55 protein-coding genes (2 of these 55 running past the window's edge) are annotated in these 56786 nt (G+C 58.9%); 26 read left to right on the top strand and 29 right to left on the bottom strand.

What is annotated here, in order from left to right; all coding sequences use genetic code 11:
• The 3 genes in view from ypdF to ptsP are tightly spaced (at most 22 nt apart) and all read left to right on the top strand, a layout consistent with a single transcriptional unit that may run on beyond the window.
• Positions 1–67, top strand: partial view of an aminopeptidase gene (gene ypdF, locus L379_RS16345; RefSeq protein WP_032652951.1) — the end only. It extends 1046 nt beyond the left edge of the window; 67 of the gene's 1113 nt are visible here — the last part of the coding sequence; the start codon falls outside the window, past its left edge; its stop codon occupies positions 65–67.
• The gene (gene ypdE, locus L379_RS16350) at positions 40–1080 is read left to right on the top strand and encodes an aminopeptidase (protein WP_032652949.1); all 1041 of its coding nucleotides are present in this window, start codon (positions 40–42) and stop codon (positions 1078–1080) included. The genes ypdF and ypdE overlap by 28 nt, the downstream gene beginning before the upstream one ends.
• A 22-nt stretch (positions 1081–1102) precedes the next feature.
• Entirely contained in the window at positions 1103–3598 is a 2496-nt protein-coding gene (gene ptsP / locus L379_RS16355; protein WP_032652947.1) for a phosphoenolpyruvate--protein phosphotransferase, read from the top strand.
• A gap of 3 nt (positions 3599–3601) precedes the next feature.
• Here the strand turns inward: ptsP and L379_RS16360 are convergent, their stop codons facing one another.
• Positions 3602–4456, bottom strand: coding sequence for a helix-turn-helix domain-containing protein (locus L379_RS16360; RefSeq protein WP_032647671.1), 855 nt, complete (start codon positions 4454–4456; stop codon positions 3602–3604).
• 1 nt (position 4457) lies between these two features.
• Positions 4458–5078 carry a flavin reductase family protein gene (locus L379_RS16365; RefSeq protein ID WP_003858756.1) on the bottom strand — a complete coding sequence of 207 codons (621 nt, stop codon included), beginning with the start codon at positions 5076–5078 and terminating at the stop codon, positions 4458–4460.
• A 262-nt stretch (positions 5079–5340) separates the two neighbouring features.
• On the opposite strand from L379_RS16365, the gene rnk reads away from it, so the two are divergent.
• Complete coding sequence (rnk, locus tag L379_RS16370) at positions 5341–5751, top strand: nucleoside diphosphate kinase regulator (protein WP_006809650.1); 411 nt, start codon at positions 5341–5343, stop codon at positions 5749–5751.
• A gap of 137 nt (positions 5752–5888) precedes the next feature.
• A complete protein-coding gene (gene yldA / locus L379_RS26400; protein WP_015571155.1) occupies positions 5889–5978 on the top strand; it encodes a small membrane protein YldA in 90 nt (29 codons plus the stop codon).
• Positions 5979–5988: 10 nt separating this feature from the next.
• Here the strand turns inward: yldA and L379_RS16375 are convergent, their stop codons facing one another.
• Positions 5989–7227: a zinc-dependent alcohol dehydrogenase gene (locus L379_RS16375; protein ID WP_015571156.1), complete on the bottom strand. Its 1239-nt coding sequence runs from the start codon at positions 7225–7227 to the stop codon at positions 5989–5991.
• A 181-nt stretch (positions 7228–7408) separates the two neighbouring features.
• Between L379_RS16375 and uspG the strand changes: the two genes are divergently transcribed.
• Positions 7409–7837: a universal stress protein UspG gene (gene uspG, locus L379_RS16380; protein WP_006809652.1), complete on the top strand. Its 429-nt coding sequence runs from the start codon at positions 7409–7411 to the stop codon at positions 7835–7837.
• A gap of 59 nt (positions 7838–7896) precedes the next feature.
• Here uspG and ahpF read toward each other — a convergent pair whose 3' ends face one another.
• The gene (gene ahpF, locus L379_RS16385) at positions 7897–9462 is read right to left on the bottom strand and encodes an alkyl hydroperoxide reductase subunit F (RefSeq protein WP_017382489.1); all 1566 of its coding nucleotides are present in this window, start codon (positions 9460–9462) and stop codon (positions 7897–7899) included.
• Positions 9463–9650: 188 nt separating this feature from the next.
• Positions 9651–10214, bottom strand: a complete 564-nt coding sequence (gene ahpC, locus L379_RS16390; RefSeq protein ID WP_014882974.1) for an alkyl hydroperoxide reductase subunit C — start codon at positions 10212–10214, stop codon at positions 9651–9653.
• A 621-nt stretch (positions 10215–10835) separates the two neighbouring features.
• Here ahpC and L379_RS16395 point away from each other — a divergent pair.
• The 3 genes from L379_RS16395 to L379_RS16405 all read left to right on the top strand — a co-directional run bounded on the left by L379_RS16395 (position 10836) and on the right by L379_RS16405 (position 13717).
• Complete coding sequence (locus tag L379_RS16395) at positions 10836–11756, top strand: DNA-binding transcriptional repressor CitR (RefSeq protein ID WP_032652946.1); 921 nt, start codon at positions 10836–10838, stop codon at positions 11754–11756.
• A 126-nt stretch (positions 11757–11882) separates the two neighbouring features.
• Positions 11883–13106, top strand: a complete 1224-nt coding sequence (locus L379_RS16400; RefSeq protein ID WP_017382491.1) for a phosphoadenosine phosphosulfate reductase — start codon at positions 11883–11885, stop codon at positions 13104–13106.
• A complete protein-coding gene (locus L379_RS16405; protein ID WP_017382492.1) occupies positions 13091–13717 on the top strand; it encodes an IbrB-like domain-containing protein in 627 nt (208 codons plus the stop codon). The genes L379_RS16400 and L379_RS16405 overlap by 16 nt, the downstream gene beginning before the upstream one ends.
• Here L379_RS16405 and L379_RS16410 read toward each other — a convergent pair whose 3' ends face one another.
• Positions 13718–14878, bottom strand: coding sequence for a pyridoxal phosphate-dependent aminotransferase (locus tag L379_RS16410; protein ID WP_032652943.1), 1161 nt, complete (start codon positions 14876–14878; stop codon positions 13718–13720).
• A 122-nt stretch (positions 14879–15000) separates the two neighbouring features.
• Between L379_RS16410 and L379_RS16415 the strand changes: the two genes are divergently transcribed.
• The 3 genes from L379_RS16415 to L379_RS16425 are packed head-to-tail and all read left to right on the top strand — an operon-like array spanning position 15001 to position 16840.
• Complete coding sequence (locus tag L379_RS16415) at positions 15001–15615, top strand: methylthioribulose 1-phosphate dehydratase (protein ID WP_017382494.1); 615 nt, start codon at positions 15001–15003, stop codon at positions 15613–15615.
• Positions 15612–16301, top strand: coding sequence for an acireductone synthase (mtnC, locus tag L379_RS16420; protein WP_032647663.1), 690 nt, complete (start codon positions 15612–15614; stop codon positions 16299–16301). Before L379_RS16415 ends, mtnC begins: the two co-directional genes overlap by 4 nt.
• Entirely contained in the window at positions 16298–16840 is a 543-nt protein-coding gene (locus L379_RS16425) for a 1,2-dihydroxy-3-keto-5-methylthiopentene dioxygenase (protein WP_023315605.1), read from the top strand. The genes mtnC and L379_RS16425 overlap by 4 nt, the downstream gene beginning before the upstream one ends.
• Positions 16841–16925: 85 nt before the next feature.
• Here the strand turns inward: L379_RS16425 and L379_RS16430 are convergent, their stop codons facing one another.
• On the bottom strand, positions 16926–17150 hold the full coding sequence (locus tag L379_RS16430) for a helix-turn-helix transcriptional regulator (RefSeq protein WP_032652941.1): 225 nt from the start codon (positions 17148–17150) through the stop codon (positions 16926–16928).
• Positions 17151–17256: 106 nt separating this feature from the next.
• Here L379_RS16430 and L379_RS16435 point away from each other — a divergent pair, with 106 nt between their 5' ends.
• The gene (locus L379_RS16435; RefSeq protein ID WP_032652939.1) at positions 17257–17523 is read left to right on the top strand and encodes a helix-turn-helix domain-containing protein; all 267 of its coding nucleotides are present in this window, start codon (positions 17257–17259) and stop codon (positions 17521–17523) included.
• A gap of 35 nt (positions 17524–17558) precedes the next feature.
• Here L379_RS16435 and mtnA read toward each other — a convergent pair whose 3' ends face one another.
• A complete protein-coding gene (gene mtnA / locus L379_RS16440; protein WP_032652938.1) occupies positions 17559–18587 on the bottom strand; it encodes an S-methyl-5-thioribose-1-phosphate isomerase in 1029 nt (342 codons plus the stop codon).
• Positions 18588–18689: 102 nt separating this feature from the next.
• Between mtnA and mtnK the strand changes: the two genes are divergently transcribed.
• Entirely contained in the window at positions 18690–19889 is a 1200-nt protein-coding gene (gene mtnK, locus L379_RS16445) for an S-methyl-5-thioribose kinase (RefSeq protein WP_032103099.1), read from the top strand.
• Positions 19890–19976: 87 nt separating this feature from the next.
• On the opposite strand, the gene L379_RS16450 is transcribed toward mtnK, so the two are convergent.
• From L379_RS16450 to L379_RS16465, 4 genes are all read right to left on the bottom strand, one after another.
• The gene (locus L379_RS16450) at positions 19977–21218 is read right to left on the bottom strand and encodes an LVIVD repeat-containing protein (RefSeq protein WP_032652936.1); all 1242 of its coding nucleotides are present in this window, start codon (positions 21216–21218) and stop codon (positions 19977–19979) included.
• Between the two features lie 92 nt (positions 21219–21310).
• Positions 21311–22375 carry a sugar ABC transporter substrate-binding protein gene (locus L379_RS16455; RefSeq protein ID WP_015571167.1) on the bottom strand — a complete coding sequence of 355 codons (1065 nt, stop codon included), beginning with the start codon at positions 22373–22375 and terminating at the stop codon, positions 21311–21313.
• 19 nt (positions 22376–22394) lie between these two features.
• Entirely contained in the window at positions 22395–23390 is a 996-nt protein-coding gene (locus L379_RS16460) for an ABC transporter permease (protein ID WP_032103096.1), read from the bottom strand.
• The gene (locus L379_RS16465; RefSeq protein ID WP_015571168.1) at positions 23387–24889 is read right to left on the bottom strand and encodes a sugar ABC transporter ATP-binding protein; all 1503 of its coding nucleotides are present in this window, start codon (positions 24887–24889) and stop codon (positions 23387–23389) included. Before L379_RS16465 ends, L379_RS16460 begins: the two co-directional genes overlap by 4 nt.
• A gap of 159 nt (positions 24890–25048) precedes the next feature.
• Here L379_RS16465 and L379_RS16470 point away from each other — a divergent pair, with 159 nt between their 5' ends.
• From L379_RS16470 to L379_RS16480, 3 genes are all read left to right on the top strand, one after another.
• Positions 25049–26137, top strand: coding sequence for an oxidoreductase (locus tag L379_RS16470; protein ID WP_032652934.1), 1089 nt, complete (start codon positions 25049–25051; stop codon positions 26135–26137).
• 363 nt (positions 26138–26500) lie between these two features.
• The gene (locus L379_RS16475; protein WP_015571170.1) at positions 26501–26803 is read left to right on the top strand and encodes a type II toxin-antitoxin system RelE family toxin; all 303 of its coding nucleotides are present in this window, start codon (positions 26501–26503) and stop codon (positions 26801–26803) included.
• Positions 26778–27182 carry a helix-turn-helix domain-containing protein gene (locus L379_RS16480; protein WP_017694334.1) on the top strand — a complete coding sequence of 135 codons (405 nt, stop codon included), beginning with the start codon at positions 26778–26780 and terminating at the stop codon, positions 27180–27182. The genes L379_RS16475 and L379_RS16480 overlap by 26 nt, the downstream gene beginning before the upstream one ends.
• On the opposite strand, the gene L379_RS16485 is transcribed toward L379_RS16480, so the two are convergent.
• The 7 genes from L379_RS16485 to entC form a co-directional block, all read right to left on the bottom strand.
• Positions 27179–27376 carry a YbdD/YjiX family protein gene (locus tag L379_RS16485; RefSeq protein WP_006809671.1) on the bottom strand — a complete coding sequence of 66 codons (198 nt, stop codon included), beginning with the start codon at positions 27374–27376 and terminating at the stop codon, positions 27179–27181. The genes L379_RS16480 and L379_RS16485 overlap by 4 nt on opposite strands.
• A gap of 60 nt (positions 27377–27436) precedes the next feature.
• Entirely contained in the window at positions 27437–29542 is a 2106-nt protein-coding gene (gene cstA, locus L379_RS16490; RefSeq protein ID WP_017694336.1) for a pyruvate/proton symporter CstA, read from the bottom strand.
• Positions 29543–29691: 149 nt separating this feature from the next.
• Positions 29692–30105, bottom strand: coding sequence for a proofreading thioesterase EntH (gene entH / locus L379_RS16495; RefSeq protein WP_015571173.1), 414 nt, complete (start codon positions 30103–30105; stop codon positions 29692–29694).
• Positions 30105–30857 (bottom strand): 2,3-dihydro-2,3-dihydroxybenzoate dehydrogenase EntA, encoded by a 753-nt coding sequence (gene entA / locus L379_RS16500; RefSeq protein WP_032652932.1) that lies wholly within the window; start codon positions 30855–30857, stop codon positions 30105–30107. The genes entH and entA overlap by 1 nt, the downstream gene beginning before the upstream one ends.
• Entirely contained in the window at positions 30857–31711 is an 855-nt protein-coding gene (locus tag L379_RS16505; protein WP_017382510.1) for an isochorismatase, read from the bottom strand. Before L379_RS16505 ends, entA begins: the two co-directional genes overlap by 1 nt.
• Before the next feature lie 10 nt (positions 31712–31721).
• A complete protein-coding gene (entE, locus tag L379_RS16510) occupies positions 31722–33332 on the bottom strand; it encodes a (2,3-dihydroxybenzoyl)adenylate synthase EntE (RefSeq protein ID WP_017382511.1) in 1611 nt (536 codons plus the stop codon).
• 9 nt (positions 33333–33341) lie between these two features.
• Positions 33342–34517 carry an isochorismate synthase EntC gene (gene entC, locus L379_RS16515; protein ID WP_032652930.1) on the bottom strand — a complete coding sequence of 392 codons (1176 nt, stop codon included), beginning with the start codon at positions 34515–34517 and terminating at the stop codon, positions 33342–33344.
• 187 nt (positions 34518–34704) lie between these two features.
• On the opposite strand from entC, the gene fepB reads away from it, so the two are divergent.
• On the top strand, positions 34705–35664 hold the full coding sequence (gene fepB / locus L379_RS16520) for a Fe2+-enterobactin ABC transporter substrate-binding protein (RefSeq protein WP_032652928.1): 960 nt from the start codon (positions 34705–34707) through the stop codon (positions 35662–35664).
• A 77-nt stretch (positions 35665–35741) separates the two neighbouring features.
• Here the strand turns inward: fepB and entS are convergent, their stop codons facing one another.
• On the bottom strand, positions 35742–36968 hold the full coding sequence (entS, locus tag L379_RS16525) for an enterobactin transporter EntS (protein ID WP_017382514.1): 1227 nt from the start codon (positions 36966–36968) through the stop codon (positions 35742–35744).
• 109 nt (positions 36969–37077) lie between these two features.
• Here entS and fepD point away from each other — a divergent pair, with 109 nt between their 5' ends.
• From fepD to fepC, 3 genes are read left to right on the top strand one after another with little or no spacing between them, the layout of a single operon-like run.
• Complete coding sequence (fepD, locus tag L379_RS16530) at positions 37078–38082, top strand: Fe(3+)-siderophore ABC transporter permease (RefSeq protein ID WP_017382515.1); 1005 nt, start codon at positions 37078–37080, stop codon at positions 38080–38082.
• On the top strand, positions 38082–39071 hold the full coding sequence (gene fepG, locus L379_RS16535; RefSeq protein WP_026080545.1) for an iron-enterobactin ABC transporter permease: 990 nt from the start codon (positions 38082–38084) through the stop codon (positions 39069–39071). Before fepD ends, fepG begins: the two co-directional genes overlap by 1 nt.
• Positions 39068–39862, top strand: coding sequence for an iron-enterobactin ABC transporter ATP-binding protein (gene fepC / locus L379_RS16540; RefSeq protein WP_032652926.1), 795 nt, complete (start codon positions 39068–39070; stop codon positions 39860–39862). The genes fepG and fepC overlap by 4 nt, the downstream gene beginning before the upstream one ends.
• 82 nt (positions 39863–39944) lie before the next feature.
• Here fepC and entF read toward each other — a convergent pair whose 3' ends face one another.
• The 3 genes from entF to fes are packed head-to-tail and all read right to left on the bottom strand — an operon-like array spanning position 39945 to position 45221.
• On the bottom strand, positions 39945–43802 hold the full coding sequence (entF, locus tag L379_RS16545; protein ID WP_032652924.1) for an enterobactin non-ribosomal peptide synthetase EntF: 3858 nt from the start codon (positions 43800–43802) through the stop codon (positions 39945–39947).
• Entirely contained in the window at positions 43799–44011 is a 213-nt protein-coding gene (locus L379_RS16550) for an MbtH family protein (RefSeq protein ID WP_015571182.1), read from the bottom strand. The genes entF and L379_RS16550 overlap by 4 nt, the downstream gene beginning before the upstream one ends.
• Before the next feature lie 10 nt (positions 44012–44021).
• On the bottom strand, positions 44022–45221 hold the full coding sequence (gene fes / locus L379_RS16555) for an enterochelin esterase (RefSeq protein WP_032652922.1): 1200 nt from the start codon (positions 45219–45221) through the stop codon (positions 44022–44024).
• 146 nt (positions 45222–45367) lie between these two features.
• Here fes and L379_RS16560 point away from each other — a divergent pair, with 146 nt between their 5' ends.
• Positions 45368–47617 carry a TonB-dependent siderophore receptor gene (locus L379_RS16560; protein ID WP_017382520.1) on the top strand — a complete coding sequence of 750 codons (2250 nt, stop codon included), beginning with the start codon at positions 45368–45370 and terminating at the stop codon, positions 47615–47617.
• Positions 47618–47679: 62 nt separating this feature from the next.
• The gene (gene entD, locus L379_RS16565; RefSeq protein WP_032652919.1) at positions 47680–48369 is read left to right on the top strand and encodes an enterobactin synthase subunit EntD; all 690 of its coding nucleotides are present in this window, start codon (positions 47680–47682) and stop codon (positions 48367–48369) included.
• On the opposite strand, the gene L379_RS16570 is transcribed toward entD, so the two are convergent.
• From L379_RS16570 to betT, 6 genes are all read right to left on the bottom strand, one after another.
• Positions 48305–49144: a metal ABC transporter permease gene (locus L379_RS16570; protein ID WP_032652917.1), complete on the bottom strand. Its 840-nt coding sequence runs from the start codon at positions 49142–49144 to the stop codon at positions 48305–48307. The genes entD and L379_RS16570 overlap by 65 nt on opposite strands.
• Entirely contained in the window at positions 49138–49989 is an 852-nt protein-coding gene (gene sitC / locus L379_RS16575) for an iron/manganese ABC transporter permease subunit SitC (RefSeq protein ID WP_015571185.1), read from the bottom strand. Before sitC ends, L379_RS16570 begins: the two co-directional genes overlap by 7 nt.
• Positions 49986–50792 (bottom strand): iron/manganese ABC transporter ATP-binding protein SitB, encoded by an 807-nt coding sequence (gene sitB / locus L379_RS16580; RefSeq protein ID WP_017382524.1) that lies wholly within the window; start codon positions 50790–50792, stop codon positions 49986–49988. Before sitB ends, sitC begins: the two co-directional genes overlap by 4 nt.
• Positions 50793–50794: 2 nt before the next feature.
• On the bottom strand, positions 50795–51706 hold the full coding sequence (locus L379_RS16585; protein WP_032652915.1) for a metal ABC transporter substrate-binding protein: 912 nt from the start codon (positions 51704–51706) through the stop codon (positions 50795–50797).
• A gap of 211 nt (positions 51707–51917) precedes the next feature.
• The gene (nadS, locus tag L379_RS16590) at positions 51918–52202 is read right to left on the bottom strand and encodes a NadS family protein (RefSeq protein WP_032652913.1); all 285 of its coding nucleotides are present in this window, start codon (positions 52200–52202) and stop codon (positions 51918–51920) included.
• A gap of 138 nt (positions 52203–52340) precedes the next feature.
• Positions 52341–54374, bottom strand: a complete 2034-nt coding sequence (gene betT / locus L379_RS16595) for a choline BCCT transporter BetT (RefSeq protein WP_032652911.1) — start codon at positions 54372–54374, stop codon at positions 52341–52343.
• Between the two features lie 128 nt (positions 54375–54502).
• Between betT and betI the strand changes: the two genes are divergently transcribed.
• The 3 genes in view from betI to betA are tightly spaced (at most 13 nt apart) and all read left to right on the top strand, a layout consistent with a single transcriptional unit that may run on beyond the window.
• Entirely contained in the window at positions 54503–55090 is a 588-nt protein-coding gene (gene betI, locus L379_RS16600) for a transcriptional regulator BetI (protein WP_017382531.1), read from the top strand.
• A 13-nt stretch (positions 55091–55103) separates the two neighbouring features.
• Positions 55104–56576, top strand: coding sequence for a betaine-aldehyde dehydrogenase (gene betB, locus L379_RS16605; RefSeq protein WP_017694352.1), 1473 nt, complete (start codon positions 55104–55106; stop codon positions 56574–56576).
• 13 nt (positions 56577–56589) lie between these two features.
• Positions 56590–56786, top strand: the 5' portion of a protein-coding gene (gene betA, locus L379_RS16610; protein WP_023296081.1) for a choline dehydrogenase. It continues 1468 nt past the right edge of the window; the window shows 197 of its 1665 coding nt (coding positions 1–197); its start codon is at positions 56590–56592; its stop codon lies off the right edge, out of view.

Here is a 56786-nt window from a genome sequence, read left to right as displayed (position 1 = left end):
TACCCTCGACAAACGGCTATTGCTGACGGGAGAACAAGAGTGGACAGAGATTTACTGCGCGCCCTGAGCGAAGCAGACGCCATTGCGGCCTCAGAGCAAGAGGTGCGCGACATCCTGCTCAGTGAGGCGCAAAAATACCATAAAGAGGTTCAGTTTGATGGGCTGGGTTCCGTGCTTATCCGCGTCAACCAGAGCCGGGGCCCGAAGGTGATGGTCTGCGCCCATATGGATGAAGTCGGTTTTATGGTGCGTAGCGTCTCGCGCGAAGGGGCCATTGATGTCCTGCCCATCGGCAACGTGCGCATGATGGCCCGTACCCTTCAGCCGGTGCGCATCACCACGCGTAACGGGGAAAAAATACCGGGCCTGCTGGATGGAGATCTGAAAGGAGAAAACGTTGACAATTTACGTGTCGACATTGGCGCGACGTCGGCGGAGGAGGTGTTCGCCGCCGGTATCGACGCAGGCGACCGCGTGACGTTCGATACACCCTTTCAGACCCTTCCCCACAATCGGGTGATGGGTAAAGCCTTCGACGATCGTCTCGGCTGTTACCTGCTGATCGCGCTGCTGCGCGAGCTGCACCAGACGCCGCTCGACTGCGAGCTTTGGCTGGTGGCCAGCTCAAGTGAAGAGGTCGGCCTGCGCGGCGGCCAGACCGCCACGCGCGCCATTCATCCTGATATCGCGCTGGTGCTGGATACCGCCTGCTGGTCAAAAAATTTCGATTATGGCAGCGCCAACCATCGCCAGATCGGTGCGGGCCCGATGCTGGTGCTGTACGACAAAACGCTCATCGCCCCAGCCAAACTGATTGCGCTGGCTGAGACGATCGCGCGCTCGCAAGGGATCCCGCTGCAAAAAGACATGTTCAGCAACGGCGGAACGGACGGCGGGGCGATCCATCTCTCCGGCACTGGCGTGCCGACTCTTGTGCTTGGTCCCCCGACCCGACACGGGCACTGCGCGGCATCCATTGCCGACGAAAAAGACATTCATCACACCCAACAACTGCTTGTCGCGCTTGTGGCATGCATGAACCGTGAGACCGTGGATCATCTGACGGACTTCAGATGCTGATCTCACGCGGTCAGGAGGAAGTATGCTTTCAATTGAATTTTTCTGCCCACTGCCCAACGGCCTGCATGCGCGTCCGGCCTGGGCGTTAAAAGAGCAGTGCAGCGCATGGCGCAGCGACATCCGCTTTATCAACAGACGGCTTAACACTCACGCGGATGCCAAAAGCTCGCTGGCGCTGATCAGTACCGGTACACTGTTTAATGACAGCTGCGTGCTGGAAATTAATGGCAGCGACGAGGAGCAGGCCCGACGCGTGCTGGAGGCGTATCTCACCGGCGCGTTTATCGACAGCGACAGTATTCCCTCCGGCGACGCGCCGCACGTTGCGCATCCCCTGCCCCGCTCGCTTGTAAGGCTTGCTCCCCATCTTCAGCACGGCATTACGCTCGCCAGTGGCATCGGGGCTGGCACTCTGCGAGGCTGGCAGAGCGATAACCTCAAACGTTATTGTCAGATCCCCGCCTCGCCGGAAGATATTACCCGCCTGGAACACAGCCTGGCGACGCTGGCTGAACAGCTCAACCACCGCCTGCGCGGGCTGGACGGCGAGAGTAAAACCATTCTCAGCGCGCATCTTTCGCTGATCCAGGATGAGGAGTTTGGCGGCACCATACGCCGACTGATCGCCGAGGAGCGGCTAAGCCTTGCGGAGGCGATCATTCGTAATATGGAGCTGATCTGCGACAAGCTGTCGCTCTCCGCCAGCGACTACCTGCGTGAACGCGTCAGCGATATTCGCGACATCAGCGAGCAGCTTCTTACCATTACCTGGCCGGAGTTGCAGCAAACCTCCGCATTCACCCTCAGCGCCCCCACTATTCTGGTGGCGGAAGATCTGACGCCCAGCCAGTTTCTCAGCCTCGACACGCAGTACCTGAAAGGCATGGTGCTTGAAAAAACAGGCAGGACGTCGCATACGCTGATACTGGCACGCGCGGCCTCCGTGCCTGTGCTGAGTGGTTTAACGGTCGCCTCGCTGGCGCCGTTGATGGGAAAAGAGGTCATTCTGGACGGCATCTGTAGCGTGCTGGTCGTTGAACCCAACGACGCGGTGAATGATTACTATAGCGTGGCGCAGCGCCTTGCCGACCGACGCCACCAGCAGCAGATCAAAGATGCGGGTCTTCCAGCACTCACCCGCGACAACGTACCGGTAGAGATTGCCGCCAACATCGGCAGCGCGCTGGAAGCGCCCGGGGCGTTTACCTGCGGCGCGCAGGGTATCGGGCTGTTTCGCACTGAAATGCTGTATATGGACAGAGACTCCGCGCCGGACGAGCAGGAGCAATTCGAAGCCTATCAGCAGGTGCTGCTCTCCGCGCAGGGCAAGCCGGTCATCTTTCGCACAATGGACATCGGCGGCGATAAGCAGATCCCTTACCTGAACATTCCCCAGGAAGAAAACCCGTTCCTCGGCTATCGCGCCGTTCGTATTTATCCCGAATTTGCCGATCTCTTCCGCACCCAGCTGCGCGCGATCTTACGCGCAGGCGCCAGCGGCAATGCGCTGTTGATGATCCCGATGGTGCACAGTCTCGATCAGATTTTATGGATCAAACAGGAGCTGCAAAACGTTCGTGACGCCCTGGCCTCACAGGGGTTACGTCACACCGCACACCTGCCGCTGGGGATCATGGTTGAAGTGCCTTCAGTCTGCTTTATCATCGATCACTTCTGCGAAGAGGTGGATTTCTTCAGTATCGGCTCGAACGATATGACTCAGTATCTCTACGCTGTCGATCGCAACAACCCGCGCGTTTCGGGGCTGTATAACCCCATCACACCGTCTTTTTTACGCATGGTTCGCCAGATCGTCACCGCAGCGCATCGTCACGGGAAATGGGTCGGCATTTGCGGGGAACTTGGCGGAGAGCAGCGCTACCTCCCTCTTCTGCTTGGTCTGGGCTTAGATGAGTTCAGCATGAGCGGGCCGCGCATCCCTGCGGTAAAAACCCAGCTGCGTCAGCTGGACATGGCAACCTGCCGGGCGCTGGCGGAAAAGGCCTGCGACAGCCGCAGCGCAGAGGAGATTGAAGCCCTGCTGGCGGATTTCACACCGGAAACGCCGCCGCGTCCATTGCTGGCGCTGGAGACTATCGTGGTCAATGAGCCGCTGACCTCAAAAGAGCAGGTGCTTCAGTTCTTATGCGGAAATCTTGCGATTCATGGCAGGACCGAAAACCCGCTGGAGCTTGAAGAAGATCTCTGGCAGCGCGAAGAGATTGTCACCACCGCCGTCGGGTTTGGCGTGGCGATCCCTCACACCAAATCGCAATGGATACGCCACTCCAGCATCAGCATTGCACGCCTGGACAAGGCGATTGACTGGGAGTCGGATTTGGGCGACGTCGAGCTGGTGATCATGCTGACGCTCGGCGCTCAGGAAGGGATTAATCACGTGAAGGTCTTTTCCCAGCTGGCGCGGAAGCTGGTCAATAAAACGTTTCGCGAGTCGCTGTTTGCAGCAACGACGCCGCAAAGTATCCTGGATCTGCTGAACGCTGAAATCACGTTCTGACTGTCACTGAAAGCGTGCGCGATACTCCCCCGGCGTCAGGCCAAACTGGCGCCGGAACAGACGGCTAAAATAGTCGCTATCGGCATAGCCGCAGCGCTTCGCCACTTCCCCCACCGGCAGGTGGTATTTTTGCAGGATGGTTCTCGCCTTCGCCATACGCACCCAACGAACGTAATCCACAAAACTCATCGTCCCCTGTTGGGAGAACAGGCGTGACAGATGGTTAGCCGAAATATTAAAAAGCGCGGCGACGCTGTCCCGCGACAGGGATTCAGCATAGTTTTCCTGCACCCAGTTACAAATGCTCTGATAGAGGAAATCCCCGCGCGACAGTCCCGGTTCAGGCAGCGACGACACCACTTTCCGGCACCAATGCAGCAGGCTCAGCACCAGCGGTTGAATAATGGCCTGATCCTGCGGGGAAGCGCTCAGGTGCGTCAGGGCCATCAGCATCGCAGCACATTCGCCTCGTTCAGGATGAGGAAGCTCAACGTGTCGCTGCGCAGGCACGGAGCGCCCATGACGGGTATCATGAAACACCAGCCCCAGCCACGACGGCGCAAAAAGAATGCTCAGCAGCATGACCGGTCGTTCAAACACCGGGACGCTGGCGGCCTGGGCGGGAAGAAACAGCATTTCCCCCTGGCAGAGGGTCTGGTGCCCGGTAACCAGTCTGTTGCCATATTCCCCGCGAAGAACGACATCAAGCCGTGGCCAGTCGCGGCTCACGCTTCCGACAGCGTCAGACGCGCCACGTTGAGCAAACCAGACTCGCCCCAGCTGCTGTGGGTTGAGCACCAGGCCGCTCAACAGATCGGCAAAAAACTGCTGATCGGCGGGCAACAGGGTTGCGTGCATATCACCCCCTGCGCGCATCCGGGCGTACCAGATCGAAGCGATGGCTGTCACTGATGGCGTAGTAGGCCGTCGGTCCACCCGCACGCAGAATGGGCTGCGCTTTCGCGGTCTGGTAAATCCCCTCTTCCAGCAAACTCTCGGCGATATGGACGCCCACGACTTCGCCGAGCACCAGCCAGGTATCAATCGGTGTCCCATCCGCGCCGGTAAGCTGAATGCACTGTGACAATCGACACTCGAAATTCACCGGGCTTTCCGCCACGCGCGGCGAGCTCACAAGCTGGCTGGCTACGGGCGTCAGGCCGGCAAAGGTAAATTCATCCTCGCCATGAGGGAGCGTGGCGGAGGTTTCATTCATCGCCTCGGCCAGATCGCGCGTTGCGAGGTTCCAGACAAACTCCCCCGTTTCGGTAATATTCCGCACGCTATCCTTCCAGCCGTTGCTGGAAAAACCAATGATCGGTGGGCGATAGTTAAAGCAGTTAAAGAAGCTGTACGGGGCAAGGTTCAGTTGACCGGCCTTATCACAGGATGAGATCCAGCCAATCGGACGTGGACCGATAATGGCGTTCAGCGGGTCGTGCGGCAGGCCGTGCCCCTGAGATGGTTGGTAAAAGTACATATCGCTCTCTCTACGCTGGGGCTGCAACGCGCATTGCCCGGGTTCAGTCTTTCCAGCGTAACGAAATTTCCGTTCAGCGTGAATCGGGACGCCGGGTTTATTGCCAAAAATTCATATGGCGCATGATTGTGACCTTCATCACTTCAAACTTACGGTTTCAGACAGTATCATCAGATAAGTTAAACCCTCGCTGCCAGACGGCGAGGGTTTTCTTTTGGATTGGTTTCTGCGTTACACGCAGCATTAACGACATGGAGTAAAAATGTCCAGACCTACGATTATCATCAATGAACTCGACGCAGAACGTATTGACCGACTGTTGGAGAAACCAGAATTCGCCTCGCTGCCGGTAGCCGATGCGCTGAACGAAGAGCTCGACCGGGCGCAGATGTGTACGCCTGAGACCATGCCGCATGATGTGGTCACCATGAACAGCCAGGTGAAGTTCCGCAACCTGACCACCGGAGAGGAGCTCACCCGTACGCTGGTCTATCCGGCGCAGATGACCGACAGCAGCACGCAACTGTCGGTGCTGGCACCCGTGGGCGCAGCGCTGCTTGGACTGCGCACGGGCGATACCATCCACTGGGAACTCCCGGGCGGCGCCTCAGCTCACCTGGAAGTGCTTGAGCTGCTCTACCAGCCCGAAGCCGCTGGCGATTACCTGCGTTAATCCCTTCTGAACAAGCGACCCCGCTTTGCACAGAGGATGCACCCGCATCCTCTTTCCGCAAATTCACCCTATTGTGCTATACCGGACAAAAACCGCTTAATCCACGCTTAGTCTGTTGTAGTGCCGTGGGGACGGTCATGGGTGAGATACTTGTTATCACACTGGTTTTTCTCATCATCCTGGCGATCCTCGTCGTGGCGGTGCTGTATCTTGAGCGCCACTGGTGAGTGAGGAACCTCACACAACGCCGCCGGGGAAGGCATTCACCAGTCCCTTCACTTTCTGCTGCGCTGCCTCCGGGGTGTCTGCGCCAGGCACCAGGATCACCTTGCGGCACTCCTCCTCCCGTTTTTCGAAGATCTTATAGGCGCGTTCCGCATCAGCCAGCGGAAGATAGTGGGTCACAATATCTTCTGGGGTAAGCAGCCCTTTTTCGATGAGCGGCAGCAGCTCTCCCAGCCAGGCATGGACGTGGGTCTGCCCCATCTTAAAGCTCAGCCCTTTATCGAAGGCATCGCCAAACAGGAAGCCGTGAATAAAACCGGCGTACACGCCCGGCACGCTGACCACGCCGCCGCGCCGCACCGCAGCAATGCACTGGCGCAGGGCTTTGCCGCTGCTGCCTTCAATTTTCAGGTTACTGAGGATCGTTTCCGTGGTGCTGCCTTTGGCCTCAAACCCGACGGCATCAATCACCGCATCCACCCCTCGCTGTCCGGCCGTTTGCTCAATGATTTTCTCCGCCGCGTCGTTATCGTCATCAAAGTTAATCGGGATCGCGCCGTAGCGCTCCTGGGCAAACCGCAGTCGATAGGGATGATGGTCAACCACGAAAATCTGCTCTGCGCCGAGAAGCCGCGCGCAGGCAATGGTCAGTAACCCCACCGGCCCGGCCCCGAATACGGCGACGCTGGAGCCTTTCTGGATCTGCGCATTTTTTGCCGCCTGCCAGGCGGTAGGCAGAATATCTGACAGGAAAAGCGCTTTGTCGTCAGACAGCAGCTGGGGCACTTTAAACGGCCCCACGTTGCCTTTCGGGACGCGCACATACTCCGCCTGTCCGCCCGGCACGCCGCCGTAAAGATGGCTGTAGCCAAACAGCGCGGCAGGGGCGGGAATTTGCTTTTTGTTCAGCGCCGCGCCCTGCCCGCGGTTCGTGTTTTCGCAGGCCGCGTACTGTTGCATCTGGCAAAAGAAGCAGTCACCGCAGGCAATCACAAACGGGATCACCACCCGGTCACCTTTCTGCACGTTTTTCACTTCGCTCCCGCACTCCACCACCTCGCCCATAAATTCATGACCAAAGATATCGCCGTGCTGGACCTTGGGAATTTTTCCGCGATAAAGATGCAAATCAGAACCACAGATCGCCGTGGCCGTTACGCGCAGGATGATATCGTCAGGCTGTTCGATGCCCGGATCGGGGACATTATCGACCCGAACATGATGTGGACCGTGATAGGTGAGAGCTTTCATGCAACCTCCGAAAGGGTGTGGGTAAGCTTATAAAAGGGTAGCTACCTCTCGGGATCTGCCCCGGAATCCGGCTGTTTTGAGATTTATCCTGGCGAGATAAAAAAGTGCTGTCGGGATTACAGAAACCTTTTATATTTTGTGGTTGAATGATTTCAGCGTTTATAAACAAGGAGAAACGGTTATGTATCAAACAATCATTATGCCGGTTGATGTTTTCGAAATGGAACTGAGTGATAAGGCTGTACGTCACGCGGAATTTCTCGCGCAGCAGGACGGAGTTATTCATCTTCTGCATGTTTTACCGGGCTCTGCCAGCCTGAGCCTGCATCGTTTCGCTGCTGATGTGCGTCGTTTTGAAGAGCATTTACAGCATGAAGCCGAGACACGCCTGCAAACCATGGTCGGGCACTTCAGCATCGATCCTTCCCGCATCAAAACCCACGTCCGGTTCGGTAGCGTGCGCGACGCCGTTAATGAGCTGGCGGGGGAATTAAATGCCGACGTGGTAGTGATTGGTTCACGTAACCCTTCCATCACCACTCACCTGCTGGGGTCGAACGCCTCCAGCGTGATCCGCCACACCCACATTCCGGTGATGGTCGTGAGATAAAAAAAGAGGCCACCTTTTGGTGGCCTCTGGCATTGCAGGTGTCGTCTTGCTTTCTTTTATTATGCGGTTTTGGTGCGGATCAGATAATCAAACGAGCTCAGCGACGCTTTCGCACCTTCGCCAGTGGCGATGATGATCTGTTTGTACGGCACGGTGGTGCAGTCGCCCGCCGCAAATACGCCCTTCACGCTGGTTTCGCATTTCGCATCAATGATGATCTCGCCCATGCGGTTGCGCTCAATCGCGCCTTCCAGCCAGGTGGTGTTTGGCAGCAGGCCAATCTGAACAAAGATCCCTGCCAGCGCCACGCTGTGGATATCGCCACTCACGCGGTCACGGTATTCCAGACCGGTCACTTTGCTGCCGTCGCCTTTCACTTCTGTCGTCTGGGCATTGAGCACAATATCGACGTTATTCAGGCTACGCACCTTATCCTGCAACACCTGGTCCGCTTTCATCTCCGGGGCGAACTCCAGCAGGGTAACGTGTTCAACAATTCCCGCCAGATCGATAGCCGCTTCCACGCCGGAGTTACCGCCGCCGATCACCGCTACGCGTTTACCTTTGAACAACGGGCCGTCACAGTGCGGGCAATAGGTCACGCCTTTGGTGCGGTACTGATCTTCGCCCGGGACGTTCATGTTGCGCCATTTCGCGCCGGTGGCAATGATCACGCTGCGCGCCTTCAGCACCGCGCCGGACGCCGTTTCTATCTGGTGCAAACCACCCTCGACCGCGGCCGGAACCAGTTTGCTGGCGCTCTGGCTGTCAATGACATCCACGTCGTAGTCGCTGACGTGCGCTTTCAACGCCCCGGCCAGCTTCTGGCCTTCGGTTTTCGGCACGGAAATGTAGTTTTCAATGTCAACGGTATCCAGAACCTGACCACCGAAACGCTCGCCCATCAGACCGGTACGGATCCCTTTACGTGCGGAGTAGACCGCTGCCGCCGCGCCCGCCGGGCCGGAGCCAACAATCAGTACGTCGTACGCATCGCGTTGGTTCAACTCTTCCGCCGCACGTTTTTCTGCGCCGGTATCCACTTTGGCGACGATTTCGGTCAAGGTCATACGCCCCTGGCCGAACTCCTGACCATTCAGGTAAACCGCCGGAACGCCCATCACGTTGCGCTCGGTGATTTCGTTCTGGAACGTACCGCCGTCAATCGCCGTGTGCTTAATGCGTGGGTTGAGGACTGACATCAGGTTCAGCGCCTGCACCACGTCCGGACAGTTATGGCAGGAGAGTGAGTAATAGGTTTCAAACTCAAAATCACCGTCGATATCGCGGATCTGCTCCAGCAGCGCCTGCGCTTCTTTTGACGGATGACCACCGGTCCACAGCAGCGCCAGCACCAGGGACGTAAATTCGTGCCCCAGCGGAGAGCCCGCGAAACGCGGCCCCTGGTCAGACCCTGGGTTGGCGATCAGGAAAGAAGGCTTACGGACTGCCAGCGTGTTGTCTTCTTTGAAGGTCACCTTCGGCGACAGCTCAGCAATCTCTGTCAGCAGCGCTTTGATTTCTGCCGATTTCGCGCTGTCGTCCAGCGTGGCAATCAGCTCAACAGGTTTGGTCAGTTTCTCAAGGTAGGCCTTGAGCTGGGTTTTCATGTTAGCGTCGAGCATTATTCTTCCCTCTCTTAAAACGTCATCATGCAAGCCGCCTTATACGGGCTGCCTGAATGCAACTTGCATCATGGTGCTGGAATGAAATGGGCGCGGGGAGCGCCCATTGATTGCCGGGTGGCACTTCGTTTACCCGGCCTACGATACTGTAGGCCTGTGCAAGCGTAGCGCCGCCAGGCTTTACAGACTTAGATCTTGCCGACCAGGTCCAGAGATGGAGCCAGCGTCGCTTCGCCTTCTTTCCATTTCGCCGGGCACACTTCGCCTGGGTGAGAAGCAACGTACTGAGCCGCTTTCACTTTGCGCAGCAGGTCAGATGCATCACGGCCGATACCTTCAGCGGTAACTTCGATAGCCTGGATAATGCCCTGCGGGTCAACAACGAAGGTCGCGCGGTCTGCCAGACCTTCATCTTCACGCATGTTGTCGAAGTTACGGGTCAGGGCGCCAGTCGGGTCGCCGATCATCGCGTATTTGATTTTCGCGATAGTTTCAGAGCTGCTGTGCCACGCTTTGTGGGTGAAGTGGGTATCGGTAGAAACAGAGTAAACGTCTACGCCCAGCTTTTGCAGTTCTTCGTAGTGGTCTGCCACGTCGCCCAGTTCGGTCGGGCAAACGAAGGTGAAGTCAGCCGGATAGAAGAAGAACACGCTCCAGCGGCCTTCGGTATCTTTCTCAGTTACTTCGATGAACTCACCGTTTTTGAACGCCTGGTTTTTGAAAGGTTTAATTTTGGTGTTAATCAAGGACATCTGTACTTCCTCCGTGTTTTCGTTGAGATGTAAGGTAACCAACTTTGTTCATCGGGGCTAATGCGTATGCTTTATCAAATCAATCAGCCAAACCTTACAACAGCAACAAGACAGCAAGGTGAACCTTTTACAGGAAAGCCTGAAAGTAAAAAGGCCGCCTCAACGGGCGGCCCTGATACCTGAATTCCCCGCAGGTACATTCAGTGCCAGCCGAAGCTGGCGTTGCGTTGCGCTCTACATACCTTGTATCAAGGCCGTAACAGCGGTTTGATTACAGCATCCGTGCGCGCATTGAGCAATGCATAAGAGGGATAGTCCTGCCTATGGTTGTGATAGGCAGAATCGAACAGGTCTCAGAAACGTTATAAATTTAATTTCATTATAAATTTCGCGCTATATATAAATGCCAGTTGTCATTCAAATAATTCAATCACACTTTAAAGATAAAATTATCTTAATAAATCTTGAAGTTGTGTTTCAATAATCCAAAGCCGTGATATATTAAGATCACTTAATTTTTAAATTAAGCGAGTTACCCCCACGGATTGTTAAAGGTAACTTCCCTCTGTCGTACTCCATGATGTGATAACGACAGCAAACACAGCACACTCAGGACGAAACATGGCCAACCTCTACGACCTAAAAAAATTCGATCTCAATCTGTTAGTCATCTTCGAATGCATTTACCAACATCTCAGTATCAGTAAGGCTGCCGAGACACTTTATATCACGCCATCCGCCGTGAGCCAGTCGCTGCAACGTCTGCGTGGCCAGCTCAATGACCCCCTGTTCATCCGCTCAGGTAAGGGAATTACGCCGACCACGGTGGGCACCAACCTGCATCATCATCTTGAACAGAATCTCAACCAAATTGAGCAGACGATCAACATGATGCATCACTCGGACATCAAGAAAAAGTTCGTTATCTATTGCTCTCAAATGATGTCGCCCGGCTATATGCTCGAACCAATGAAGCTGCTAATGTCAGAGGAAAATTACGAGATAGAACAACGAGATATGCTTATCTCTCCGGAATCCGCAGAGGACCTGCTCGCCTACCGTAAAGCCGACCTGATCTTTACTATTGCCCCAATTAAGAATCGCTCTGTGGTGTGTTCTCACTTTGCCACGGTGCCAATAGCGTTAATCTGCCGAGAAAACCATCCAAGACTCGCCGATACGGTCAGTCTTGAAGCGTTATACCGGGAAAAATTCACCTTTTACCAGAGTGCGCACCCGGGCGTTAAAGAGTTCCAGAATCGCGCCAATGACCTTTTCCCGGAAAGAGATATTGCTTTTCGCACGGACTCCATCATTTCGCTTATCTCCATGGTCAGTTCATCTGATCTGTTAGGCTTTATACCCGTATCAATCTATGAAGCCTATAAAGAGACGTTAAAAATAAAACGGATCGCCGCCCCATTTGAATTGCCCGAAATACATGTCTATATGCTTTACAGCCGTTCATCGCTGAACAGCAGCGTTTTTTCAACGTTCATTGAGAAAATGCATAAACTCTGTCTTTCCGATCCGTCTGCGTAAAATCATTTATATGATGAATATAAAAATCGCAAACTGAAAAAATGATCCCGTGAAAATAATGAAAAATGATTTCATAATATCGTCTTAATTTTTTCCAGACATTTAACACGCAGGATGCGATTAACCATGTCGATCTATAAAATCCCTTTACAGGAAAATGTTTTAGACGCTTCAGCGGAACGCATAGACTGGACGCTAAACAATTTCTCCAGGGTATGCGTTTCCTTTTCCGGTGGAAAAGATTCTACCGTGATGCTGCATCTCGTTGCCCAGCAAGCACGGCAATTAAAGCGAAAAATAGATGTCATCTTTCTGGACTGGGAAGCGCAATTCTCCTCAACCATTCAGCATGTTGACACGATGAGAACGCTGTATCGGGATGTTATCCATCAGTTCTGGTGGGTAGCGCTTCCGCTCACGACCCAGAACGCCCTGTCACAGTTTCAACCTGAATGGCAGTGCTGGGAACCCGGGACAAACTGGGTTCGCCAGCCACCGGAAGATGCCATTACCGATTATCACTATTTCGATTTTTATCAGCAGGGAATGACGTTTGAAGTCTTCGTGCGAGAGTTTGCCGAATGGTATGCGCAAAAACGTCCTGCCGCCGTCATGGTGGGGATCCGCGCCGATGAATCCTACAACCGCTTTCTGGCTATCGCGTCGGCACGTAAGCAGCGCTTTTCTGACGATAAACCCTGGACGACCGTCGCACCGGGCGGGCACACCTGGTATATCTACCCTCTGTACGACTGGAAAACCGCCGACATCTGGACGTGGTTCGCGAAATCGAAATGTTGCTATAACCCGTTATACGACCTGATGTACAAGGCGGGGGTGCCGCCGCGTTATATGCGCATCTGCGAACCGTTTGGCCCGGAACAGCGTCAGGGCTTGTGGCTCTATCATGTCATTGAACCCGAACGCTGGGCGGCGATGTGTGAGCGTGCCTGCGGGGTGCGCAGCGGCGGTATTTATGCCGGGCACGATAACCATTTTTATGGCCACCGGAAGATCCTGAAACCAGACCATCTTGGCTGGCGCGAATACGCCATGCTGCTACTCGACAGCATGCCGCAAAATACGGCGGAACATTACCGCAATAAAATCGCGGTTTATCTCCACTGGTATCAAAAGCGAGGCATGAACGATATTCCCGATACGCAGGAGGGTGACATTGGTGCAAAAGATATCCCCTCCTGGCGACGCATTTGTAAGGTTTTACTCAACAATGACTATTGGTGCCGGGCACTTTCGTTTAGCCCAAATAAGCCCAAACACTATCAGCGCTACAGCGACAGAGTGAAAGCAAAACGCAAGGAATGGGGGATTTTATGCAACAACGAATAATCACCGAAATGGAAACGTACCTTCAGGCACTTTCTGAGGAAGAGCGAATAGCCGCTATTAATGCGTTTCGTCAGGCATTACATGAAATCAGCCCTTTTCGCGATCAGCCCGTCGATTGCGTATTGTGGATAAAAAAGACAAACATCAGCGCTAACGATTACAACCCAAATAACGTCGCGCCACCGGAAAAGCGGCTGCTCAGCAAGTCACTGGAGCTGGATGGATTCACACAGCCTATCGTGGTGACGGAAAATGCGCCACAGCACTACGAAATTGTCGATGGTTTTCACCGCCATGATATCGGCAGTAACCGGGCGCCCCTGAAGCGCCAGCTTAAGGGTTACCTTCCTGTCACCTGCCTGCGTAAAGCGCGGCAGGAAAAGTTCGACCGCATGGCTGCGACCATTCGCCACAACCGCGCGCGCGGACGCCACCAGATCAACGCCATGTCAGAAATCGTGCGCGAGCTGGTGCTTATGGGCTGGAGTGAGCAGAAAATTGGCCAGGAGTTGGGTATGGATAGCGACGAAGTGCTGCGCCTCAAACAAATCAACGGTCTGCTCGAACTCTTCGCAGACCGTCGTTTTTCTGAAGCCTGGACGGTGAAATAGTCAGAGCGCGTTTAACCGCGCTGCCGCTGCCAGCAGCGTCGATTCCTGCTTCGCAAAGCAAAGCCGGATCAGCTTATGCGGGAAGGGATCGGCGCAGAACACCGACAGCGGAATGGCCGCCACGCCCACCTCTTTCGTCAGCCACTGGCAGAAACTCACGTCGTCCAGATCGGAAATCGCGCTGTAGTCGGCCAGCAGGAAATAGGTCCCTTCACAGGGTAAAATCTCCAGACGGCTTTTGCTCAACGCAGCCACAAACCGATCCCGACGCGCACGGTAGAAATCCGGTAGCTCACGGTAGTGTCCGGGTTCGCTGCGCAGCATATCCGCCAGCGCCAGCTGAGCGGGTGTGTTCACCGCAAACGTCAGATACTGATGCACTTTACGCAGCTCAGCGCTGATGGCGGCGGGCGCCACGCAGTACCCGACCTTCCAGCCGGTCATATGGTAGGTTTTGCCAAATGACGATACCGCGATTGCACGCTCACGAAGCTGCGGATGCGCCAGCACGCTGGCATGCCCCTCTTCGGCAAAGCAGATATGCTCATACACCTCGTCGCTCAGAACATAGATTTCACGTTCGGCGATGGCCTGCCACAGGGCGGCAAAATCGCTCTTCTGCCACACCGTCGCCGATGGGTTGTGCGGCGTATTCAGGATCACCAGCCGGGTTTTATCGCTCAGCAGCGCGGCAAACGCCTGCCAGTCCGGACGAAAATGCGGCGGCTGGAGCGCCACGCGTTTCACTACGCCGCCGGCCAGTTCAATCGCCGGGGCGTAGCTATCGTAGCTCGGGTCAAAACAAATCACCTCATCGCCCGTACGCACCAGGGCGGTTATCGCCGCATACAGCGCTTCGGTCGCCCCTGCGGTTACCGTGATCTCGCTGTTCGCATCAGGTTTATAGCCATACAGCTCAGCCGTTTTATCCGCAATGGCTTCACGCAACGCCTGCACGCCGGTCATCGGCGCGTACTGGTTGGCTCCCTGCGCCACGTGGTACGCCAGACGCTCCTGCAAATATTTCGGCCCGTCAAAATCCGGAAAACCTTGTGAGAGGTTAATGGCGTTGTGCTGCTGCGCCAGGGCGCTCATCTGGGTAAAAATCGTCGTGCCGAGATTTGGAAGTTTACTCTGCGGGATCAACGGGTTATTGCTCATTGTAGTGTGCCTGCCTGTAATACTTATGTTGCTGACACTATAACACGATGTTAGTCTTTGGCAATCAAGACGCTTAGACGTCTAAACGATATAAATATTCCTGACCGAGAGGGTAAAAGGAAATGACAGACAACCTGCAACTCACACACCTGGTCGAGGCCTGCCGCTGGATTGGCGCTAAAGGCTGGGCGCCCGCTACCGGCGGCAATATGTCCGTGCGTCAGGATGAACACCTGTGCTGGCTGAGCGAATCCGGAAAAGATAAAGGCAGCCTGACCACCGCCGATTTTCTACAGGTTGAAATCGCCACCAACCGTGCGCCGTCTGGCCGTAAACCGTCGGCAGAGACCGGGCTGCATACCCTCATCTATCGCCTGTTTCCCGAGGCTAACGCCGTCCTGCACGTTCACACCGTCAATGCCACGGTGCTGTCGCGTCTGGTCAACGAGGCCGAGCTGAAGATCACCGGTTTCGAGATGCAAAAATCCCTTACCGGGCAGACCACGCACCAGGATACGGTGGCCATCCCGGTGTTTGATAACGACCAGGACATCGACGCCCTCGCCTCGCGCATCGCCCATTACGCGCAGGAACGCCCGCTTAATTATGGTTTTCTTCTGCGCGGTCATGGCTTAACCTGCTGGGGACGCGACGTGGCCGAAGCCCGCCGTCATCTGGAAGGTTTAGAATTCTTATTTGAATGCGAAATGCGTTTACGACAATGGGAGAGAGTATGATTCGCGCGATTGTGACGGATATTGAAGGGACCACCAGCGATATCCGTTTTGTCCATGATGTTTTGTTCCCCTACGCGCGTGAGCGGCTGGCGGCCTTCGTGACCGCGCAGCAGTACGCCGAGCCGGTCAAATCGATTCTGGACAACCTGCGCGATGAAATCAGCGCTCCGCATGCCAGCGTCAGCGATCTCATCAACGTACTGTTTACATTTATGGATGAAGACCGCAAATCGACGGCGCTCAAAGCCCTGCAAGGCATCATCTGGCAGGACGGTTACGTCAACGGTGACTTTACCGGACACCTCTATCCTGACGTACTGCCCGCGCTGGAAAAATGGAAGGCGCAAGGGATTGATCTCTATGTTTATTCCTCTGGCTCCGTCACCGCGCAGAAACTGTTATTTGGCTACAGCGACGAAGGTGATATTACTCATCTGTTCAGCGGCTATTTTGATACCCACATTGGCGCCAAGCGCGAGGTGCAGTCTTATCAAAATATTGCGGCGCAAACGGGCATTGCCCCGTCGCAGATCCTGTTTCTGTCGGATATTCATCAGGAGCTGGACGCGGCTGAACAGGCGGGTTTTCGTACCCTGCAACTGATTCGCGGTGAAGATGACGGCGCAAGCCATCATCATCAGATCCACCAGTTTGACGAGATTAATCCGGAGCAGATCCCTTCATGAGCGCATTGACCATTTATTCCGATAAAGACGCCAGTCAGCATCAGTGGCACAGCACCGACGCCGCCGAGATTGCCCAACAGCTGAACGCCAAAGGCGTGCGGTTTGAACGCTGGGCTGCGGATCGCGATTTAGGACACGATCCCGCACCAGAAGCCGTGATCGCGGCCTATCAGCATGCGATCGACAAGCTGGTGGCAGAGAAAGGTTACCAGAGCTGGGACGTGATTAGCCTGCGCGCCGACAATCCGCAGAAAGAGGCGCTGCGCGCGAAGTTTCTGAACGAACACACTCACGGGGAAGACGAAGTGCGCTTTTTCGTGGAAGGGGCGGGATTGTTCTGCCTGCACATCGGCGATGAGGTGTATCAGGTGCTGTGCGAGAAAAACGACCTGATTTCCGTTCCCGCGGGCACGCCGCACTGGTTTGATATGGGCTCAGAGCCGAACTTTACGGCGATTCGTATTTTCGATAACCCGGAGGGTTGGGTCGCACAGTTTACCGGGGATGCGATTGCGGATGCGTATCCACGCCTGGCATGATCTTTTCTCCCTCTCCCTTGTGGGAGAGGGCTGGGGTGAGAGGAAACATACGGCTCTGGTGGTCAGTTCCATATTCAGACATTAATCAAATACTGGCGATAATCCTCTGCACATCAGCGCCAACCAGCCTCGCCAGATGCACAAACTCCACCACGTCTAACCTGCGTTCACCACTTTCCACTTTAGCGATAAACGATTGGGGTTTCCCCAAAGCCTCCGCAAGCTGGGCCTGAGTAATCCCCTTCTCTTTACGAGCTTTCTTCAACGCATTGATAACAAGCTGGTATTCTTCTGAATAAACTGAGGCCATTGTTCCGATTCCATACAAATATCCTGAAATCGAATATCCACCTATTGCCTTTTTATCCCAAAACAGGTTAATTGAGTGCGTAACGCAAACCTGTAAGGAGTAAAGAATGCAACGTCAAAACTGGCATCCTGCCGATATTGTTGCGGCATTAAAGAAACAAGGAACAAGCCTGGCAGCGTTGTCACGCAAGGCCGGCCTTTCTTCATCCACATTAGCAAATACACTCTCGCGCCCGTGGCCAAAGGGCGAATTGATTATCGCTCAGGCGTTGAACATTCCACCGGATGTGATATGGCCGGAAAGATATTTTGGTAAAAATGGTGAACGCATATTCCGTCAGATGAGAGCGACCAGGAAAAAAACGTGTCTTTGACATGAACAGCGTTTTCCCCCCTTCGGGGAAGCCCATCAGTTCATGCTGCTCACGAATTTCCCTTTCGCTACCTCGTCCGGCGTGACCACGCCTGTATCCAGCACCCAGCCGCTAATCAGCGAGGCGGGGGTGACGTCAAACGCCGGGTTGTAGACTTGCGCGTTTTCCGGCGCCCACTGCACCACGCCAAAGCTCCCCGCCACGCCCGTCACTTCACTGGCCGCGCGCTGCTCAATCGGGATTGCGTCACCGTTCGGGCAGTCCGGGTCGAGGGTCGTTTGCGGGGCAGCGACGTAGAACGGAATGCCGTGAAACTTCGCCAGCACCGCCAGGGAATAGGTGCCGATTTTGTTCGCCACGTCGCCGTTGGCGGCAATGCGGTCTGCACCCACCCACACGGCGTCCACCTGCCCTTTTGCCATCAGGCTGGCGGCCATGGAGTCGGTAATCAGCTGATACGGTACGCCCAGCTCGCCGAGTTCCCACGCGGTCAGCCTGCCGCCCTGCAATAGCGGACGGGTTTCATCCACCCAGACGTTGCTTACCTTGCCTTCCTGATGCGCGCGGGCAATCACCCCCAGCGCGGTACCGACGCCCGCCGTCGCCAGCCCGCCGGTGTTGCAGTGGGTCAGCAGACGGCTGCCGCGCTTCACCAGCGCGCTGCCCGCACTGGCAATAGCGTCACAGAGCCGTTTGTCTTCGTCAATCAGCCGCAGCGCTTCAGCCACCAGCGCCGGAACATAATCTTCCTGCCACAGCGCCAGCTTCATGCGGTCGAGATTGTTCATCAGGTTCACCGCCGTCGGGCGGGAGGCGCGCAGGGTTTCCAGCGCCACCGCCAGCTCGTCGCGGCTTTTGCCGCTTTCCGCTAACAGCGCCAGCAACAGGCTTGCAGAGAGGCCAATCAGCGGCGCGCCGCGCACCCGCAGGGCGTGGATGTGCCCGACCAGCGCCTCGACCGTCGAGGCATCCAGCCAGCGTTTCTCCTGTGGAAGCGCCTGCTGGTCGAGAATAAAGAGCTGATTATCCGCCACCCACAGGCTGGTCGTCTGTAATGTCTGCATGTCGTTAATTCCCTGTTGCGTTGTTGTAGCACATTGTGTCAGGATGAAATCCAGATGTATAGACGTCTACATGTCTTAATTAGCAAAACTGAGGAGCAGGCCATGTCGCAATACCGTACCTTTACCGCTCAGGACGCCGTGGAGTATGCCAGGCAGTTTGGCGGACTTGACGATCCTTCATCGCTGGTAGAGGCGCAGGAAATCGGCGACGGCAACCTCAACCTGGTCTTTAAAATTTTCGACCGCGCGGGCGTGAGCCGCATCGTCGTTAAGCAGGCGCTGCCCTATGTACGCTGCGTCGGCGAATCCTGGCCGCTGACGCTGGATCGTGCCCGTCTTGAAGCGCAAACCCTGGTCGAGCATTACCAGCACAGCCCGCAGCACACGGTGAAAATCCACCACTTTGACCCGGAACTGGCGGTGATGGTGATGGAAGATCTCTCCAGTCATCGCATCTGGCGCGGAGAGCTGATTAACAACATTTACTACCCTCAGGCGGCGCGTCAGCTGGGGGAATATCTGGCTCACACCCTGTTCCACACCAGCGATTTTTATCTGCATCCGCACGATAAAAAAGCGCAGGTAGCGAAATTCATCAACCCGGAGATGTGCGAGATCACCGAAGATCTGTTCTTTAACGATCCGTACCAGATCCACGCGCGCAACAGCTACCCGGCCGAGCTGGAAAACGATGTTGCCGCCCTGCGCGACGACGCCCAGCTTAAAATCGCCGTGGCCTCCCTCAAGCACCGCTTTTTCTCGCACGCCGAAGCCCTGCTGCACGGAGACATTCACAGCGGTTCGATTTTTGTGGCCGACGGCAGCCTGAAGGCCATCGACGCTGAGTTCGGCTATTTTGGGCCGATTGGCTTTGACGTTGGCACCGCCATCGGCAACCTGCTGCTGAACTTCTGCGGCCTGCCTGGGCACCTCGGCATTCGCGATGCCGCCGCCGCGCGCGAGCAGCGCCTGAACGATATTCAGGAACTGTGGAACACCTTCGCGGAGCGCTTCCAGGCGCTGGCAAACGAGAAAGCCCGCGACGCCGCACTCAGCGCGCCGGGCTATGCCTCCGCGTTCCTGAAAAAGGTCTGGCATGACGCCATCGGGTTCTGCGGCACCGAGCTGATTCGCCGCAGCGTCGGGCTTTCACACGTGGCGGATATCGACACCATCCAGGATGAAGCCATGCGCCACGAATGCCTCCGCCATGCAATATCCCTCGGTAAAGCGCTGATTGTCATTGCCGACCGCATCGACAGCGCGGAAGAGCTGGTGGCGAGAGTGCGGCAGTACAGTTGAGAACGTTTGCCCGGTGGCACTGCGCTTACCGGGCCTACGGGTGCAAAATGTAGGCCGGGTAAGGCGAAGCTGCCACCCGGCAAAAACTCACCCCAGATACTCAATCACCGACATCCCGCCGTTATAGTCCGTGCTGTAAATAATCCCCTGCGCATCCACAAATACGTCACACGACTGGATCACCTGCGGGCGGTTGGGCCGCGTATCCATCATCCTCTCCGGCGCCGCGGGCACCAGCGCTCCCGTTTCTACCGGGCGATACGGATTGGAAATGTCATACGCGCGCACGCCCGCGTTCTGATAAGTCGCAAAAATTAGCGTTGAGCTGACGAAGCTCCCCGGCCGGTTTTCGTGCAGGTTGTGCGGGCCGAAATGCGCCCCTTTCGCCACGTAGTCAGTTTCATCCGGCTGCGGGAAGGTGGCAATACTTACCGGATTCGACGGCTCGCGGATATCAAACAGCCAGATCAGCTTTTCGCCGTCCTGCTGGTTATCCAGCACCGCCTCGTCCAGTACCACCAGCAGGTCGCGATCCGGCAGCGGCAGCGCGGTGTGCGTCCCACCGCCAAACGGCGGGCTCCAGTTGCGATGGCTAATCAGCTTCGGCTGCGCGCGGTCCTTCACGTCCAGCAGCGTCAGGCCGCCGTCGCGCCAGCTGCCATACGCGGTGTCGCCGGCAATAATCGCATGGTGCAGCGCGTAGCGTTTGCCTTCCGGCCAGCTCGGCTTCACACCTTCGGCCTGGTTCATCCCGGGCAGCCACCAGCGCCCCGCGACTTCAGGCTTACGCGGGTCCGCAAGATCGATGGTCAGAAAGATGTAATCGGTAAAGCCGTCGATCAGCGCTGAAACGTAGGCCCAGCGGCCGCCGACGTACCAGATGCGGTGAATGCCGATGCCACTCAGCGACAGAAAGCCGATTTCGCGTGGCCTGTCCGGCGTGGAGATATCAAAGACGCGAAGCCCGGCGCTCCAGCCTTTATCCTGCACGTCGCTGACGGTCTCCCCCACCTGGCGGGTGTAGTAGACCTTCTCATCGGCAAAACGCGCATCGGCAAACAGATCCCGGGCGTTAATCACCAGCAGCAAATCGTCGTGCGCCTGGAGGTGTACGTTCCAGGTACCCGGCGGCGCGGGCACGTAACCTGCGGCTTTTGGTTTTTTCGGATCGCGCACGTCGACAATGGAAAAGCCCTGCGACACCATATGACCGATATAGGCGAAACCACGGTGCACCATCAGCTGTACACCGTCCGGACGACCGCCCTGGTCGCTATGGCCAATCAGCCGCATATTGCGGCTGTATTCGGGAGGGGGTAATTGAGACACCTTATGCTCCTTACGCCCGGTGGCGCTACGCTTACCGGGCCTACGGGTGCGAAATGTAGGCCGGGTAAGGCGCAGCCGCCACCCGGCTTGGTTTACTTGTTTTTAGCGGCAAGCGTCGCAAACCACGGCGCGATAAAATCTTCCGTCTGGCCCCAGCCTGGAATGATTTTCCCCAGAGACGCCACGTTCACCGCGCCCGGCTGGGCGGTCAGCAGCGCCTGCGGAATAGCCGCCGCCTTGAAATCGTAGGTGGCAGGCGTCGCTTCTCCGGCAATCTTATTGGCGATCAGGCGTACGTTGGTCGCGCCAATCAGCTTCGGATCTACCGCCACGCTCACCTTCCACGGGCTACCCGGCTCGCGCATCAGCTGGAGATCCTGGTTGGAGATGTCGATGCTGTAGAGCTTGATCTCGGTGCGGCCGTTCTCTTTCAGCGCCTTATACGCGCCCTGACTGAAGGCATCCCAGGTCCCCCAGATGGCGTCGATTTTACCTTTCGGGTATTTCGCGAGGATCGCCCCCACCTTGTTGGCGGTGTCGCCCTGCACGTCAGAGGAGACCGCGCCGATGGACTCCAGCTCTTTAATCTCCGGATACTGCTTTTGCAGTTCTTTGTAGGCCGCCTGACGGCGCTCCATCGGCGGGAAGCCCGCGACCCACAGCTTGACGATATTGGCCTTGCCGTTGAAATCTTTCGCCAGTTGACCAAAAGAGAGGTTGGTCAGGGAGGCATCGTCCTGCTGGGTAACGGTTACGCCCGGGATCTCGCCGTTCACGGCGGTATCAAACACCGAAACTTTAATCCCGGCATCCACCGCCTTCTTTACCAGCGCGGTGGAGTACGGATCGCGCCCCTGAGAGAGAATAATCCCGTCGTATTTCTGGCTGATGGCCTGGTTCACGAAATCCTGGAATCTGGCGTCGTCCCCGTTACTTAAAAACGTGCTGACCTTAAAGCCGAGCTTTTTCCCTTCCTGAATCGCCCCAGCAACAAACTGCGTGGTGTTGTCGTCCGAGCCCAGGTTGCGGATCACCGCAATGCGAATGGGGCCGTCATGGCTGGCAATGGCGGCCGGAACCGGCGCGGGGGTAGCCGCCAGGCCCGGCAAAGAAGTGAGTAATCCAAGAGCTACCAAAGAGAGCGCAATCTTTTTCATTTATTATCCCGTTGTGTTGTCAGCGTTTTTGTATGTAAGTAATCGCCAGTGCCATCGCGAGCACCAGCCCTTTTATAATGTCCATGGCGTAATACGGCACGGAGAGCATCACCAGCCCGTTCGACAGCACGCCGAGGATCACCGCCCCCACCAGCGTGCCCAGCGCGTTCGGCTTGCCGGACCCGGCCAGCGAGAACCCGATCCACGCCGCCGCCACCGCATCCATCAGGTAGCCGCCCCCCGCATTCACCTGCGATGAACCGATACGCGAAGCCAGCAAAATTCCGCCCAGTCCCGCCAGCAGCGAGGCGATCACGTAGGCCGCCACCTTGTAGCGCGTGGTGCGAATACCGGAGAGACGCGCGGCTTCCGGGTTGCCGCCAATGGCGTACATCCGGCGTCCGTGGGTGGTCAGCGACAGGCCAAGCTGCGCCAGAATCGTCACCACCAGCATGACGATCACAATGGTCGGCACCTGCCCCAGCAGGCTGAACGCCGCCGGAATGGTCCCTTCCGCCATGTCGCCGCTCGGCAGCACCATGTTCTCGGTAATCGACCCGCCGTAGCTGTAGGTCATCGCCACGCCCTGGATGACAAACAGGCTGGCAAGGGTCGCGAGCATGTCCGGAATGCGCAGGATGACGATCAGAAAGGCGTTAAACAGGCCGACCAGCGTGCAGAGCGCAAGGGTAAGCAGAATCGACTCGGTGGTGCCGAAGCCGTGCCAGACGAAAAGCGAAATCACCAGCGCGTTCGCCAGCGACGCGGTTGACCCCACCGAGAGATCGAACCCGCCGACGGTCAGCGAAATCGAGACGCCGATGGCAATCACCGTCACGATGGCAATCGAGCGCAGAATGTTGATGATGTTGTTCGGATCGAGGAAGCTGTCCGACGCCAGGCCAAACACCGCCACCAGCGCGACGACGGTCAACAGCATGCCCCACCTGTAGAGAAAATCGAAAATCTGCTGACGGCCAGACGCCGCCGCGTTCACTGAAAGGGCCTTGCTCACGACGCCGTTCCTCCGGTTGAATAATAAAGTAGTGTCTCTTCCCGGGCCTCGGCTCCGGCGATTTCCGCCACGATGCGTCCGTCCCACAGCACGCAGATGCGGTCGCACAGCCCGACCAGCTCGGCGAACTCGCCCGAGGCGTAAATCACCCCTTTGCCCTCGCGCGCCAGGCCGTCGATCAGCTGAAACAGATCGGTTTTGGCCTTCACGTCCACGCCTTTGGTCGGCTCGTCGAATATCAGCACGCTGGCGTCATTGCGCAGCCATTTGCCGATGGCGACCTTCTGCTGGTTACCGCCGGAAAGCCGACGCAGCACCTGCCCCGGCCCGCGCGTGCGCACACCGACGCGGGCAATCACCTCTTCTGCCCAGCGCCACGCCTGACGATGACCAAACAGGCTCCAGCGCGAGAAGCTGTTATCGGCGCACACGGCAAGGTTCATGCTCACCGGCTCGTCGATAAAAATGCCCTCTTTGCGCCGCTCCTCCGGCACCAGCGCCAGACCGCGCAGTACCGAGTCTGCCGGATCGCGCGGTTTCCAGGCCTGATGGTTCAGCTCGCCGCGCGCGACGCGGCTTTTGCTGGCGCCAAACAGCGCCTTGCAGAGTTCCGTTTTCCCCGCCCCCGCCAGCCCGGCAATGCCGAGGATTTCACCTTTGCGCAGGTGCAGGGAGATATCTTTCAGCAGCGCATCGTCGTGCAGCCCTTCCACCCGCAGCAGCGTCTCCTCACCGTGCGGCGGGCGCGGGGGCGGATAGATATCGCTCAGCTCATGGCCGAGCATCTTCTCAACAATCGCTTCGCCGCTCAGATCCGCCATCGGGCCGGACTCAATCAGCCTGCCGTCGCGCAGCACCGTCAGGGTGTCGCAGATGGCCTTCAGCTCGTGAATGCGGTGAGAGATAAACACCACGCCGATACCCTGCTGTTGCAGACGTCTTACTACCGCAAACAGACGCTCACTCTCGTGCGCGTCCAGCGGCGCGGTGGGCTCATCAAGAATGAGAAAACGGCAGTGGTGCGAGAGCGCCCGCGCCAGCAAAATCTGCTGTTTTTCAGCCAGCGTGCAACTGTCGATGGAGCGGCGTACGTCGAGCGAAACATCCAGCTGCGCCAGCGCCTGCCGCGCCTGCTGGCGGATGTCGCGCCAGCTGTAGCGATGCCCCGGATGCGCCAGCTGGTCGAGCATGATGTTTTCGGCAATGCTTAACCCGGGAATGAGCGCAACATCCACCTCCTGCTGCACAAGGTGGATACCCAGCCGTTTGGCGTCCAGCGGCTCGCGGATACTTACCGGCTGGTTGTTAATGCAAATTTCGCCTTCATAACGATCGTGCGTCCCGCACAGCACCGCCATCAGCGTCGATTTCCCCGCGCCGTTGGCGCCGGTCAGCGCATGCACCGACCCGCCGTTCAGGGTGAAATCCACGCGCGACAGGGCCTGAAAGCCGGAAAAGGCCAGGCTGATACCGCGCATCTCAAGGCGACTGGAAACCATCCGCGTAAATCCTTCATTACTCTTCTGATTTAGCGAATTTTTCACAGCTCTTGTTGACTGACAACGACGTAAAAGGCATAAGTTAAAGCAAAATATTATTAGCCATCCGGATGTCCAGACATAACATCGGGTTAGCGCTTGCTAAAAAAGGACAACTTCATGAGCAACACCGATATCCGCGTCGTGCCCGGCCCGGCGAACTACTTCTCTCATCCGGGAAGCCTTGCCCACCTGGATGATTTCTTTACTCCGGAACAGCTTTCCCGCGCGGTGTGGATCTACGGCGAGCGGGCAATCGAGGGCGCACGCCCTTATCTGCCGCAGAGTTTTAACGCGACGGGGGCAAAACATCTGCTGTTTAAGGGCCATTGCAGCGAGAGTGACGTCACCCATCTGGTGAACGAGTCGGGTAGTGAAACCAGCGTGGTGATTGGCGTGGGCGGCGGTGCGGTAATGGATACCGTCAAGGCCGTGGCGCGTCGTCTGGGCGTGCCATTCGTAGGCATTCCCACTATCGCCGCCACCTGCGCGGCGTGGACCCCGCTCTCCGTCTGGTACAACGATGCCGGTCAGGCGCTACAGTTTGAGATTTTTGACGACGCCAACTTTCTGGTGCTGGTGGAGCCGCAGATCATCCTTAACGCCCCGGCGGAATATCTGCTGGCGGGCATCGGCGATACGCTGGCGAAGTGGTACGAAGCGGCGGTGCTCGCCCCTCAACCTGAGAGTCTGCCGCTGACCGTGCGTCTTGGCCTGAACGGTGCGCTGGCGATCCGCGACGTGCTGCTGGAACGCAGCGAAGAGGCGCTTGCGGATCAGCAGCGCGGCGAACAGACGCAGGCGTTCCGGGATGTGGTGGATGCGATTATTGCCGGAGGCGGAATGGTCGGCGGTCTGGGTGAGCGCTATACCCGCGTGGCGGCGGCGCACGCGGTGCACAACGGCTTAACCGTGCTGCCGCAGACGGAAAAATACCTGCACGGCACCAAGGTGGCCTACGGCATTCTGGTGCAGAGCGCCCTGCTCGGTCAGGACGACGTGCTGGCGCAGCTGGTGGCGGCGTACCAGCGCTTCAATCTGCCGACCACGCTTCGCGAGCTGGACGTCGATATTCACAACCGCGACGAGCTGGATAAGGTCATTGCCCACACCCTGCGCCCGGTGGAGTCGATTCACTATCTGCCGGTGACGTTAACGCCTGAGGTTCTGCGCGCCGCGTTTGAGAAGGTGGAATCCTTCAGCCGTTAATCGCGCCGACGGGCTATACCTAATGATGATTCTCTCCACTCTTGCAACGAGGTCATCATGCAGATCGATTTAACAGGTAAAAAGGCGCTGGTTACTGGCGCCAGTCGTGGGCTGGGGCTGCGGGGCAAATTTCCGGCACCGGTCTGGACGTGGACGTGGACGGCGGTTTGAACGCCTGATCGCATCTTTTTCTGCAAGCCTCTGTCGCCCGGCAGAGGCCTGTTCGAGGCGCCTCGACGATTCGCGTTTTGCCGCTTTCTCGCGGTTTTTCTCCGCTCTACAGTAACCCATAAGAAATTCGGAATTTATCTAATAGTCTTATTATTTCCTTATTTTTTGTGTGGGCGTACAGTGGAGGTACGGATGAAGATTGTCTGGTCAAAGACCGCTGAGAAGCAATTTTCTAAAATCGATACGCGATATCAGAACCGCATTAAATTCAGGCTGGAGAAGATGGATGATAAAACATCACCTGTCGCGGATATCAAGAAATTATCATCTCCCGAAAACCACTACAGGCTGCGATTAGGTGATTACAGGGTAATTTACACCTTCGGGGATCCGCCGGGTGATATCTGCTACGTAGTGGCGGTTAAACGCCGGACAACAACCACCTACCTTCATGAGGAGCATACGGAATATGACTGTTCAGTTCATAAAGGATAAAGAAGGGAAAAAACAGTATGTTGTCATTCCTTATAGTGAATATTTTCGCATGCGTTTAGCCACGCTTGAGTATGACGATGAGGATGAAAGCGACTGGGAAGACATCCCTTATGAATCAGATATCTACGATAACGTAGGTTTACCGGGGGAAGTGTGCGACGTCATGCATAACGAGAACGTCAGCCTACAGGCCGCCTGGCGCATTTTACGCGGCATGTCCCAGCAGGAGGTGGCGGAGAAGCTTGGCATCAGCCAGTCCGCCGTGTCACAGCTGGAAGCGCTGGACTCCCGACCGCAAAAGCGCACCCGCGAAAAGCTGGCGGCAATTTACGGCTGTAAACAGGAGCAGATCAGCCTCTATTTACCAAAAGAGGGTTAACAGCACTTCGCCCCGCCCTTGCCGCCGTAGCGGGCGTCCTGACGGTCGCGGAAAAATTCTTCGTAGGTCATGGGCGTCTGGTCCGGGTGGTTGACGCGCATATGCTCGACGTAGTTGTCGTAATCCGGCACGCCAATCATCATTTTAGCGGCCTGGCCCAGGTATTTACCTGCTTTGGAAAGGGTGTCGAACATAGTTCTGATCTCACAGGAAATGTAGGCCGGGTAAGGCGAAGCCGCCACCCGGCACACGGGTTAATGCGCCCCTTTCGCCTGGGTGACAATCTCGTCCAGGTTCTCAGGCATTGGCTCATACGGCGTCTCTTTCGCCGTCGGTGTGTCGACTTTCAGCGCCGCCAGCGCGGTTTTCAGAGAATACAACGCCAGCACCACAACCACCACCATAAAGAAGATGGTCAGCCCGGCGTCCAGACGGTTGTTAAACACCAGCTGCGACAGCTGCGACTCGGTGTACTGTGCCGGGATCTTACCGCTGTCGATCATCGCCTGGAACTTGTTGGCGATCGCCAGGAAGCCCACCTTATTGTCCGGGCTGAAGGCTTTCTGCCAGCCCGCGGTCAGGGTACAGATCAGCAGCCACGCCGTTGGCACCAGCGCCACCCATGCGTAACGCTGGCGCTTCATCTTGAACAGGACTACGGCACAGAGCATCAGGGCCATGCCCGCCAGCATCTGGTTGGCGATACCGAACAGCGGCCACAGGGTGTTAATCCCGCCCAGCGGATCGACCACGCCCTGATGCAGGAAGTAGCCCCACGCCAGCACGCACAGCGCCGTCGCCAGCAGGTTAGCCGGGAGTGAATCGGTACGCTTCAGGTTCGGGGAGATCACCCCCAGCAGATCCTGCAACATAAAGCGCGCCGCACGCGTACCGGCATCCACCGCCGTCAGAATAAACAGCGCCTCGAACAGAATGGCGAAGTGATACCAGAACGAGACATCCATCAGCCCGCCCAGCGCGCCGTGCAGAATGTAGGCCATGCCCACCGCCAGCGTTGGTGCCCCGCCTGCACGAGAGATAATCGACTGCTCGCCGACCTCATTAGCGATATGCGTCAACGTTTCAGGGGTAATCGCAAAGCCCCAGCCGCTGACCACCTGCGCGGCAGAGGCAACCACGTCAACGGTGCCGGCCGGTGCCAGTACCGCCATTGGGCTGTTCATCGCAAAGTAAACGCCCGGGTCAATAATACAGGCCGAAACCAGCGCCATAATCGCCACGAAGGATTCCATCAGCATGCCGCCGTAGCCAATCAGGCAGGCCTGATTTTCATTCGCCAGCATCTTCGGCGTGGTTCCGGAGGCGATCAGCGCGTGGAAGCCCGACACCGCCCCACAGGCGATGGTGATAAACAGGAACGGGAACAGGTTGCCGGTCCAGACCGGGCCGGTGCCGTCAATAAATTTGGTCAGCGCAGGCATGGTCAGGGTCGGGCGCATAATCAGAATGCCGATCGCCAGCCCGACGATGGTGCCGATTTTCAGGAAGGTAGAGAGGTAGTCACGCGGGGCCAGCAGCAGCCACACCGGCAGCACCGCCGCCACAAAGCCATAGCCCACCAGCATCCAGGTCAGCTGCACGCCGGTGAAGTCGAAGAACGGCGCCCAGGTCGGGCTTTCCGCTACCCAGCCGCCGGAGATAATGGCAAACACCAGGAACACCAGGCCAATAACTGAAACTTCACCAATGCGCCCCGGACGCAGATAGCGGATATAGATCCCCATAAACAGCGCCAGCGGAATGGTGAAGGCGACGGTATAGGTTCCCCACGGGCTGTGGGTCAAGGCTTTCACAACGATCATCGCCAGCACCGCGAGGATGATCACCATGATCATAAAGGTCGCCACCAGCGCAATCACCCCGGCGGTTGCGCCCATCTCCTCTTTCACCAGCTCACCCAGCGAACGACCGTCGCGGCGGGTGGAGACGAACAGCACCATGAAGTCCTGCACCGCGCCCGCCAGCACCACCCCCGCGAGGATCCAGATCATCCCTGGCAGGTAGCCCATCTGCGCGGCCAGTACCGGCCCCACCAGCGGGCCTGCCCCGGCAATCGCCGCGAAATGGTGACCGAACAGCACTTTTTTATCGGTCGGCACGTAGTCCAGACCGTCGTTATGACGCACGGCCGGCGTCATGCGCGTGCCGTCTACGCCCAGTACCGTCTTAGCGATATAGCGGCCATAAAAACGGTATGCGATCAGATAAATGCAGACGGAGGCGACGACGATCCACAGCGCGTTGATCTGCTCCCCCCGGTTGAGGGCGATATAGCCCAGGGCAAAGGCTCCCACCACGGAGAGCACCGCCCACGTAAGGTATTTCCCTGAGTTGTTCATAGTTGTTGTCCGTTGTTGTGAAACAGTGAGATGTTACATTTTGTTTCTAGAACAACGGATAAAATTTAACAACTTTGAAACGCAATAATGCGTGGTCAAACCAGAGATTTACACCACAGTGTTAAGCCGATCACTTTCAGCTGAATGACTTACCCCAACACCATCGTACTCAACCGACAGGTACAGCACCGCCGCCCCTGCTCGTCGAACACCACGATCTCCCAGCTCTGGCTGGAACGGCCCAGATGCAGCGGCTGACACACGCCGCGTACCTTACCGTGAGAGACCGCGCGGTGGTGCGTGGCATTCAGTTCCGTGCCCACCACGTTCTGCCCGTCACGGGTCATCAGAAAACCGGCCATTGAGCCCAGCGTTTCCGCCAGCGCCGCCGAGGCGCCGCCATGCAGCAGGCCAAACGGCTGGTGGGTGCGGGCATCTACCGGCATCTCTGCTTCCAGCGTATCGTCCCCGAGGCGGGTATAGACGATGCCAAGGTGCCCCACCATCGTATTCAGGCTGGTGGCGTTCAGCTCCTCGAGCGTTAAATGACGTTTCCAGATCATTACGCCCCCAGCGTGGAGCCGCCGTCCACCACGATATCCTGCAAGGTGATATGGCTGGCGGCATCGGATGCCAGGAACAGCACGGTCGCAGCAATCTCCTGTGGACGGGCAATTTTACCGAGCGGAATGCCGAGCTTGAACTGCTCGCCAAAGCCGCGAATGCGCCGCTGTTCCGCATCATCGCTGGTCCACAGGGTGCGCTGCATGTCGGTATCCGTTGAACCCGGCGACACCAGGTTACAGCGTACGCCGCTGCCCGCCAGCTCCAGCCCGACGGTCAGCGCCAGGCTTTTCAGCGCCGCTTTCGACGCGCCGTAGGCGCTCATGCCGATGCGCGGCGTGTGCGCCGCGTCAGAGGCCACCGTCACAATCGCCCCCCCCTGCTGATGACGGAACTGGCCCATCGTCTGCTGGAACAGGTTGAACGCGCCGCCGACGTTGACCGCAAAGGTCTGCTGCCAGTCCTCCTGCGAGAGCTGATCCGTCGCGCCCATACGCAGAATGCCCGCCGCGTTAACCAGCACATCGAGCCGCTCAAGGGTGCTGAGCAAACGCCCGCAGACGTCACTCGCCTGCGCCGCATCCGCCACGTCCAGCGTTTCGGTGGCAAACGGATATTCGCAGTGAGGGAAAGCCAGATCGAACCCGGTCACCTGCGCCCCGGCCTCCACAAATGCCAGCGCGGTCGCATAACCAATGCCCTTACCCGCGCCCGTCACCCAGACCGTTTTACCGGTGAAATCAAAAGCCATCACTTCACCTCGCGGGAGAGCAGCGCCCACCAGGCATCGAGGGTCGGATTTTTTGCCAGCATCACGAAATCAATGTCGCCGTGCACTTTGCGCCAGCGGGCGGCCAGCGCCATCATCCGCACTGAATCCAGACCGTAGTCGATCAGGTTTTCGTCATCCATCGGCTCGTCGGACTCGTCCAGCAGCGGCAGGATCAGCTCACGCAGCGCGGCTTTCGTTGCCGGAACGGACGGCAGCAGCTCGTCGGTCATCACCACGCGGCCCGAACGTCCTGCCACGTATTTCAGCGACATCAGGTGCTCGTCGCGGGTGAAATCCGCCAGCGCGTCGGCGATAAAGAACGGTTTGATGTCGCGCATAAAGGCGTCGGTGGCGGTGGTCATGCAGCCGATGTGGGCGTACACGCCGGTGATCAAAAGCTGGTTGCGCCCGGTCTCTTTAAGCATCTGCTCCAGCGGCGAGCGGTGAAACGCGCTGTAGCGCCACTTCACCAGCACGGTGTCCGCTTCGTCCGGGGTCAGCTCAGCGACGATGCGCTGCTGCTCCGGCGAGCGAGTCAGGCCCGGCCCCCACATATCGTTCAGCAGGGCGCGGTCTTCGTCGCTCTGATCTTTCGGCTGCGCGGTGTAGTACACCGGAATATTGTGCTCTTTGCAGTACGCGCGCAGTTTAGCGATGTTCGCCACTACCTGCTGCATCATGTCGCTATTTTCGCCCCAGAAGTTCAGGAAGTACTCCTGCATATCGTGGATCAACAGTGCGGCGCGCTCCGGCTCAAACGCCCAGTTCACTTTACTGGTCGGCAGTTCGGCGGCGGTTGGCAGCGCGTATGCGGTTAATTTTGGAATGGCCATTCTCTGTTCCTCAGCCCCGGGCGCGTTCAGCAAGCCACAGGCGCAACTGTTTCTTATCAACTTTGCCGACCGGCGTGAGCGGAAGCGCATCCACGCTCTCCACGCGGTCCGGCAGCTTAAATTCGGCGACGCCCTGCTCGCGCAGGAAGCGGCGCACCTCCACCGCGCGCAGGGGCTGTTTCACCACCAGGTACGCGCAGCTTTTTTCGCCCAGCAGGCTGTCCTCCATGCTCACCAGCGCGGCGTGGATCACCGCGTCGTGGCGCAGCAGCAGGTTTTCGATCTCTTCGGCGGCGATCTTCTCGCCGCCGCGGTTGATCTGATCTTTCTCGCGCCCCTGCACGGTGATGTAACCTTGCTCATCGATGGCGATCAGATCGCCCGAGCAGTAGAAACCGTTGGCATCAAAGGCGCTGGCGTTGTGTTCCGGGCTATTGAAATAGCCGCGGAAGGTGTAAGGGCCGCGCGTCATCAGACGCCCGACTTCCCCGCGCGGCAGCGGGTTGCCGTCCTCGTCCGCCACCCACACTTCATCGTCCGGGCACATCGGGCGGCCCTGGGTATTGATGATGCGCTCCGGCGCATCGTCGAGGGCGGTGTAGTTCACCAGCCCTTCCGCCATGCCAAACACCTGCTGAAGCTGGCAGCCAATTTCCGCCGGAATACGTGCCGCAAGCGTGGCGGAGAGACGTGCGCCGCCTACCTGGAGCAGTTCGAGGGATTTCAGCTGGGCGTTCCCCGCGCCGTCGGCAATCGCCTGCAACCACAGGCTGACCGCGGGCGGCACCAGTGAGGTGACGTTTATCTGATGCTGCTCAATCAGCGGGAAGCAGAGCGTGGCGCTCGGATCGTTAGCCAGCACCACGCAGCCGCCCGCCGTGAAAACGCCTAACGATCCCGGCGAGCTCATGGCGTAGTTATGCGCCGCAGGAAGCGCGTTCAGATAGCGGGTGTGCGCAGTGATACCGCAGATTTCGTTGCTGCGACGGATGCTGTAGTCGTAGTCGTTGTGCGTACGCGGGATCAGCTTCGGCGTGCCGGTGCTGCCGCCGGAGAGCTGGAAGAACGCCACTTCGTCGGCGGGCGTCGGGTTCGGGATGAAATTGTCCGCCGGGCGTGCAATCGCCGCCTCCAGCGCGTGTTCGCCCTTATCGCCGCGTAGCAGCACAACGCGTACAGAGCGATGCGCATCCACAAAGGTATTGAGAAAATCATCACCCGCGAACAGCGTGTGGTCGCGATCGGCAATCAGCACGGCGGGTTTGATCTGCTCCGCGTAGGCGTTGAGTTCGCTGCGCTGATGGCTAAAGAGCGCGTTGACCGGTGCGACGCCGATTTGCAGCAGCGCGAAGAAGGTGATGTAGAACTCGGCCACGTTGCCGAGCTGCACCAGCGCGGTCTCGCCGCGATGCAGCCCCTGCGCCTGAAGGACAGACGCCAGATTCGTCACCGCCTGATTAAACGCGCGGTAGGTGATGCGGCGATCGCCGTCAATTATCGCGACCGCATCGTTATCCGCATGGTCCGTCAGGATGTGGGTCAGCGGCAGATCCTGCCAGTAGCCTTTTTCACGGTAGCGGCGGGCAAAATCCTCAGGCCAGCGGGTAAAAGGGATGGTCATGAGTATTCCTTAGTGCAAACCAAACACGTTGAGCATGGTGGAGAGCTTCACGCCCGTCTCGCGCCACTCGCCCACCGGGGAGGAAGCAGGCACAATACCCGCGCCGGCAAACAGGCGAACGGTATTTTGATGCAGCCGCGCGCAGCGGATAGTTACCACCCACTCGCCATTACCTTCGCTGTCGCACCAGCCGACGATGCCGCCGAACAGCTCACGATCGAACGGCTCCAGCTCGGCAATCAGCTCTTTTGCCGCCTGATGCGGGAAGCCGCTTAGCGCTGGCGTCGGGTGCAGCAGGCAGGCCAGCGTCAGGGCGTTCTCGTTTTCACGCGCGTCACCTTCTACCGGCGTCGCCAGATGCCACAGCGTTGGGGTGGTGAGGAGCTGCGGGGAAGCCGGCATGGTCAGATGATGGCTGCGCGGTTCCAGAATGGTTTTCATCGCCTGCGTTACCAGGTCGTGCTCGTGACGGTCTTTTTCGGAGGCCAGCAGCTTAGTGCCCGCTTCGCGATCCAGCACATCGTCCGGCTGACGGCGCGCAGAGCCCGCCAGCGGCAGCGAGCTAAAGTGCGCGCCCTCTTTACGCAGCAGCAGTTCCGGGCTGGCGCCCAGCAGCACGCCGCCGTCTTCCAGCGGTACGTGGAAGTTAAAGCTAGCCGGGTTCTGGGCGATAAGACGCTCCATCAGCGCGCTGCTATCAATCTGTTTGTCGGTGGCGATATCAATCAGGCGCGACAGTACCACCTTATTCACCTGCGGCGTGGCGGTGAGCGACGCGGCGCGAGCGACCATCTCCTCGAAAACCGGCTGCGGCGGGATCTCGGTGCGTTGTTGCACGTTCAGCGTCTGCGCGCCGGAGGCGTAGCGTGCGGACTGCTGACGCGCCGGGCGGGAGAAGGTTTGCCAGCGTTGCGGAATAAACAGCGATGACGGTTTGTGGGTATCGAAGGGGATCGCCCCTACCATCACCGGATGGGCAATGCCGCTGTTTTTCGCATTCTGGAAAGCCTGAGCTAATTTCTGCTGAAAGGGGCCCGCCGGATCGTCACCGCCGACGGCGGGTTCAGAAAAACGGGCAAAACAGCCTGACGTGGTAAAACTGCGATAGGGCGACATAAAGAAAAAGCTGTCTGATTGCAGCGTGGTCGCGGTGTGCTGAAGGTCCTCAGCCAATGACGTATCCATATCATCCTCCTAAAATGATAAAAGCAGTAATAATGATTATCATTTATATTTTCGTCGGCTAACCTAATCCCACATCGCCCTGGTGTCAACCGCAGAGCAAACAACTTGTGCGACTAACGCTTGCATACCTTCCCCGCAATCATGAAAATGAGAAGCATTAACTTCAACAAAAACAGGATGCCGCTCTGTGAAACTCCCTGCCGTTTGCCGTAATGCCTTTCTTTTAACAGGACTTTTTGTTTTAGGACTAACCTCAGCGACGGCCGCCGACTGGCCGCGTCAGGTCACAGACAGCCGCGGCGTACATACGCTTGAGCGCAAACCGACGCGCATTATCTCCACCAGCGTGACCCTAACCGGCTCCCTGCTGGCCATTGACGCCCCGGTTATTGCCAGCGGAGCCACCACGCCAAACAACCGCGTGGCGGATGCACAGGGCTTTTTACGTCAGTGGGGCGATATCGCGAAACAGCGTAAGGTTGCCCGGCTGTACATCGGCGAGCCGAGCGCCGAAGCCGTCGCGGCCCAGATGCCGGACCTGATTTTGATCAGCGCCACCGGCGGGGATTCCGCGCTGGCACTCTACGATCAGCTTTCCGCCATCGCCCCGACGCTTATTATTAACTACGACGACAAAAGCTGGCAGGAACTGTTGACCCAGCTGGGGACGATCACCGGGCAGGAAACACAGGCCGCAGAGCGCATCGCTGCCTTCGATAAACAGCTCGCCCAGGTGAAGCAGCAGATGAAGCTGCCGCCGCAGCCGGTGAACGCCCTCGTCTACACCGCCGCGGCGCACACGGCGAACCTGTGGACGACAGACTCGGCTCAGGGCAAGCTGCTGCACCAGCTGGGCTTCACGCTGGCAGCGTTACCTGATGGATTGCACACCTCGAAAAGCCAGGGCAAGCGTCACGACATTATTCAGCTGGGCGGGGAAAACCTGGCGACGGGGCTGAACGGCGAAGGGCTGTTCGTGTTTGCCGGCGACCAGAAAGACGTGGACGCGATTTACGCCAATCCGCTGCTGGCGCATCTGCCGTCGGTCAAGAACAAGCGCGTCTGGGCGCTGGGAACGGAGACGTTCCGCCTGGATTATTACAGCGCGTTGTTGGTGTTGCAGCGTTTGAATTCAATTTTTAAATAAGTGGCACGTTTCCCGTAGGCCCGGTAAGCGCAGCGCCACCGGGCGTTTTGTCGGGTGGCGGCTACGCCTTACCCGACCTACAGGTTCTGCCTGAACCGACGCAACTCCACCAAAACCGCCAATAAAATTACGCCAACCACGGCTAACACAAACCCGCTGCTGCTCGCCGACGCCACCGGGGTCATTATCGCCCCCAGCCCGCCGAGGATCGCTGCGCCAATCGCATCGCCCGTGACGTTCTGCGCCGTCCACAGGCCGTTAATGCGCCCGAGCATCCCTTCCGGCGTCTGGGTCTGGATCAGGGTGTACTGTAAAAGAGAGCTGACCGCGCTCAGCCAGCCAAAAATCACCAGACACATCACCCCCAGCGCCCACACCGGCATCAGGCTGAAGAAACCAATCGCGATAAACGAGGCCAGCGTCGCCACCAGCATGATTAACCCCGGTCTCGCGCTCTGCGCCAGGTTTCCGCTGGTCAGCGCCCCGCACGCGGCGCCGAGCGGAATGGCGGCGTACAGCACGCCAATCTCTGAGGCGCTCATCTGCCACTCGCCCGCCAGCGCCGGGTACAACACGCGCACGGCGCTCGCCATCGTCAGCAGGCCGCCGAGCAGCGCAATGCCGCCAATCAGCGGGTTGCTGAACAGAAAACGAATCGCGGCCATCAGGGACTTCAGCGGATGCTCGCGCGGCTGCGGCGGCGGTGGCAGGAGCGGCAGACGCAGCAGCGTCAGGGTGGTGATAAAGGTTCCCGCCGCGGCAAGGCCGTAGTTCCACGCCACGTTGCCGGTCGCCAGAAGCAGGCCGCCGACCATCGGCGAAATCACCGATCCCAGACGCACGGTGAGCATGGTGATCGCCCCCGCCTGCATCAGGTTCTCGCGCCCGACCAGCGCGGGCGTGGCCGCCAGCAGCGCCGTCACGCCTAACGAGGCAAAAAAGCCGTCCCACAGGCCCAGGGCATAAATCGCCATCAGCGACGGCTCCGGCAGCATTGCGTTCAGACACAGCCCGACAAAGCCCACCCCGCAGGTGCCGCGCGCCAGCAGGATCAGTTTTTTACGCTCGTAGCGGTCCGCCAGTACGCCGCCCACCATCAGGCCGATAAACATCGCCCCGCCGGTTAAGGTGACGGATAACCCCACCAGCCAGCTGGAGTGGGTCATGGTCTGGATCTGTACCGGCACGGCGACCCCGAGCAGGCCGAGGGATAAAATGGAGATAAAGCGGGCGATAAAAACCGCTCGAAACGCCGGGTGCGTTTTCAGCAGGCTGAGGTTGAGCAGCCAGGATTTTTGATTCATGACAAGGCCTTGAGGTATCGGTCTACCATTTCCATGGGCGCACATGCTAACATAGCCAAATAAGATAGATAACGATAATTACTATCATTATCACATCATGGACGTTGCTATGTCGTTTTCCTCTTCCGCGGTGCGCGCCGTAGCCGTGCCCGTTTTATTGCTGCTGTTGATCCTTGCGATTGCACTCAGTTTGCTGGTTGGCGCGAAGCCGCTGCCCGCGTCCGTTATTGTCGATGCGCTCTCCGGTACCTGCCAGAGCGCCGACTGCATTATCGTGCTCGACGCCCGCCTGCCCCGCACCCTTGCCGGCCTGCTGGCCGGTGGCGCACTCGGGCTTGCCGGTGCCCTGATGCAAACCCTCACCCGCAACCCGCTGGCGGACCCTGGCATTCTCGGCGTGAACTCTGGTGCCAGTTTCGCCATTGTGCTCGGCGCGGCGCTGTTTGGTTTCACCTCTCCGTCTGAACAGCTGGTGATGGCCTTCTGCGGCGCGCTGGCCGCCTCGCTGGTGGTGGCCTTTACCGGCAGCCAGGGCGGCGGACAGCTCAGCCCGGTACGTCTGACACTGGCGGGCGTGGCGCTCGCGGCGGTGCTGGAAGGCTTATCGAACGGCATCGCCCTGCTCAACCCGGACGTGTATGACCAGCTGCGCTTCTGGCAGGCCGGTTCGCTGGATATCCGTACCCTTGATACCCTGAAAGTGGTGGCATTCCCGGTGTTTATCTCTGCCGCCGTAGCGCTGTGTTTAAGCCGGGCGCTCAACAGCCTGAGCCTCGGCAGCGACACCGCGACCGCCCTCGGCAACCGCGTGGCGCGCACGCAGCTGACGGGCCTGCTTGTCATCACCGTGCTGTGCGGCAGCGCGACCGCCGTCGTCGGGCCGATTGCCTTTATCGGCCTGATGATGCCGCACATGGCGCGCTGGCTGGTGGGGGCGGATCACCGCTGGTCACTGCCGGTCACGCTGCTGGCGACCCCTGCCCTGCTGCTGTTTGCCGACGTACTGGGCCGCCTGCTGGTGCCGGGTGAATTGCGCGTCTCGGTGGTCAGCGCCTTTATCGGCGCGCCGGTGCTGATCTTCCTGGTACGACGCAGACGCGGGGGTGGCGCATGATGGCCCCGTCCCGTCGATTACTCACCAGCGTCGCCCTGCTGGTCGTCGCCAGTCTGCTGCTGGCGGTCTGGAGCCTGCAAAGCGGTGCCGTAACGCTTGATTTCGCGCAGGTCTTTCATGCTCTCACCGGCAGCGCGCCACGTAACATCACCATGGTGGTCACCGAATGGCGACTGCCGCGTGTGGCGATGGCGATCCTGGTTGGCGCAGCGCTTGGCGTCAGCGGCGCAATATTCCAGTCGCTGATGCGTAACCCCCTCGGCAGCCCGGACGTGATGGGCCTGAATACCGGCGCGTGGAGCGGGGTGCTGGTGGCGATGGTGCTGTTCGGGCAGCATCTCACGGCCATTACCTTTACGGCGATGGCGGGCGGCATTCTCACCTCCCTGCTTATCTGGGCCCTGGCCTGGCGCAACGGCATCGACACCTTCCGCCTGATCATCATCGGGATCGGCATCCGCGCGATGCTGATGGCGTTTAACACCTGGCTTCTGCTACAGGCGTCGCTGGAAACCGCGCTCTCCGCCGGGCTGTGGTACGCCGGTTCCCTCAACGGTCTGACGTGGGGAAAAACCTGGCCCGCCGCGCCGCTGATTATCCTGATGTTTATTGGCGCGTTGCTGCTGGTCAGGCGCATGCGGCTGCTGGAGATGGGCGACGACAGCGCCTGCGCGCTGGGCGTGAGCGTAGAGCGCTCTCGCCTGATGCTGATGCTGGTGGCGGTCTTGCTGACCGCAGCGTCTACCGCCATCGCCGGGCCGATCTCATTTATTGCCCTTGTCGCGCCGCATATCGCGCGGCGACTTAGCGGCACCGCGCGCTGGGGATTAACCCAGGCAGCGCTGTGCGGCGCAGTATTACTGCTGGCCGCCGATCTCTGCGCTCAGCGGCTGTTTACGCCTTATCAACTGCCGGTGGGCGTGGTGACCGTCAGCCTCGGCGGGATTTACCTCATCGTCTTGCTCGTTCAGGAGTCACGCAAGAAATGACAGATTCAACACCCCGCTTGCGCGGCGAAAACTTGACCCTCGGCTACGGTAAAAAAATCATTGCCCGGGACTTATCCGTTGCCATTCCGGACGGCCACTTCACCGCCATCATCGGGCCAAACGGCTGCGGCAAATCGACATTGCTGCGCACGCTGAGCCGCCTGATGTCGCCGGTTGAGGGCAGCGTGTTCCTCGACGGGGAGCAGATCCAGCGCTTCGCCAGCAAAGAGGTGGCGCGCCGAATTGGGCTGCTGGCGCAAAACGCCACCACGCCGGGGGATATTACCGTGCAGGAGCTGGTCTCCCGCGGGCGCTATCCGCACCAGCCGCTGTTTACCCGCTGGCGCAAGGAGGACGACGAGGCCGTGAAGCGCGCGATGCAGGCGACGGGCATCACCGATCTGGCCCAGCAAAGCGTCGATACCCTCTCCGGCGGACAGCGCCAGCGCGCGTGGATCGCGATGGTGCTGGCACAGGAAACCTCGATCATGCTGCTGGACGAGCCGACGACCTGGCTGGATATCAGCCATCAGATAGACCTGCTGGAGCTGCTGAGCGAACTGAACCGTACGCAGGGGTATACCCTGGCGGCGGTGCTGCATGATTTAAACCAGGCGTGCCGCTACGCGACGCATCTGATTGCGCTGCGCGACGGCGAGATTGTGGCGCAGGGCGCGCCGAAAGAGATTGTGACGCCGGATCTGATCGCGCGGATCTACGGCATGCGCTGCATGATTATTGAGGATCCGGTGGCGGGTACGCCGTTGGTGGTGCCGTTGGGTCGGCGGTAATTGCCGGGTGGCGGCTACGCCTTACCCGGCCTACATTCAGCTCCCGTAGGCCCGGTAAGCGCAGCGCCACCGGGCATTTGCACTATCCAAAAATTTCCTTCAGTACCGGCCCAATCTTTTCAAACGCCTGCGGTGAAATGATATCCACGTGGGCGCAGTCCTGGCTGTACACCTCCAGCTCACCCACCCACGGCGCCCACGCGGCCTGCGGATCGAGGGTTCGCGTTCGCTCGGCGACAAACAGCGTCGCTTTACCGTCAAACCGCGCGCTATGTGCCGTGGTGAGCAGCCGCACCGCGTCCGCATAGTTGCCTTCAATGGCGTTAAACAACTCGCTGGAGCCCTGCCCCTGCTGGGCGGCAATAAACGCCTGGCGTTCGCGCTCAATTTCCGCCAGCACCTCCGGATCGAGGCCGTTGGCCTCTTTCTCCGCCCAGTTCTGGGTTTCCGGTGGCCAGGTATCCAGCAGGCCGAGGAACGCTACGTCTTCACCCTGCTCGCGCAGACGCGCCGCAATGCCCTGCGCCAGCGTGCCGCCGAGGGAATAGCCGAATAGATAATACGGCCCCTGCGGCTGTTGCTTACGCAACGTGTTCAGATGATGCTCGATCACCGCATCGAGATCCGTACACTGCTGCATCGGCCCGTCAGGCCGGGGAGACTGAATGCCGACGATTGACCAGCGCGGGCTGAGGTAGCGCGCCAGGACGCTAAACTGCCAGGCAAAGCCGGACGCCGGATGGAAGCAGAACAGCGTGGGGCCGTTGCTTTCACGCAGCGGGAGAACGGTTTCATACCCCAGACGCTGCGCCTGCTCGTCGCTCATCTGCGAGTCCAGCAGGGCGCTAAGCTTGCTCACCGTCGAGGCGACCATAATCTGCCCCGGCGTGACCTTGCGGCTGAACGCACGGCTGAGCTGAGCCGCAAGGCGCATCGCCAGCAGCGAGTGGCCGCCGAGGGCAAAGAAATCGGCCTCGATATCGTTCACCGCGCAGCCCAGCAGGGCAGAAAACGCCTGCGCCGCGGTGACTTCAGTTTGCGTCTCGGGCGCGCGACCGGAAGTTTTGCTGGTCAGCTCCGGCAGCGGCAGCGCCTTGCGATCCAGCTTGCCGTTGGCGCTTAACGGCAGCGCGCTGATTTGCAGCAGCACCACCGGCACCATATGCGGCGGCAGCTGGGCTTTGAGTGATGCAAGCAGCGCGTCGCGATCCAGCGGTAAGCCGGATTCAGAGACAACGTATCCCACCAGCTGGCGGGCATCGCCGCCCGTGGCAGCCGCCTGGTTGAACACGCAGGCGTGCGCCACCGCCTGGGCCACATCCGGCAGCGCGAGCATCGCCCGGTCGATTTCGCCCAGCTCGATGCGCTGGCCGCGGATTTTCAGCTGATCGTCGCTGCGGCCCAGATATTCCACCGCGCCGTTGTCCAGCCAGCGGGCAACGTCCCCGGTGCGGTACATTCGCTCGCCGGGGGCAAACGGATCGGCGATAAAGCGGCTGGCGGTAAGGTCGGGGCGTCCCAGATACCCCTGCGCCAGCTGGATGCCGGTGAGATAGAGATCCCCCGCCACGCCGAACGGCACCGGGCGCATCATCGCGTCCAGAATGCGCAGCCCCGTATTCCACACCGGGAAGCCGATCGGCACGCTGTTGCCTTCCACCGCCGCCAGCTCGGGGCCAAACGCCGGATACCAGCTCACATCCACCGCCGCTTCCGTTGGACCATAGAGGTTGTGCAGCGGCGCACGGGTCAGCAGTTCCCACTCGCGGCACAGCCCGGTCGGCAGCGCTTCGCCGCTACAGAACACCTGCTTAAGGGTTTTGCAGCACACAGCGTTTTCCGGGGTCAGAGAGGCGACAAAGGCCGCCAGCATCGACGGCACGAAGTGGGTGGTGGTTACGCCATATTCTGCGAAGAAGCCCTGCATCGCCTGCGGATCGCGGTGCGCGTCCGGCTCGGCCATCACCAGCTTCGCCCCGGCGATAAACGGCCACCAGAACTCCCACACCGACACGTCAAAGCTGCACGGCGTTTTCTGCGCCACCACATCATGCGCCGCCAGTGGATAATGATCCTGCATCCACTTCAGGCGGTTAACGATGGCGGTATGGCCGACCATCACCCCTTTTGGACGCCCCGTCGAACCGGAGGTAAAGATGATGTACGCGGTCTGCTCCGGCTTCGCCAGGCGCAGAGGTTCAGCATCGGTGGCGGGTAATAGTGTGTTGTAACTAAAGGTGGCGATCGGCAGATCGTTAAAGCGCGGAAGCTGCTCGTCGGTGGTAATGAGCAGCGACGGCTTCGCGTCCTCCAGCATCATCCGCAGACGGTCATCCGGGTAACCGGTATCCAGCGGCAGCCAGGCGGCGCCTGCTTCAACAATCCCGTGCAGCGCCAGGGTCAGGAACACCGAGCGCGGGAGCGCCACCGCCACGCTGTCGCCCGGCTTCACGCCGCGCGCGCGCAGCAGGTTTGCCAGCGCGACCACCTGCTCGCGCATCTGGCGATAGTTCAGTTCAGTATGGGCATCCGCCAGCGCGGGGGCGTCCGGCGTTTTGCTCGCCTGCTCCGCCACAAGATCCGCCAGCGTGGTGGACGGCAGCGCCAGCCCGGTATCGTTGATGCGCGCCAGCCGGGCGTACTCCTGCTCTGATACGGTTTCCACGTCGCCACAGCGCAGATCCGGATTGGCGGCAAACTGCATCAGCATTGCGTTCAGGCGCGCCGCGTGCCCCTTCAGCGTCGCCTCGTCGTAACGCTGCCCGTTGGCGAGGATCTCAATGCTCAGTCCGCCCTGCTCGTCCGGGAACAGCGCCAGCTCCAGATCGTTCACCGGGCCGGTTGCCAGCGTGTGGGTAATGGCCTCCACGCCGTCGATATTCAGCTGATAATCGAACACCTTGACGTTCAGCATCGGACCAAAAAGGGCTTCGTCGCCTGCGGCACGTCCGCTGTCGCGCACGATCTGCTCGGCGTCGTAACGCTGATGGCGGCGCATCTTTTTCAGCTGGTTCGCCAGGCGCAGCGCCAGTTCCGGCAGGCTCTCCTGCGGGCGAATATTCACCGCCAGCGGCAGGACGTTGAGCACCGGTCCGGTCGCGGTCAGCGCGGCGGAGCCCATGCGGCGCATAAAGATAAACCCGGCGGCGTAGTCCAGCCGTCCGGTCAGGCGGCCCAGCCACAGCGCCACCAGCGCAAGGGCCAGATCGGTACGCTGCGCCTGGCCTGCCTTCTGTGCAAGCTGGCTGAACGCACGGCTGTCCATCGCAATTTTCAGGCGCAGGATATCGGTGGTGGCGGCGCGTCCCGGCAGCGGCGCGGAAGAGAGCGAGACCGGAGAAGGAAGCTGTTTGCGTTGTTCGGCCCAGAAAGCACCGTCGCGCTGATACGCCTCGCTGTCGCGATAGCGCTGATACTCCTCCACCACCTCGGCGAACGGGGTGAACGGCGAGGCCGGCGTGGATTCACCTTTCTGCCACGCAGCGTAAATGGCGGTGATCTGACGGGTAATAGCAGGGAAGCTGAAGCCATCTACCACCAGATGATGATACCGCTGATACCAGTACCAGTGGCTTTCTCCCACCTGGATCAGCTGGTGAAACGCCAGCGGCTGACCGCTGTCGACGCGCAGGTTCTGGTTGAGATCGGCCTCCATCAGCGCCACGGCGGCGTCGTGGGAGTCAACGCGCACGATGGACGGCTCCGGCAGGAGCATGGCCTCATCGATCCACTGCCACACCTCACCGTTATCTTCGGCAAAACGCATCCTCAGGGTGTCGGCCTGCATCATGCCTTCAGCGATGGCTTTTGCCAGCAATGGCGCATCGATAGCGCCTTTCAGCTCGGTGTAGTGCGCGACGCTCCAGGCGTTTGGCAGGGAGGAAAGCTGCTCTGCCATCCAGATCCCCGGCTGGGCGGCGACAAGAGGGAGACGGTTCATGCGCGCTCCCCCGCAAAACATGACGGCTCAAGCGTCTGCCACTGTTCCGCCAGCCACTGCTGGCATGCCTCCTGAGATTGCGGTTCGCAGACCACGCGCCAGCCCGCGGGCAACTCGCACTGCTGCGGCCACAGGCTGTACTGCCCCTGGTCATTTTGCAAAATGGCGAACTGTCCCTGCGGATTATCGAAAGGATTGCTGAATTCCATACAGACTCCGTTATTGAATAAGCGGCTGCCAGAGGGTCATCAGCCCCTGCGTCAGCCCACCGCGCCAGCAAAGCGCATCGTGTCCGCCGTCAACCTGACGCCAGAAAACCGGTTGCTGAGTGTTTAGTTCGGCGAGGATCGCCTGGTTTGCGCGCAAAATAAGCGGCTCGTTGCGCCCGGCCTCAAGGACGATGCGCAGCCCGCGAGCGGTTTTGTCACCCGCTTTGAGTTGTTCGATGAGCAGCCCGTCCTGCTGCGCGCCGCGGTGCGGCCACCAGTAGGATCCGGACTGGCTGAGGATGCAGCCAAAACGCTGCGGCCAGTTGAGGCCCGCATAGAGGGAAGAGAGCCCGCCGAAGCTCTGACCCGCCACCACGGTATGGTCGGCGCGGTCGCTGAACGGGGCCATGCTTTTCACCTGCGGGAGAAGTTCGTCCTGCACCGCCAGCCAGAAATCAGGGTTACACGGCAGCTCGCGGCTGCGGTGTGCGGTGTCAATCACGTCGATTAAGACATAGACCGCAGGCGGCAGTTTGCCTTCATGGGTGAGCGACGCCAGCGCAGGCCAGACGGGCATGCTTTCGGCCCAGAACTGCCCGTCGAGCAGCACCGCCAGCGGGCGCTCGGGGTTTTCATCCCCGGTGGTAAAAATCCACACGCGGCGACGGTTCTTCAGACGCGCGCTGTGCCACTCAATGCAGACAGGCTTTTTGTAAGGGGTATCGGGATGGTTCCAGCCGGGCTGTACGGGCGCCTCCGGCATCTCCAGCGCCGAGACGGCGTGCCCGCGCCCGCCGCGCCAGCTCTGGGCGTTCAGCGGGTCGGACACCGCGTGCGGCAACAGTTTGCGCCAGCCTTCGCGCAGCGCCATGCGGTCCGGCTGATCGCCTTCAAACACTGCGCTGGCAAAATCGTTTTCATTGTCGGAGGGGATAAAACAGTAGCTGCCGCGCCATTCGGGGCTGAACTCGCCCTGCCACTGCCAGACGTCGGTATCCGGGATACGTTCAAGGGACTGCGGACGGGCATTTTGATGGTGATCGGTCACACCGGTGACGTAGAGCCAGACGCGTTTAACCGTCGACGTTTTCTGCGTTCCCGCCGGGTCCCGCCACCAGAATGTCACGCGATAGTTTTCCTGATGACGTTCCCGTTCCGGCCCGTCTTTCGCCTGCCACCACGCTTCACTTCCGGTTGTTAACGCCGTCACCCTTATAACCCCATGTTTAACAGTCTTTTTTGTTTCAGAGCAAATTTTATTGATAATATTATTGATAACTATTTGCATTTGCAATAGCGTAATGCCCGCGCTGTGGGAAGCGCGCTCATTAAATAACCATAAAAGCGGGACGTACAATGAATAAGAAGATTCACTCTCTGGCCTTGCTGGTCAATTTAGGGATTTATGGTGTCGCGCTGCCCGTCATGGCAGACGACAACACCGCCTCCGCGCAGCATGAAGACACCATGGTGATCACCGCCGCCGAGCAGAATTTGCAGGCGCCGGGCGTGTCGACCATCACCGCCGACGAGATCCGCAAAAACCCGCCCGCGCGGGACGTGGCGGAAATCATCCGCACCATGCCGGGCGTTAACCTGACCGGCAACTCCACCAGCGGCCAGCGCGGGAATAACCGTCAGATTGACATTCGCGGCATGGGCCCGGAAAACACCCTGATCCTGATCGACGGCAAGCCGGTCACCAGCCGCAACTCCATCCGTCTGGGCTGGCGCGGCGAGCGTGATACCCGCGGCGATACCGGCTGGGTCCCGCCGGAGATGATCGAGCGCATCGAAGTGATCCGTGGCCCGGCTGCTGCCCGCTACGGTAATGGTGCGGCGGGCGGCGTGGTGAACATCATCACCAAAAAATTTGACGACCAGTGGCACGGCTCCTGGAACACCTACCTGAACGCGCCAGAGCATAAAGACGAAGGTTCCACCAAACGCACTAACTTCAGCCTGAGCGGCCCGCTGGGCGGGGATTTCAGCTTCCGCATGTACGGTAACCTGGATAAAACCCAGGCCGACGCCTGGGACATTAACCAGGGCCATCAGTCTGACCGTACCGGCGCATATGCCGACACGCTGCCGGCAGGCCGTGAAGGGGTCGAGAATAAAGACATCAACGGCGTGGTGCGCTGGGACTTTGCGCCTATGCAGTCCCTGGAGTTTGAGGCGGGATACAGCCGCCAGAACAACCTTTACGCGGGCGATACCCAGAATACCAACAACGACAACAGCTCAAGCGGGCTGGTGAAGAAGAACTACGGTAAAGAGACTAACCGTATCTATCGTCAGAACTTCGCGGTGACCTGGAACGGCGGCTGGGATAACGGCATTACCACCAGCAACTGGGCGCAGTACGAGCACACCCGCAACTCGCGTCTGGGCGAAGGGCTGGCGGGCGGTCTGGAAGGATTGTTCAACAGCAATAAATTCACCGACACCGACCTGGCCGACGTGATGCTGCACAGCGAAATCAACCTGCCGATTGATTTCATTGTGAACCAGAACCTGACGCTCGGCACCGAATGGAACCAGCAGCGCATGAAGGACTCGACCTCCTTCACGCAAACCCAACAGGGGGGCACCATTCCGGGCATGAGCGAAGACCGTAGCCCGTACACTTCAGCGGAGATCTTCTCCCTGTTTGCCGAAAACAACATGGAGCTGACCGACAGCACCATGCTGACCCCTGCCCTGCGCTTCGACCACCACACCATTGTGGGTAATAACTGGAGCCCGTCCCTGAACCTGTCGCAGGGTCTGGGGGATGACTTCACCCTGAAGATGGGCATCGCGCGCGCCTATAAAGCGCCAAGCCTGTACCAGACCAACCCGAACTATCTGCTGTACAGTAAAGGCCAGGGCTGCTACGCAAGTTCCGACGGCGTGGGCTGCTACATGATGGGTAACGACGATCTGAAAGCGGAAACCAGCATCAACAAAGAGATTGGCCTGGAGTGGAAACGCGACGGCTGGCTGGCGGGCGTGACCTGGTTCCGCAACGACTACCGCAACAAGATTGAAGCGGGCTACGCGCCGATTGGCCAGACGTCCACCGGCAAAGTCACCACCGATATCTACCAGTGGGAAAACGTGCCGAAGGCGGTAGTGGAAGGTCTGGAAGGCTCCCTGAACGTGCCGGTCAGCGATACCATCAACTGGACCAATAACATCACCTACATGCTGCAAAGCAAGAACAAGGAGACCGGCGATCGTCTGTCGATCATTCCTGAGTACACGCTGAACTCAACCCTGAGCTGGCAGGTGCATCAGGACGTATCGCTCCAGTCGACCTTCACCTGGTACGGCAAGCAGCAGCCGAAGAAGTACAACTACAAAGGTCAGCCGGTGACCGGGTCTGAAAAAGACGAAGTCAGCCCGTACAGCATCGTTGGCCTGAGCGCGACCTGGGACGTGACCAAAAACGTCAGCCTGACCGGCGGCGTGGACAACGTCTTCGACAAGCGCCAGTGGCGTGCGGGTAACGCCCAGACCACGGGTAATACCACCACCGGCGCGTATATGTACGGTGCGGGCGCGTATACGTATAATGAACCGGGTCGTACCTGGTATATGAGCGTGAATACGCGTTTTTAAGGCACTGAAGTCAATCCTTCCCTCTCCCCTCCGGGGAGAGGGTCAGGGTGAGGGGAAAAACCATGCACACAACCCACAGCACATTTTCTCTCGCCGGCCACACCCTCCACCGCATCACTTTCGACCCCGCCACCTTTACCGACGCCGATCTCCTCTGGCTCCCCCATCACGCGCAGCTCGCTGACGCCGGACGCAAACGCAAGGCCGACCACCTGGCAGGCCGCATCGCCGCCGCGCACGCCTTACCTGACCACACCATGCCCGCCATCGGCCCCAGCGGGGAACCGCTCTGGCCGCAAGGTATTTCCGGCAGCATCACCCACAGCGGCACGCAGGCGATAGCCGTCGTCAAGCAATACCCGGCGCTTATCGGCATCGATTGTGAAACGATCCTCTTCGAAAACGAAGCCAGGGAAATCAAAGACGGCATTATTGATACGCAGGAAGAACCTGTGCTTTCCCGCCTGGGATACCCGTTCGCCCTCGCCCTGACGCTGGTCTTCAGCGCCAAAGAGAGCCTGTTTAAGGCCCTCTTTCCGCAGGTACAAGCCTGGATGGGTTTTGACAGCGCCCGCGTTACCATGCTCGACGATAAGACGCTCACGCTGGCGTTGACCCGTCAACTGGCAGGCTTTGAAGAAGGCACCGCCTTCCGCCTGCACTGGCAGCAGCACGGTGAACAGGTCATCACCCTGCTGTCACACGCTCCTGGCGACGAGCCTTCACGCTGGTCACCACAAACGTCACGATAAACACCATCGCGAACAGGACCACAATGGTCGGCGCAGGCGCGCTGTCGAGATAAAACGAGGCATAAACGCCGCTTACCGACACCAGCGCTGAAACGGCGACCGCCACCAGCAGCGCCATGTGAAAGCGTCGGGTAATCAGCACCGCCACGGCGCCGGGCGCAATCAGCAGGGAAATCGACAGAATGATCCCCACCGCTTTCAGCGTCGCGACGATGGTCAGCGAAACCATGCACAGTAAGCCGTAGTGCAGCCAGCGGGTGCGCAGGCCACTCGCCTGCGCCTGCTGATAGTCAAAGCAAAACAGCAGAAAATCGCGCCACTTCAGGCCAATCACCAGCGCAATCAGCCCCGCGACGAGACCGCTATGCAGAATGTCCATCACGTTAATACCCAGCATATCGCCGAACAGAATGTGGTCGAGATGCACCTCGGGTTTGACGGCGATATAGAGGATCAGCCCGGCGCCGAACATGCCGGAAAAGACGATCCCCATGACCGTATCCTGTTTGATGCGGCTGTTATCCTTCAGATATCCGGTGGCGACCGCGCAGAAAAGACCGGCTACGAACGCGCCCAGCGCCAGCGGCAGGCCCATCATCCAGGCCAGCACGACGCCGGGAAACACCGCGTGGCTCATGGCGTCGCCCATCAGCGCCCAGCCTTTCAGCACCAGAAAAACCGACAGCAGCGCGCAGGGCACGGCCACCATGAGTGAAATCAGCAGCGCGTTGTTCATAAACGCAAACTGGAACGGTTCGAGAAGCAGCGTCAACATGGGTGTGCCTCCCGCGCCCGACGTCGGCTGGCAAGCAGTCCGTGCTTCGGCGCAAAGACGAACGCCAGCAGGAACAGCAGTGTCTGGGCCACGACGATAATGCCGCCGGTGGCGCCGTCCAGGTAATAGCTGGCCCACGCGCCGAGGAAGCTGGTGATGCTGCCAATGGCGACGGCAATCATCAGCAGGCGCGGGAAGCGGTCGGTCAGCAGCCACGCGGTCGCGCCGGGCGTGACCACCAGACAGATCACCAGAAATGCGCCGACGGTTTGCAGCGCCGCCACGGTAGAGACCGCCAGCAGCGTGAAGAAGAGGATTTTCAGGCGTTCAGGACGCAGACCGATGGCGCGGGCGTGGTTCTCATCAAAAAAGGTCACCATCAGATCTTTCCATTTGAACAGCAGGATAACTATCGACACCACGCCGATAATCGCCAGCTGGACGATATCTTCCGGGGCGATAGCCAGAATATTGCCGAGGACGATGGTCTGAATGTTCACCGAGGTCGGGTTGAGCGAGACCATAAACAGCCCCAGCCCGAAAAACGAGGAGAAGATCAGACCGATAATGGCGTCCTCCTTCAGGCGGCTGCGCTGGTTGAGAAACAGCATGCTGCCCGCCGCCAGCCCGCCCGATAAAAACGCCCCCAGCGAGAACGGCAGCCCGAGCATGTAGGCCCCCGCTACGCCCGGCACGATGGAGTGCGACAGTGCATCGCCGATCAGCGACCAGCCTTTGAGCATCAGATAGCAGGAGAGAAACGCGCATAGCCCGCCCACCATCGCCGAGACCCACATCGCGTTGAGCATGTACTCGTAGCCGAAGGGTTCGAGAAGCACGTTCATTTGGCCTCCTGACGGTGCGTGACGAAGGGGCGTTCGTCGTCGGTAATAATGCGATCTTCCGAGCCGCTGAGCACCACGTGGCGCAGCACGCCGCTAAAGGCGCGCTCGAGATTCTCGGCGGTAAAGGTGGTTTCCGTCGGGCCGCTCGCCAGCACGGTGCCTTTGACCATCACCGTGTAATCGCAGAATTCCGTGACCGAGCCCAGGTTATGGGTCGAGACCAGCATCGTTTTACCCTCGTCGCGCAGCTCCCGCAGCAGGCTGATGATCCTGGCTTCGGTTTTGACGTCCACGCCGGTAAACGGCTCGTCGAGCAGGATCACCTCGCCCTGCTGGGCAATCGCCCGCGCCAGAAACACGCGCTTCTTCTGCCCGCCGGACAGCTCGCCAATCTGCCGATGGCGCAGCTCGAGCATATCTACACGCTTCAGGGCGTCGGTGACGATCTGCTTATCGCATTCTTTGGGACGACGCAGAAACCCCATATGCCCGTAGCGGCCCATCATCACCACGTCCTCGACGAGCACCGGAAACGACCAGTCGACCTCTTCCGACTGCGGCACGTAGGCGACCAGGTTCTGACGCAGAGCCCGGTGAGGCGGCAGCCCCAGAATGGAGATAGTGCCGCTCGCCGCCCGCACAAACCCCATCACCGCCTTAAACAGCGTGGACTTGCCGGAACCGTTCACCCCCACCAGGGCGGCAATCGATCCGCCCGGCACGCTGAACGATGCGTCGCGCAGCGCCGTGTGGCCGTTGCGGTAGGTCACGGTCACGTCGGTTACAACAATCCCCTCGTGCATGGTTACTCCTTCATGCCGTCACGGATGCCCTGCACCAGCGTGCGGGTGGTGACGTTCAGCAGATCGATATAGGTCGGCACCGGGCCGTTTTCCGCGCTCAGAGAGTCGACGTACAGCACGCCGCCGTAGTGGGTGTCGGTTTCCCGCGCCACCTGACGGGCGGGCTTATCAGAGACCGTACTTTCGCTAAACACCGCCGGAATGTGATGTTTTTTCACCATGTCGATAACCTTGCGCACCTGCTGCGGCGTGCCCTGCTGATCGGCGTTGATCGGCCACAGGTAAAGCTCCTTCAGGCCCAAATCCCGCGCCAGATAGGAGAACGCCCCTTCGCTGGTTACCATCCAGCGTTTGTCTTCAGGTATCTCCGCGACCTGCTTGCGCAGCGGTTCGAGAGTGGCGGTGATCTTCTGCTTGTAGGCTTCCGCATTGCGCTGATAGGTCTGTGCGTTGGCCGGATCGTACTTCACCAGCGCGTCGCGGATGTTATCGACGTAAATCAGGGCGTTATCCGGCGACATCCACGCGTGCGGATTGGGCTTGCCGTTATAGGGCCCTTCGCTGATGCCCATCGGGGTGATGCCTTTGGTGACAATCACCTCCGGCACGCCGTTCAGATGCTGATAAAAGCGCTGGAACCACAGCTCCAGATTCATGCCGTTCGCCAGGATCAGCTGTGCCTTCTGCGCGCGTTTGATATCGCCCGGGGTGGGCTGGTATTCGTGAATTTCCGCGCCCGGTTTGGTGATGGAGGTGACCTCTGCGGCATCCCCCGCCACGTTTTTCGCCATATCAGCAATAACGGTAAAAGTGGTGATGACCTGGAACTTTTCAGCCGCCAGCGCGCCGGTAGTGGTCGCGGTCATGAGCAGCGCGCCGAGCAACAGACGCTTCAATCCTTGCCGTGGATGCATCGCAGAAGTCTCCTGAGGTGATTAAATTCAAAGCAAAATTAGCCTGTGCTATAAGGTATAGCACAGGCTATGTTTAAATGAAAATAATTATCATTAAAGTTGTGTCAATGAAGGGCGTGCCTGATGGCGCTTCGCTTATCAGGCCTACGGAAAAGCAGTTTTGGAGTTTTGTAGGCCGGGTAAGCGCAGCGCCACCCGGCAAGAGGGCTGCCTACTGCCCGGCAAGGGCCTTATAAAATGCAGGATTCTCCCGAATCACGTTAAGTACCTTCGCCGCCAGCCCGGTTGGGTTGCGACGTTTGGACTCCCAGCTTTTTATCGTGTCAACGCTCGTGCCAAGCGCCTTCGCCATTTCGCATTGGGTAATATTGAGCTGTTCTCTGATTGCGCGAACATCTGCAACTTCATAGCGGGTTATTCTGGAAGCTGCTTTCCTTCCGCTGTGGATCTCAACCGCCTCTTCAAGCGAAGTTTTAAGTTCATCAAAGATGCTCATTTTATACCTCGGAACAACATAAAGGCGTACATAGTACACCTCTAGTAAAAGATATAATAAGCACTATTCGAAAAGTACAGGGCCAGATTCATAACAATCTGGCCCCTCAACTTTCATGCACTTTATTCAGATCAAACTTTAGGCATCCGGGAACATCACGCTATTCCCCGGCGCTTCCCTGTGCAGATGGATAAAGTTCAGGTGCCGTTCATACTGATCCAGAATGTCCGTGATCACCTGCTCCTTGCTGTAATCCATCAAATCGTTCCCCTGGCTGCCTTCCAGCAGGAAGGTCTCCAGCCGGTAGTAGGTCGACTTCCCGCTGCGCGCCCGGTAGGTAAAGCCGGGAACCGAATACTGCTGTGGCCAGATCTGATAGACAAAGTTCTGCTCGTCGCCCATGTGCACCAGCAGATCCAGGTGCCCCAGATTTTCGCCCTCTTCCGGGGGCAGGTTTTTCAGCTCCACGTAGGCGCCACGCAGCTTCAGCTCCTGGGCCACCTCTTCCATCGCAGGGAAACAGACCGTCTCCATCATCTGGCTGGTGTAGCGCGTGCCGGGGTAGTTCATCAGACGCGAGAGACGTTTTTTCCAGCTCAGCCTGTCCTGCGCGCCCAGCGGACGCGGGGCGGTGTCGCGGCTGGCGCTGACGCGGCGGTAGTCTTCCACCTTAAGCGATTTATACAGCCCGGCCATCACGAAGAAGATCACGAAGCTGAACGGCAGGCCCATGATCACCGTGGTGTTCTGCAACGCCGAGATACCGTTGGTCATCAGCATGCCGAGCGTCAGCAGGCCGATGGCGACGGACCAGAAGATGCGCAGCCAGTTCGGCGCGTCGCTGTTAATGTCCTTGAGCTTCGAGGTGAAGTTCCCCAGCACCAGCGCGCCGGAGTCCGCCGAGGTGACGTAGAACAGCAGGCCGGTAATGGTCGCTACGGACGCGCTAAAGGTAAACGCCGGATACTGCGCCAGCAGGCTGTAGAAGCCGCGCTCCGGGTGCGCCATCGCTTCCTGGGCAAAAGTCGCATTGCCGTGGATGATCTCGTGCAGCGCGCTGTTGCCGAAAATCGACAGCCACAGCAGGGTAAAGGTGAACGGGATGATCAGCGTGCCCATCACGAACTGACGGATGGTGCGCCCACGCGAAATACGCGCCAGGAACAGGCCGACAAACGGCGACCACGCCACCCACCACGCCCAGAAGAAGAGCGTCCAGTTGTTCATCCACTCTGTCGGACGGTCAAAGGCGAAGCTGTTCAGCGTCATTCCCATAAAGCGGTTCACGTAGTCACCCACGTTCAGCACTAACGCATTGAGCAGGAACGAGGTGTCGCCCATAAACAGCACGAACAGGATCAGCCCCAGCGCCAGCGCGACGTTCAGCTCGGAGAGCACGCGAATCCCTTTATCCACGCCGGAGGTCACCGAGATGGTGGCGATAATCACCGACAGCGCAATCAGCGCCGCCTTCGCCGCCATCGAATCCGGGATGTCAAACAGCACGCTCAGCCCGTAGTTAAGCTGCACTACGCCAATTCCGAGCGTTGTCGCGATACCAAAGATGGTGCCGATTACCGCCGCGATGTCTACCGTGTGCCCAATAGGGCCGTTGATCTTTTTGCCGAAAATCGGGTACAGCGCGGAGCGGATAGTGAGAGGCAAATTATAACGATAGCTAAAGTATCCAAGCGCCATGCCCATCAGGGCGTACATCGACCAGCCCGTCAGGCCGTAGTGGAAGAGCGTCCAGACCATCGCCTGGCGCGCGGCCTCCATCGTCTGCCCTGCCCCTTCCGGCGGCTGCATATACTGCGTGACCGGTTCCGCCACGGAGAAGAACATCAGGTCGATGCCGATGCCTGCGGCAAACAGCATTGCGGCCCAGCTCAGCAGGCTGAATTCGGGCTTAGACTGCTCTGGCCCGAGCTTCACCGAACCGAAGCGCGAGCAGGCAATGCAGACCACGAAGACAATATAGAGCGTCGCCGCCAGCAGATAGTACCAGCCGAAGGTCTTCGACACCCAGTTCAGGGTGCGCCCAATCCACTCGGCAGAAAAATCACGAAAGAAAATGGTCGTCAGGGAAAACAACAAAATCAGCCCGGCGGACGTATAAAAAACGACCGGGTTGATTTTGTCTTTTTCTCTGTCCTGTGAAAGGTCTGTCATCCAGTATCCCCACTGTTTTTGTAACTATTGAAATCCAAATCCGCAACAATTAAGACACATTTTATATTGAACGTCCAATCAAAAACCGCTTTAATAGTTAACCAACGCTGATGAATGGAGTGGCAAAAATGCCCAAAGTGGGGATGCAGCCGATCCGGCGCAGGCAGCTAATCGATGCCACGCTGGAAGCAATTAATGAAGTGGGAATGCATGACGCAACCATCGCGCAAATCGCCCGTCGGGCGGGCGTATCCACGGGGATCATCAGCCACTATTTCAAAGATAAAAACGGTCTGCTGGAAGCGACCATGCGTGACATCACCGGTCAGCTGCGCGACGCGGTATTAAGCCGTTTACGCGCCCTGCCGGACGGCAGCGCAGAGCAGCGATTGCAGGCGATTGTCGGCGGCAATTTTGATGAAACCCAGATCAGCGGCGCGGCGATGAAGGCCTGGCTGGCCTTCTGGGCCAGCAGCATGCATCAGCCGATGCTCTACCGTTTGCAGCAGGTCAGCAGCCGCCGATTGCTCTCAAACCTGGTGTACGAGTTCCGCCGCGAGCTGCCGCGTGAACAGGCTGAAGAGGCGGGCTACGGGCTTGCCGCACTGATTGACGGGCTATGGCTGCGCGCTGCGCTCAGCGGCAAACCGCTGGATAAAACCCTGGCCCAGTCGCTCACCAGCCACTTTATCAGCCAGCATTTACCGACCGATTAACCGAGGAGAATTTATGTCCCGAATGGCAGAACAGCAGCTTTATATCAATGGTGGTTACACATCGGCCACCAGCGGTCGCACCTTCGAGACCATCAACCCGGCGAACGGTGAAGTTCTGGCAACCGTGCAGGCCGCCGGGCGCGAAGACGTGGACCGCGCCGTGGAAAGCGCACAGCGCGGGCAGAAGATCTGGGCGGCGATGACCGCCATGGAGCGCTCGCGCATTTTGCGCCGCGCCGTCGATATCCTGCGCGAGCGCAACGACGAGCTGGCAACGCTGGAAACCCTCGACACCGGTAAAGCGTATTCCGAAACCTCGACCGTCGACATCGTTACCGGCGCGGACGTGCTGGAGTACTACGCGGGGCTGATCCCCGCGCTGGAAGGCAGCCAGATCCCGCTGCGCGACACCTCGTTCGTCTACACCCGCCGCGAGCCGCTGGGCGTGGTGGCGGGCATCGGCGCGTGGAACTACCCGATCCAGATCGCCCTGTGGAAATCGGCCCCGGCGCTGGCGGCGGGCAACGCGATGATCTTCAAGCCGAGCGAAGTGACTCCGCTTACCGCCCTGAAACTGGCGGAGATCTACACCGAAGCAGGCGTGCCGGACGGCGTGTTTAACGTCCTGCCGGGCGTGGGCGCAGAGACCGGCCAGTTCCTGACCGAGCATCCGGGCATCGCCAAAGTCTCCTTCACCGGTGGCGTGGCCAGCGGCAAAAAGGTGATGGCGAACTCGGCGGCCTCGTCCCTGAAAGAGGTGACGATGGAGCTGGGCGGTAAATCTCCGCTGATAGTGTTTGACGACGCGGATCTGGATCTCGCGGCAGATATCGCCATGATGGCGAACTTCTTCAGCTCCGGTCAGGTGTGCACCAACGGCACCCGCGTGTTCGTGCCCGCGAAGGTCAAAGCCGCGTTTGAGCAAAAAATCGTTGAGCGCGTGGGCCGCATCCGCGCGGGCGACCTGTTCGATGAAAACACCAACTTTGGCCCGATGGTCAGCTTCCCGCACCGCGACAGCGTGCTGCGCTACATCGCCAAAGGCAAAGAGGAAGGCGCGCGCGTGCTGTGCGGCGGCGACGTGCTGAAGGGTGACGGCTTTGACAACGGCGCGTGGGTGGCCCCGACCGTGTTCACCGACTGCACCGACGAAATGACCATCGTGCGCGAAGAGATCTTCGGCCCGGTGATGTCCATTCTTACCTATGACACTGACGAAGAGGCCATTCGCCGCGCCAATGATACCGACTACGGTCTGGCGGCGGGCATCGTCACCGCCGATCTGAACCGCGCCCACGGCGCTATTCATCAGCTCGAAGCGGGCATCTGCTGGATCAACACCTGGGGTGAATCCGCCGCAGAGATGCCGGTTGGCGGCTACAAACACTCCGGCATTGGCCGTGAGAACGGCGTCATGACGCTTCAGAGTTACACCCAGGTGAAGTCCATCCAGGTTGAGATGGGTAAATTCCAGTCCATATTTTAACCGGGAGGTTTATTTGCAATTTGACTACATCATTATCGGAGCCGGCTCTGCCGGCAACGTACTGGCAACACGACTGACTGAAGATCCGAACACCACCGTCCTGCTGCTTGAGGCGGGCGGGCCGGACTACCGCTTTGACTTCCGCACCCAGATGCCTGCCGCGCTGGCCTTCCCGTTGCAGGGCAAGCGCTACAACTGGGCGTATGAAAC

This window comes from Enterobacter sp. MGH 33 (genome assembly GCF_000534535.1).
In the GTDB taxonomy this organism is placed as follows: Bacteria; Pseudomonadota; Gammaproteobacteria; order Enterobacterales; family Enterobacteriaceae; genus Enterobacter; species Enterobacter hormaechei_C.
This window is presented reverse-complemented; position numbering and strand designations above follow the sequence as displayed.

Excerpts from the sequence above, each read along its gene's own strand:
- L379_RS16585 (WP_032652915.1), bottom strand. The coding sequence starts at position 51,706 with ATGCATCCACGGCAAGGATTGAAGCGTCTGTTGCTCGGCGCGCTGCTC.
- entA (WP_032652932.1), bottom strand. The coding sequence starts at position 30,857 with ATGGCTTTTGATTTCACCGGTAAAACGGTCTGGGTGACGGGCGCGGGT.
- L379_RS16570 (WP_032652917.1), bottom strand. The coding sequence starts at position 49,144 with ATGTTGACGCTGCTTCTCGAACCGTTCCAGTTTGCGTTTATGAACAAC.
- L379_RS16395 (WP_032652946.1), top strand. The coding sequence starts at position 10,836 with ATGGCCAACCTCTACGACCTAAAAAAATTCGATCTCAATCTGTTAGTC.
- betI (WP_017382531.1), top strand. The coding sequence starts at position 54,503 with ATGCCCAAAGTGGGGATGCAGCCGATCCGGCGCAGGCAGCTAATCGAT.
- entF (WP_032652924.1), bottom strand. The coding sequence starts at position 43,802 with ATGAACCGTCTCCCTCTTGTCGCCGCCCAGCCGGGGATCTGGATGGCA.
- L379_RS16455 (WP_015571167.1), bottom strand. The coding sequence starts at position 22,375 with ATGAAAAAGATTGCGCTCTCTTTGGTAGCTCTTGGATTACTCACTTCT.
- L379_RS16435 (WP_032652939.1), top strand. The coding sequence starts at position 17,257 with ATGCAACGTCAAAACTGGCATCCTGCCGATATTGTTGCGGCATTAAAG.
- L379_RS16400 (WP_017382491.1), top strand. The coding sequence starts at position 11,883 with ATGTCGATCTATAAAATCCCTTTACAGGAAAATGTTTTAGACGCTTCA.
- L379_RS16505 (WP_017382510.1), bottom strand. The coding sequence starts at position 31,711 with ATGGCCATTCCAAAATTAACCGCATACGCGCTGCCAACCGCCGCCGAA.
- entS (WP_017382514.1), bottom strand. The coding sequence starts at position 36,968 with ATGAATCAAAAATCCTGGCTGCTCAACCTCAGCCTGCTGAAAACGCAC.
- L379_RS16415 (WP_017382494.1), top strand. The coding sequence starts at position 15,001 with ATGACAGACAACCTGCAACTCACACACCTGGTCGAGGCCTGCCGCTGG.
- L379_RS16560 (WP_017382520.1), top strand. The coding sequence starts at position 45,368 with ATGAATAAGAAGATTCACTCTCTGGCCTTGCTGGTCAATTTAGGGATT.
- entC (WP_032652930.1), bottom strand. The coding sequence starts at position 34,517 with ATGGATACGTCATTGGCTGAGGACCTTCAGCACACCGCGACCACGCTG.
- L379_RS16480 (WP_017694334.1), top strand. The coding sequence starts at position 26,778 with ATGACTGTTCAGTTCATAAAGGATAAAGAAGGGAAAAAACAGTATGTT.
- ptsP (WP_032652947.1), top strand. The coding sequence starts at position 1,103 with ATGCTTTCAATTGAATTTTTCTGCCCACTGCCCAACGGCCTGCATGCG.
- L379_RS16430 (WP_032652941.1), bottom strand. The coding sequence starts at position 17,150 with ATGGCCTCAGTTTATTCAGAAGAATACCAGCTTGTTATCAATGCGTTG.
- mtnA (WP_032652938.1), bottom strand. The coding sequence starts at position 18,587 with ATGCAGACATTACAGACGACCAGCCTGTGGGTGGCGGATAATCAGCTC.
- betT (WP_032652911.1), bottom strand. The coding sequence starts at position 54,374 with ATGACAGACCTTTCACAGGACAGAGAAAAAGACAAAATCAACCCGGTC.
- fepC (WP_032652926.1), top strand. The coding sequence starts at position 39,068 with ATGACAGATTCAACACCCCGCTTGCGCGGCGAAAACTTGACCCTCGGC.
- L379_RS16425 (WP_023315605.1), top strand. The coding sequence starts at position 16,298 with ATGAGCGCATTGACCATTTATTCCGATAAAGACGCCAGTCAGCATCAG.
- entH (WP_015571173.1), bottom strand. The coding sequence starts at position 30,105 with ATGATCTGGAAACGTCATTTAACGCTCGAGGAGCTGAACGCCACCAGC.
- L379_RS16465 (WP_015571168.1), bottom strand. The coding sequence starts at position 24,889 with ATGGTTTCCAGTCGCCTTGAGATGCGCGGTATCAGCCTGGCCTTTTCC.
- ahpF (WP_017382489.1), bottom strand. The coding sequence starts at position 9,462 with ATGCTCGACGCTAACATGAAAACCCAGCTCAAGGCCTACCTTGAGAAA.
- mtnC (WP_032647663.1), top strand. The coding sequence starts at position 15,612 with ATGATTCGCGCGATTGTGACGGATATTGAAGGGACCACCAGCGATATC.
- fepG (WP_026080545.1), top strand. The coding sequence starts at position 38,082 with ATGGCCCCGTCCCGTCGATTACTCACCAGCGTCGCCCTGCTGGTCGTC.
- L379_RS16470 (WP_032652934.1), top strand. The coding sequence starts at position 25,049 with ATGAGCAACACCGATATCCGCGTCGTGCCCGGCCCGGCGAACTACTTC.
- L379_RS16365 (WP_003858756.1), bottom strand. The coding sequence starts at position 5,078 with ATGTACTTTTACCAACCATCTCAGGGGCACGGCCTGCCGCACGACCCG.
- uspG (WP_006809652.1), top strand. The coding sequence starts at position 7,409 with ATGTATCAAACAATCATTATGCCGGTTGATGTTTTCGAAATGGAACTG.
- sitC (WP_015571185.1), bottom strand. The coding sequence starts at position 49,989 with ATGAACGTGCTTCTCGAACCCTTCGGCTACGAGTACATGCTCAACGCG.
- mtnK (WP_032103099.1), top strand. The coding sequence starts at position 18,690 with ATGTCGCAATACCGTACCTTTACCGCTCAGGACGCCGTGGAGTATGCC.
- L379_RS16375 (WP_015571156.1), bottom strand. The coding sequence starts at position 7,227 with ATGAAAGCTCTCACCTATCACGGTCCACATCATGTTCGGGTCGATAAT.
- entD (WP_032652919.1), top strand. The coding sequence starts at position 47,680 with ATGCACACAACCCACAGCACATTTTCTCTCGCCGGCCACACCCTCCAC.
- L379_RS16410 (WP_032652943.1), bottom strand. The coding sequence starts at position 14,878 with ATGAGCAATAACCCGTTGATCCCGCAGAGTAAACTTCCAAATCTCGGC.
- rnk (WP_006809650.1), top strand. The coding sequence starts at position 5,341 with ATGTCCAGACCTACGATTATCATCAATGAACTCGACGCAGAACGTATT.
- yldA (WP_015571155.1), top strand. The coding sequence starts at position 5,889 with ATGGGTGAGATACTTGTTATCACACTGGTTTTTCTCATCATCCTGGCG.
- L379_RS16360 (WP_032647671.1), bottom strand. The coding sequence starts at position 4,456 with ATGCACGCAACCCTGTTGCCCGCCGATCAGCAGTTTTTTGCCGATCTG.
- entE (WP_017382511.1), bottom strand. The coding sequence starts at position 33,332 with ATGACCATCCCTTTTACCCGCTGGCCTGAGGATTTTGCCCGCCGCTAC.
- L379_RS16475 (WP_015571170.1), top strand. The coding sequence starts at position 26,501 with ATGAAGATTGTCTGGTCAAAGACCGCTGAGAAGCAATTTTCTAAAATC.
- nadS (WP_032652913.1), bottom strand. The coding sequence starts at position 52,202 with ATGAGCATCTTTGATGAACTTAAAACTTCGCTTGAAGAGGCGGTTGAG.
- L379_RS16550 (WP_015571182.1), bottom strand. The coding sequence starts at position 44,011 with ATGGAATTCAGCAATCCTTTCGATAATCCGCAGGGACAGTTCGCCATT.
- betB (WP_017694352.1), top strand. The coding sequence starts at position 55,104 with ATGTCCCGAATGGCAGAACAGCAGCTTTATATCAATGGTGGTTACACA.
- fepD (WP_017382515.1), top strand. The coding sequence starts at position 37,078 with ATGTCGTTTTCCTCTTCCGCGGTGCGCGCCGTAGCCGTGCCCGTTTTA.
- L379_RS16485 (WP_006809671.1), bottom strand. The coding sequence starts at position 27,376 with ATGTTCGACACCCTTTCCAAAGCAGGTAAATACCTGGGCCAGGCCGCT.
- ahpC (WP_014882974.1), bottom strand. The coding sequence starts at position 10,214 with ATGTCCTTGATTAACACCAAAATTAAACCTTTCAAAAACCAGGCGTTC.
- cstA (WP_017694336.1), bottom strand. The coding sequence starts at position 29,542 with ATGAACAACTCAGGGAAATACCTTACGTGGGCGGTGCTCTCCGTGGTG.
- sitB (WP_017382524.1), bottom strand. The coding sequence starts at position 50,792 with ATGCACGAGGGGATTGTTGTAACCGACGTGACCGTGACCTACCGCAAC.
- L379_RS16405 (WP_017382492.1), top strand. The coding sequence starts at position 13,091 with ATGCAACAACGAATAATCACCGAAATGGAAACGTACCTTCAGGCACTT.